The sequence below is a fragment of the Candidatus Neomarinimicrobiota bacterium genome, from assembly GCA_021734025.1.
GTDB lineage: Bacteria > Fidelibacterota > JAANXI01 > JAANXI01 > JAANXI01 > JAANXI01.
On the sequence record JAIPJS010000009.1, the window covers coordinates 1 to 57,671 of the forward strand.

Sequence of the window (57,671 nt, forward strand, 5' to 3'; positions counted from 1 at the left end):
CGGAGTTGGTCGAAGGCTTTTTTGATATCGTGCATGAGGCTATCTCCTTGTTTTATTATGAGCTTAGCACCCATAATATACACAGGAGTAGCCTTCTGTACGAGTCTTTTTCTGTTCATTGAGTTTCGCACAACGGGTTAATAAAAGTGTAAATAATGTCTTTATATACCAAAAACGTCTCGTCAATTTTACTAACGCTTTGGAAATACAATTTCTCAGTGTTGTTTGTATTGGCGAAATCGAACTTGCGTATTTTAATCATATTCAAATTAGTAAGGTCTAATTGCAGTATGGACTTTTCTGCACCATAGAACGGTATGTAAAGCATATCTCCGGAAATAAACGCATCAGCAAAAAGTGTTGCGGTGATGTACGGACTTGATTCTGGTTCGATATTACTATACTTATCCTCAATCTTATTAAGTCGCGGTTTTAACACCGGAAGAGATTCCAGGTTTAATTCATTCATGTGGCCATTTATCAAATCATAAAATCGAATTATCGGATATGTTTTTAACACAATAATCAAATAACGATCGTGATACAGTGCTAACTGTCTTCCTCCCCGGCTCGCCCGAAACCAGACTGATTTGTCGGACCGCCATTCCCCGATACCTTCAATAATATTTCCGGAATAATCGAGAACGGCTATTGGTTGCTCCCACAATGGAGTCGAGATATATATTGTCTTATTCTTGTTATCTACAGCTAATCGATTTATTACTCTTACCGGTAATCTAACCGATCGTAAATAATTTCCGTTCGTAGTTAAAAACAAGTTAATTCTTCTGTTTCCCTCATCAATAACAAATAGTGTGTCCCCCGTTATTGATGAGGCTCCTGGGCCAATAAATTCTCCCCTACCGCGTCCTCTCCGTCCGATGTTCATCGACCTTTTATACTCCTTATCGATTTTTACAACGCGATGATTGGAATAGTCAGAGAGATAGAAATGTTTATCATCCTTTGAAATCCATAACACGTTGGACAGATACGTCGAATCCGGCAGAGCAGGAAAGGTAGAACTCGGCGCAAAAACAGTCTCAGACTTCTCCGAATACTTAAAGTCAAACGAATGATATTCTTACGATTGTTTCTGACAACATAATAAAATTATTGCTGGCAATAGTGTAATGATCAACAAGGAATGAATTCTATCCATAGGACTCCTTAGTTTTTAATGATAGATGGTGAGAATTCTTATAGAAATTTCGGACAATGTTTTGGATGTCATATTTAATAATAACAGTATCTTAGCCACGAATAACACCCCGAGTATCCTATGTTTAAACCCAACCGAAGCCATACGCAAACCTAGGTGCGCGGGAAGTTTACGACGACGACTCGCGGCCTGCTTCGGGCGACTGGTGTGAATTTCGTGTGCATTGCCCGGTTCTTGGCTAATCCGAAAACCGACATGACCCTGGAACGACTCCAACCACGGGTGACCGATGCATTATATCATATGTTTCGACCTTTGTGTGGGTATTTCTCGCGGAATGTTGGAGCCTTCGACGGTTTTTCTGGAAAATGCATGCACATAGAGCGTTTTGAGTTTTTAGGCGGGATCCACTAAGATTTTTTAAAATATCTATGTTGAAATTTCTATATAGAGGTCAATAACGCAAGAATAAATAATTTTTGGAGTATAAGTATAATAGAATTTTCTCCAAACAAGCCACATCCACAACTAGAAATTTTTAACTTAAATAGAAACGAAACAGTAGAGATGGTTAATCCGATTGAAATTACTATAAAACACCCGTTGCGTGAAACTAAGCCAAGGCATGTTTCACACGACGGGTTATATGATCATAAATTTGACCATTCATCCGATAATCTATAAGTATATATCCAGTTCTGCCAAAGTACATATAATAATGAATCGTTTATTAGGGCAACCTTATGCCCCCTGCCGTTAAGCCTAATAGAATATAAGTATGATAAATTGTCAGAGCTGTAAAAATCTACATGTTCATGTTTTCTACTCGGGTTATGGCTTAAGATTGCTATTTGATTATTTGAAGATGTTAAATCGCTACAGCTTATTATTGCATTATGATCAACATAAGTAATTTGAATATTTTCCGCATACTCTTTATTGTAGATGGTTGGCTCTAAGTTACCATTTATTGTATATACGCCTATGAATGGGATAAAATTTTTATAAACAACCATTCTTCCAAGTCGAGTATAGGCTTGAAGTATATTTATCTCATCTAACTCGGCAAACTTTGACCCGTGGTAAATGTTGTTGTTTTTATGTTGTTCAAGAGGAATGTCTGATATCACACTGGAAGTATCACCAGTAACTATATCATATGAACTAATTTTTTGCAAAGGATATGATTCTGGACAATACAAGATATTTCTATCCCGAACTGATAGGATTCTGTAAGGCCGCATTGGTATTTTATATGTTTTGATACTATCCGAAAATAAAGGCCAAATTAATATTCTGCTGATCCGAGGATCCGCAAGCGCAACTAATGAATCCGATATATACATATCTGTAATTTGTATAGATTCACCCGGACCGTGTCCCATAGAAATCGTCATTGTTTTATAGACCTGTAACCGATTGGTCTCAAGATGCCGCTTTAATGAAATAATTTCATTACTCCCTCCGTCATAAATAAAAAGATTTCCTGAAGGAGTCGCACGAAAGAACCAAGGGTTTACAATATTCGAAAATTTAATACTATCATTTGGTACAGCCTGAACAACTGTTCGATTAGTTTGTGATTGAGTTTCAAAATGAATTTCTGCAGGATTTTCATTTTTACACCCAAGTAGAGATAAGATACTTAGCATACTATAAATAACTAATATAACTGATTTATTTTCCATTTCTAATTTTACTCGATTTTAAATAATTAAATAAGGAGTCTTTTGAAAATTCTATCTTGAAATCATCAATAATCGAATCATTTTTTGCAACTATCAAATAAGGAGTATGGAAGGTGTTAAATAAACTATACAGTTCATTTTTTATATTATTTTTATGATCTATAAATATGGGGACACTATTAGACAAACTTCCACCATAATCTCTCAATTTATCGATAGAAAAATCACCTGATATAATATAACTAACTGACTGAATTTGCCTGGCATCGATCTTTTCCAATTGAAGTTCAGCAACAAATTTACTGTTAAATAGATAATTGTAGCACGGACAATCATATGGAGTTGTAATGAAAAAAACATTAAAATTTGAATTTTGGTAAGACTGATTTTCACTCAATAAAAATGTGCTCTCCGGAAAGATGGAAATCTCAGATTCTCTCAAATTATTATCACCTTCGGACCCAAATAACAACAAGGCATTTAATAGGAAAAAACACGAAATAAAAACACGCAATCCTGGCACTACTAACTGCCAGGATTGCTTCTCAATTGAACTGAGTTCTATTTCGGTCATACAGATTAAGAGGCTAAAAACTATGCCGCCCTCCAAAATTAAGAGGAAGGGTTCAAATAGAACGTCGCTGATACGCTAACAGGCCCAGCTGAAACTGTAACTGTCGCACACATATCCTGGCCTCCAGGACATACTGAGCCAACTGCCGAAATAACAGAATCAACCATTTTATCCACTTTCGATTTCTCAGCAGCCTGAATAGTATCAATCCGGCTATTCGCACCTTGAGGAAGGGGAATACTTAACATCATGAACACCATTATTACCCCTGTTAATGTTCTCATTAAGGATTTCATAACTTACTCCTCCTTACTTTTGTTTTCTTAAAAAATCTGATATTTTGGTACTCTCTAAATATAAATATCTGATAGCAACACCTTGTTATCAACATTACATTAATGATTGTCAAAACTAATTTGGATTTTTAAAAAAAGTCAGAGTTGTACTCACAGTATCATCAGTAAAATTAATACTGGCACATTTAATTCCTCCTCCTGGACAAAATGAACCAAATATCCCTATTGCTTCCTCAACAAAATCTTGGTGTGGGTATTTTTCTGCAGCATGTAATTTTGATGTATGTCCATAGTTCTGAATGGATGAAGAGAGAGGATTGATTAAAAAGGTGATAACTATTGCCATAAAAATTCTTATTAACATAGTATAAATCTCCTATCTTTAAATTAACGTTATTTTTTTAATCACTTTATTTATCAGAGAACAATAATTATTCCAATTTTTACTTCAATATTATATATGATTGTTTTAATTGAACTTATAGATTATTTAATAATCGATACAAAAGATTAATATAGTACTTGGTTTTCTCTATAGGTTGATTCGTTCTCACTATAAGCAGATTTTAATCCGGTTGTAGTTTGTTCTTATATAAAAAATTCAAAAATTGTTTATATTCCTTTGCGGAAAGATTGAATTGCTGTATTAATTTCTTATAGGTTTTCACTTCCTCAATCCCTCTGGCAATCACAGCTTGCACCTCGCTACGCTTGAGGTCTCTCGCCATGTACGGCTCCTTCACCACCTCCCAAAAGCTCTCCCCTTCTTCCACCATCTTATGATAAAGTCGGTCATGGATAGAGCGTTCTTCCATGTTTTTCTTGTGATTCGGAGTTGATCCATACGGTAAGAGTTGGGCACGCACCTCTTTGTTCGAGACCCTGCCCTGGTCAACGTACATGGAATAAATATTCTGTATTACCTGATGCAACTCCCGCACATTCCCGGGCCAGTGATATTCCCGGAGGAGGTGCCATACGCTTTTATCGAGGACAGGGATGTCATCCGAACCCTTGCTATGCTGGCGCAGGAAAGCACGGGTAAGGTGCTCAATCTCTTCCGGGCCGCGCTCCCGCAATGGCGGCAGGACGATCTGACTCCCCTTTAAGCGAAAATAGAGATCCTGCCGCAGTGCGCCGGAGGTTAACAACTCCTCCGGAGAACGATTTGTCGCCGCAATCATCCGGACATCCACCCTCTCCGGCGTGTCCTGTCCCACGGGATACACTTCGCCATTCTCCAGCACTCGCAACAACATACTCTGAACTCTCGGAGACAATACTTCCAGTTCGTCCAGCAATAGCGTGCCTCCGTCGGCAGTGCGGAACAGCCCTTTTCGGGAACGGGTGGCTCCGGTGTAACTCCCCTTCCGATGGCCAAACAGGGTACTCAAAGCCATGTTATCATCGGTTAACTGTCCGCAGTTATAGGCGACAAATCTGTTCTCACTGCGCCCGCTCAACAGGTGCAATGCCCTGGCGATCAGTTCTTTGCCGGTTCCCGTTTCGCCGACTAAAATTACAGGTACGGTCATCTGAGATATACGATCCGCCATCTCCAGCGCTTTATTTACCCCGACCGATTCTCCATAGATCGTGACCGGCTCCCATCCTATCTCCTCACTTTTTGAAGCCAACTTATACCGCAAATACCACGAACGATACCAGCGTCGAAATGCACGAAGGCTTTTTTCGGGCGGCTTGGCATTCCAGCCAATCCAACCGGCCGGTTCCTTTCTCCACCCGACAGGAGCAATCGCCATCCCGGATCTTTTGTGACCATTGCCATTAATCCCGGGCATGTGATGATCACACCTATTCTTATCCTTCCACAAAATATCGTAATCGACATTTCCACTAACCTCTTCCTGCACCCACAGGCAACATGCACTTTCACCAACCCGGCCATGAAACCCGTGCATGATATATCTGACAATCTCCTGCCAGTTGTTTAACGGCACCGGAGGGTAATCGTCTGCCATGAAAGAAAAAGACCGTTCTTGAATATTCTGTATTCGGGTAACGGATATTTTTCTCATATCTGGGCTCCTTGCGTAATACTTGCCGCAGAGATCATTGTCCCTCAACCTCATCCCACTTCCCGGTCAACAGCTCATATCGAAATGCGGTTTTTGTCAGCTGGTATTTAGCCGTGACAGCAGACCGCCGGGCATTCAGATAGGATTGGACTGCGTTCAGATAATCACGGAAGGCCGTAATCCCCGCACGATAATTTCTCCGTTCATACGCATGGATGGCTTTGTAATCGGCGATATTCCGGCGCCGGCGCGTATAATTGCGGAACTGTGTTTCATACAAATTGCAAATTTCAAATACTTGCCGATACGCATCCTGGCGTTGCTTTCTGAGGTCTTCCGATATCGTCCGGATCTGGCTCGTCCGTCGCTCAATTTCTATTAATTGTGCGCTTTGATTATAAAGCGGGAACGACACCTGGAGACTCACCGAGGTATTCCAGTTTCGGGCAAAATTCCCGTATACCTCTTCCAACCTGCGGTTGCCGCGTTGATATTGTGTATTCAGGTTGAGTCCCGGAAACATCTGCCACCGGGCTTTTTTCCGCTCAAGTTTAGCTGTCTGTAATCCGGCTGTCAGTTCCTGTGTGGCAGGATGTGTGTTGACAACAGCATCGAAATCCGTTTGCGCTCCAATGGTTGAATCGCCGGGTACCGCGGGCGGGATAAACACCGTCGAACCGGCCAACTCCCTCCCCATAATATTCATTAGTGTAAACCGAGACTGCTTGTACCTGCCCGCCTGTCGAGAGATTTCCGTCTCCTTGTTTCTGATCTCCACCTGAATCCTGCGTAAATCTATCGCCGGTTGCAATCCTTCGTCGGTCAATCCCTTGATGAAATCCCGCTGCCGGCGAAGATAACGAAGCTCCTCCCGGGATATTTCCAGGATTTCCTTTTGCTCCAGCAGGTCGGTAAACCCGGTAAAGGCTTGCTCTAAAACCTGGCGTTGAATTTTTACCAGCGATGATCGTCTGGCCTTGTACCGCGAGTCTAGTATTTCGGATGTCCTGTGACGGTTGCCCCAATCGAATACGGTATAGGACATGGAGACACCTGCTGAATGATACCCAAATGTCTGTCCTTCCTGCCGGAAGGATTGAGCGCCAAGATAGACTTCTCTGGGACCCTGTTGGTTTTGCGAAGTGGATAGAGCGAAAGAGATCTCTGGCAAATAGTCGCCGATATGCAACTGCTGCATCGTGCCGGCCGTTTGGAGTTCCGCTCTGGCTTTCGCAATGTCCGGGCTATGCTCCACGACCGCCGAGGCAATCATATTCCAGGTCAGCGTATCCTGGGCATTTAGCATTGTTATGGGAACCAACAATGCCATTGGGACAACCACACAGCGAACCCAAATTTGTATGCAAAATTTCCGACTCATGTGTCTTCTCCTGCTGAGAAACTTATTGTTCTCTGGTGCCTGTTGAATTTTTCAATACTGACGTAGATAAGCGGAATTAAGGTGACGGTAAACAGCGTAGAACTCACTATGCCCCCGATGGTGATAAAACTCAACTCGGCCAGAATATCGGAGAACATGGAGGAGCCGCTCTGTATCAGGAATAGCGGCAGCAACCCACCGATGGTGGTTACCGTAGTTATAATAATAGGGCGAATTCGCTGAATGGCGCCCGCCACCGCGGCTTCAGTTACCGGCATCCCGGATTTGTGGAGCGAGATAATCCTGTCAACCAGGATGATGGCATTGTTCACCACGAGACCGGTGAGCAGTATGAGACCGATATACCCGTTGACATCGAAATCCCGGTGAAAAAGGACGTAGGAATAAAACACGCCTATCAGAGAGAACGGTACGCTGAAGAAGATGACCAGGGGATGGCGGAATGATTCATACAGGGAGGCCAATATCATATAAGTTCCGGCTGCCACAATAAGAATAAGCAAGAGCAGATCAGACTCCTCTTCCTCTGTTAAGAAACCCCACTGCTGTTCCATTAGATGATATCCCGGCGGCAGCGACAGATTATTTACAATACCGCGCGTATGTCCGGAGTTTAACTGAGTCGGCCCCCGGTATTCCCAGGCAATGGTAAATTCGTATTGTTGGTTCCGCTTATCGATCCAGAGCGGGACCGGTTCCTTTTGAAACGCGAAAAGATCCTGCACCCGCTGCTCTCCGCCACCGGGTGAAGTGAGAACAGATTGCTTCACCGATGCAACCTGCGGCAAGGACTCCCCGGAAGTCACATGCAGACGAATCCGGTCCCCGCCGATGGGAAGTTCGTCGTAGGCTAACTCCCGCCGCACCTCAAACGCCAATTGCGATTGAAGGTCGCGGTAAGTCCACCCGGCTTTCCAAATATCCTGCAAGGCCGATTTCATAGAAATTTGGTCCTGCTCTGCCAGATACAGACTCCGGGTCGACGGTGCAATTAATCCCTCACTGACCCGCGGTGACTCTTTGGCCGTCTCTAATATCGATTCACATATCTTCCATAACTCATCGTATTGCGGACCCCGCACCTGGAGGCGCGTATTATAGAATGGCGTCACCTTGTACCCGCCGTTATAATACGGGAGCCCGAACCCGGTTACATAGATTCCGACGCCGGCATAATTGACCGCCTGGGTGACCAGGGATTCCTTCAGGATATACGGCTCAGCTTTCCGGTGCAGGGAATCGGGTATGCGTACCTGAATATTCACATACGCCGATTGGGAATTAACGGTAGTGGAGACATCCGCCGGAACCCCCGAATCCCGGATTTGGTTCTCGAATCCTCTGGCGATATTATCCAGCATGTCGAGCGTGGTACCTCTCGGGGCTTCGATCCAGACATTCAGATTTTTATCTGAATTCCAGTTGTAGAATCCGCCCCGTTCCACGTTTCCGAGGAAGAGCATTACACTCCCGCCCGCGATGAGTATAATAACACTGTACACCATCCATCGATGCCGGATATTCCAGCGCACGAATTGGGAATAGTATCGGCTCAGTTTCCCTAACCGGGGCAATCGGCGTCCGGACCGGTTTTTCTTCTTTGGGAATCCGAAGGACATCAATACCGCCGGTATCAGAGTCATCGCAATGATGAACGAAACCAGCAGGGCAAAACCGAGTGCGAATGCTAAAGGTTTGTAGTACGCTCCAAGCCTGTCCTGAAGCAGCAGCAGCGCAAAAAACACGAACAACGTGGTCACCGTGCTGCCTATCAACGGATACGCCATCTCTTTGGTGCCGTTCAGGCAACTCTCCTGCATGGAATGGTCAAGCAGGCTCCTGCGCTGAATATTTTCCAGGACAACTACCGCATTATCCACAAGCAACCCGAAGACCAACGCGATCCCGGCCAGCGTCACTACATTGATCGTATACCCGGTGAAATACAGTAGGATACTGGCCCCGCAGAGGGACAGGAAGATCGCCGACATGACGATCAGCGCATAAGTCAGCCGGCGGAACAGAACGATCAGGATGCCAAAGACTACGGTTAAAATCACGCCGGCCCGGAGGTATAAGCTGTGAAGTTCCCCTCGTAATTCGTCTGCTCTGTCACTCGTGATCCGGAGTTGGCTTCCCCGGGGTAACCGCTGTTCCAAAGATGAGATAAGCTGCCGGACCTCCTGAGAAAAAGTTAGCGCATTATACCCTGGCGCTCTGTACACATCCACAGAGACCAGGGGATTATAATCATGGCGGGAGATGGAAACCGGGTCCTGATATCCAAGCGTAATCGAGGCAATGTCGCCCAATTGCCACCTGCCATCCCCCGTGACAGGGATTGCAGCAAGATCCTGCGGTGCCTGAGGCACGTGAGAAAACAAGAGTCTATAGTGAGCATTCCCTTTTCGGATATCACCCACTCCTGACCGCCGGACCGACTTCTGAATTGTCTCTGCGATATCATCCGGGTGTAACTCCAGCCCGTCCATGAACGTTTCCCGGAGGTCAACCCGCAAATGCACCGGAGAGCCGCCAAAAACCCGGACCGTCCCCGAACCGTCAAGCCCCTTTATCGCAGGCACAATAGTGCGATCCGTGAACTGCCGCAGTGTGGTGAGATCATATGGGCCGCTGAGTTCCAACGAGAGAAACGGCTGACGCTGGCGGAGATCTTCCCCGCCTTCGGCTCCCGGTTCGACGGTAAGAGTCACCTCAGGGGGGAGCGCGGTCCGCAGCGCGGCCACCTGTTCCTGCAACCTGGTGAAAGCATATTTCAGATTGATCTCTTCCGGGAATTCCAACGTCACTTCGGAATAGCCCACGCCGGTTGTCGAGGAGACATTCCGGACATCGCGGACCTGAGCAGCGATCTCTTCCAGTGGCATAGTCACTTCCCGCTGAACAATTTCGGGGGATTGCCTGCTCCAATGTGCCGTAATCCGGATGCTGGGGTATTCCCGGCGCGGCTGGATTTCAACCGGGAGTCGGCTCAAAGAGACACCGCCGACTATAATGATAACTACCATCGCAACGAGTACCGGCCGCGGATGGCGGAGGATCGATGTGAGGAATCGGTGCATCATCAGTTATGAGCCGTCCCCTCGGGTTGTGTGAAATTTCTCAAACACTTCGTACAGCACAGGAGTATAAACCAACGTCAGAACGGTGGTAAAGAGCAGCCCGCCAACAATAGTTGAAGCCAAAGGCGTGGTAAACGACCCGCCGCCAACCCCGAAAAGCATCGGTATCATCGCGAAAATGGTGGTTAGCGAGGTCATCAGGACCGGCCTGAATTTTTCCCGGCTGGTTTGCAGGACCGCCTTACGAAGCGGAAAATTTTCGTTCGTGCGCAAATAGTTGATGTAATCCACTTTGACAATGGCATCGTTCACACCAATCCCGATCAACATGACCATACCGATTAGCACAATCACATTAATCGACTGCTGAAACAGGAACAGGCCGCACACCGTTCCGATCAATCCCATTGGCACGGTTAGCAGAATGTTCAATGGATGGATCAGCGACTCAAACTGCGCGGCAAGTAACAGATACACCAGGATCACCGCAAACAGCAACGCCAGCCCCAGCTCGCTGAACGATTGTGCTATGCGTTGGCTCTCTCCGCCAACCGTGACCTCAATTCCCGGGGTATTCCGGCTCCGTTGCCATTGTAAAAAATCCGCAACAATACGACTCAACTGATGCGGAGATGCATCCGCCTGAACGGAGATCACCCGCTTTCTGTTCACCCGGGTGATGTCCTGGATCGCGGAACCCGGCTCCGTTTGTACCAGTTGACCCAACGCCGGCCCGTACGCATTGACTCCCGTCGGAAACGCCAGTATCCGTGCTAATTCCGGGGATTCGTTGGTATTCCACAGAAGATAGACAGGGACTTTCTCAGCCCCATCCTGCCAGTCTCCCACCTTCAATTCCCTGACCTGCTGGCGGAGGAGATCATGGATAAACCCCGCAGTCACTCCATATCGGGTATGGGCGTTCTCGTCGGGTTTCAGAACAAAAACCGGCGACCGGCTATTCGAAAAACTGGCGATATTCCTCGCATTGGTATGTTCTCGTAAATAATTCTGAATTTTCTGCGAATGAAGTCGTAACTGCTCGGTCTGGTCGCCCGAAATATAGATCACCAAATTTTTCTCCCGTCGATGGAGAAACTCACCCTGCAGATTGTCACGTGATTCAACCGTCATCCCGGTCGAAGGAAGCGTAATCCGGCTCCGGATCTCGTCTTCAAAGGCTTTTTGCACAAACATCGGTTCGTGCAGGTACAGGGTAAACGATACGTGGTATTGACCGGCGGATTGCCGCGACTGCACTGCGTTTCCGGCCACTGCTTCTCTGGGATCGAGAATCTGGGTAAGGACGTGGTCGGCTTCCGGTAACCGGAGTACATTTCCCAGAGATGTGAAAACCTGTGTGCGCACCCGGGCATACGGCGTTGATGTCGGGACTTCCAGCGACGCCGTGACGATGGTATGCGGGATATCCGGCCAGTATCGTTTGGCCAATCCGGAATACGCCCACAAAGCAATCACGAGTATAACAACAGCAACAAGCCCGGATTTCACCTTATTATTCAGAGCCCATACTACGGAAGTATGGTATCGATCTTCGGCCGCTGCATACAGCGACTGAAAACTGCGGTCAACCGGTGATGCCAGGATTTGTAATCCTCGTCCACACCACCTGCCGGCCCGTCGGATGCTCCCGGCAATACTCCGGTAACCTGTCCAGAATAACCTGGAAATCCTGTTGGACCCCGGAACGCTCCGACCGGAAATTTTCTTATCGGCATTGGTATTTTTCTGACTGGACTGACGGACAAAAACACGAATCGCCGTCGGTAACAGCGTGAGTGCAGTGAAAAGCGAGACAATAAGGGTATAGATGAGCACAATTGCCTGGTTTTGAAACAGGACTGATGCATACCCCCGCACATAGATGATGGGAAAAAATATTGCGATGGTGGTCATTGTGGCGCCGAGAATTGCCCGGGCCACCTTCGCCGTCCCGGAGAGTACGGGCTCGGAGGCACCTCCGGACTCAATATCTCTGGCAATGGATTCGGTGACAATAATTCCGTTGTCCAGGATGAGCCCGATTCCTAGCGCCAACCCGCCGAGACTCATGAGGTTGAGCGTAATATCCTGGATATGGAGCGCAATGAGTGTCACCAAAAAGCTCACCGGGATGGCAATACTCAGAATTATGGAGAGCCGGATCTGTCTCAGAAAAAGCAGCAGAATACAAAACGCCAGGATCGCCCCGAATAAGATAGCCTGCTGCACGCTGTGAATTCCCTGTGATACGAATTCTCCCCGGTTCTCCAGCACCCTGATGGAAATATCCGGATACTGATCCCCCAGAACTTTGATGAGTTCGGTGGCGTGTTCAGTGGCCCGTATGGTATTCGCCCCGGCCTCCTTGTGGAGGTTCATGATGATCACCTGGCTGGAATCGTAGTAGGCTACGGAGCGCAGGGGGAGAGGTTTCCTGACTAACTTCGCGACATGTTTGAGCCGGAGTTCCGGTCTGTCCGGCGATATTGGCATCTCCCGGAAATCCGAAAACTGCTCAACCGCGATATCGACTGTAAGGGGATACTCGGCAAAACCGGAGGCGACTCTGGCGCTCACCAGATTGTCCGGGATATTTTGACGCAGACTTTGGACAAGTTCCTGCGGTGTAATGCGGTATTGCCTGATTTTATCCGGTTGCACCTGAATCTGCACCGCCGGTTTCACCGCGCCAAGCAGTTGGGCGCTGGCGATCCCCTCGACCTGAGAAAACCGCGGCTGGAAAACATCCCGTGAGAGCTCGGCCAATGCGGAGAGAACCTGATTGTCACTGGAAACGGCGAGTTTCATCACCGGGGCCGAATTGGGATTAAAATCCATGATATACGGCCGTTCAGTCCCCTCCGGAAATTGTGCACGAACGGCATCGATCTTTTCCCGGATTCGAAGAAGGGTGAACTGGAAGTCACTCTCCCAGGTGAATTGTGCTTCCACAAGCGAAACGTCTTCTCTGGAAGAGGAGACGATATCCTGAATCCCCGACAACGATGCTAATACTTCCTCCAGAGGCTTGGTCACGTGTTGCTCTATCTCTTCCGGCGATCCCCCGGGGAACCGGGTGACGATAAAGTATTCCGGATATTCAATATCCGGCAGCAGTGCCGTTTCCAGTTGCTGAAATGCCCGAACTCCGAACAGACACAGCGCGAGCGTCAACATAAAAACTGCTATAGGCCGGCGAATTGCGAATTGTATTATACTTTTCATCTGCCGTACATGTTAAACGTTCGTTTTCTAACGCGGATTGCAACCCGGAGAATTTTCAATAAGCCTGAAACTCCTTGCCGGATACTCTGAATTTTCGTACTACTGCTGTACCGATGTTAGAACTGTATATCAGTTACTGTTGGACTGTCTTATCTTGTTTGGGTTCACCATGCGGAAATTCACGGGTGAATCGTGTGCCAGCGTGTAATGTCCCCTCACGATGACAGTATCCCCGGGAGCAATTCCGCTTTGAATTGAAACCATCCGTTTGTTTTCCGGACCGGTTTCGATATAGCGCCATTTGGCCAGCCCGTCCTGCACTATAAATACCAAATCCCGCTCATTGCGGGTCAGCACCGCTTCCTTCGGGACTACTAGCCTGTCCGGAAACCGCGCCTTCCTCACCTCGATCTGTAAATGTTGACTTGCTTTCCAGAGATGATCCGGATTCGGCAGGATCGCAAACGCTTCGGCAGTTCGCGTCTCTTCATCTATGGCCGGGCTTATTCCATCGATTTTTCCCCGGGCAATGACTGACCCGTCATTTGCCAGTATCCGGAAAGGGGTGCCGGGAGTGACATCCCTGAGATTGCTTTCCAGGATATCTATCGCCACCTGCAACGTATCCAGGGATGTAAGTGTCGCAAGTTCCGCTCCGGTCTGAATCAGTTCCCCGCCGGAACCGGTGACCCCGAAAAGAATGCCGGAGAAAGGCGCACGAATTTCTGTCGAGGTCAAATCCCGTTCCGCCTGCCGGACATCCGCGTAGGCGCCGGGAACATCATGTCGCGCAAGGACCATATATTCCCGATTGGTGAAAACCAGTGCGCCGGAATCCGAATCACCGCCAAGTCCCGAACCCAATCCGGCTTTCAGCCCGGCGGGAATTTCCTTATTCCCATGTAACGCAATTAATGGCAACGGATCTATGGCTGGGGAATGCAATACGTCGTTGAGATAGTCCGAGAGGAATTCGGCTTGCGGAGTACTGTCCGCCCGAAATTCCTGAACCGCAGCACTTAAGGACCGGATGAACGTACTTCGTGCCCGGATCAACTTATCCTGGTATGGAGCGGTGTGGAGTTGAAGGAGCAAATCTCCGGTTTTCACTTCTATCCCGTTTTTCATGAGAACTGAAGCAACCCGCCCCTCCACCGGGGCGACAATAGTCGTCGATTTCAATGGTTGGAATGTGCCAATCGTAGAAATATACTGCACCATAGTATCTCTTGTGGCGCGTATTGCGGACACAGGCACTGCCTCGCCCTGCGCTGTCCCTACAGAGATTTCCCGGGTATCTTGCGATTCAACACCATTCTGTTGCTCCCCTTGACATCCGAACAGAAAAAAAGCAAGTAACCCGGTTAACACTAACCGAGCACTCATTACTTGCTCCGTTTTATTTGATTAACAGATCGTACAAATATTGAACACTGTTTTGTAGATTACAAATTAATATAATGAACCGCAAGAAAAAGTGAGGGAAACAGGGAAGTTCCACTCGTAAAATTCCCTGGTCAGCAAACTACGCTGAATCAAAAACTATACAGTAACACGCACTCACGTTAACACAATAACACTCTTCTTAATACATTTAACTTCAAGGGTAATCGCAAAAATGATCACATATACTTTAAGATACTCTCCCAATCCGCCCACGACTCAGACCAACACTTCCAGCCCTTCCCGGGCGGCCCGGCACGGGATATCGTGACCAGCGCGCTTGAGAATTCCTATGGTCTGGGTTTCGATCTGTTTGACCATATCGTCGGAATGAAGCGGCTCGTGGTGGAACAGAACCAGGGATTTGACGTTGGCGCGGATGGCCAATTCGGCGGTAAATTCGTATGAGGAATGCCCCCAGTCGATCTTCCGCTGGAATTCCTCCGGCGTATACTGGGTATCATGGATGAGTAAATCCACATCTTTAGCGAAATCAATGATGCGTTCATTCAAATCGTCAAAGTGCAGTTCAATGTGCTTGAAGGACTTCTGTTTTATTGCGTGGAAATACTCCTCGGTCGCCCACTCACCCAGGTGATGGCAGTGACCGAAGGGCTGATTGTCCGTGGCGTAGACAACCGTTTTTCCCTTCCAGTTGAAGCGGTACGCCATATTGTATCCGGGATGGTTTAAAAAGATGGTGTCGATACGGACATCCCCGATCCGGAAGGTGCCCTCTTCCACCTTGTGAAAACCGAGATTGGCATCCAGATCGCCCAGCTGGACGGGAAAATAGGTGGGATCCATCTGGTTGGCGATAATTTTTTCGAGTTCCTGGTTGGTGGATTCGTAGCCGAAAATGTTCAATTCATATTCCTTGCGGAACGCCGGCAGAAAAAATGGCAATCCCTGGATATGATCCCAATGATGGTGGCTGATCATCAAATTAAGCGTGCCGCTGCTTTGGCGTTTGAGCAGGTCTAAGCCCAGTAACCGAATTCCGGTGCCGGCATCCAGCACAAAGTGGTTGCCATCGACTTCCAGCTCCACACACGAAGTGTTGCCGCCATACTTCACCGTACCTGGTCCCGGAGTTGCGATTGATCCGCGAACCCCCCAAAACTTCACTTGCATGGACCGGCCCCTGCTACTGTCTGGTTATATTGGATTTGTAACGGATAGAAAGAATCTGTGTATAACACGCGTGTCAGCAATTGCTAATTATTCCAGTTAATTGACCGGTAATTCACGGCAGATAGTCTGATAATGTCAATGACAGGGGAATCCCGTTTTAGACATTGGAAAGAACCTTTCAAGGCGATTAATGATACCGTCCTGCAGAAAAAGATCCAAACAGTTCCTTCCGGTTCTCCTGCACCGCTTAAATAACGTAAGCCCCTTTGTGATTTATATCACAGAGATTGAGGAAATCTAAAACGATTTCCACCAAAAATAGAGCCTCTGGCCAGAAAACTATCCATCCTGCCATGGTGGGATGATTTTCTGGATGGTTGGATAATGATTGGAAAATAATACCGGCGACAGGTTCAGCCGCCGGACTGTCAAAAATCAGAAGCTATCGCTATACCCATATTCGACATATTCCCTGAGCATCCGGTGGGTGTTGAAATACGGTGTAATCAACGCAATACTGGTTTTCATCATCTCAACCCACTTCTCAGGCTTCTCGTAATAAGTGGGGATCACCTTTTCTTCCAGCTTACGGTACAGGTCTTCCACATCTTTGGACTCATCGTATTTTTCCATATCGGTCATGTCCGCACGGGGACCAATCGCCCACCCGGTTTTGTCCTCCAGGTGTCCTTCGATCCACCAGCCGTCCAGAATACTGAAATTCAACACACCATTAGATGCGGCTTTCATACCACTCGTGCCCGATGCTTCTCTGGGACGCTGCGGATTGTTCAGCCAGACGTCACAGCCACTGGTCAGCATGGCGCCGATGTCCATATTATACTCTTCCAGGTATACTACCGGAATTTCTTTCCCAAGCTTTTTGCCGCCCTGCACCACCCGCTGGATCAACTCCTTACCGGCGTTATCCTTGGGATGCGCCTTGCCGGCATATATAAACTGTATTTTTCCGGCCCCGATTTCCAGCAGGCGTTCGATGTCCGTAAACAGCAGATCGGCGCGCTTATACGTGGCCGCCCGCCGTGCGAATCCAACGGTGAGCACGTCTTCTTTCAACTCGGTTTTGTAGGTTTGATTTACGTAATCCAGGAGTTCGGCCTTCGCCGTGTTATGAGCCTTCCTGATTTCGTCGTCTGGAATTTTTAACGCATGAACAAAGACTGACGGATCGAACTGCCAGCCGGGCAATTTGTCGGTAAACAGATCCTGGAACGACTCGTGAATCCATGTCTGGAGATGGATGCCGTTCGTAATTGCCCCTATGTTTGGATCGTCCAGCATCTCCCGGGCTACCTTCCCGTGCATCTGGGAGACGCCATTCACATAGCGGCTCAGTTTGTGAGACAGCCGGGTCAGGTTCAAAGAGTGCCCGTGCCCAATAATGCCTTCCAGGTGTTCAAGATAGATAGGGTGCAAAACTTGTTTTAACAGATCGTAGGGAAACTCATCGTGTCCGGCTGCCACAGGCGTATGCGTGGTAAAAACACAATTTTTCTTAATTTTATCGTACGAGTTATACCCGCGCTCCCGAATCAATTCCAGGGCCAGCAGACTAGCATGGCCTTCGTTCAGGTGGTACACCTGTCCATTATTGAAACCGATATCCCGGAGAATTCTGATGCCGCCGATACCAAGAACTACTTCCTGGCACAGCCGGGTATATTCATCACCGCCGTAGAGATATTGGTTCAGGTTCCGGGCGTGTTCGGGATTTTCAGGCAGATTGGTGTCCAGGAAATACACCGGGACCGAGTATCCGGTCCGTCCAACGATTTTGTATTCCCACACCTCAATCCGAATACTTTCGCCACCGATCTTTACCCGGGCGTAATTGGGAAGCTTCCGTAATTTATTTTTGTAATCCCAGATGGCATTCTCTTCCTTCTGCCACCCGTTTTCATCGATTTCCTGCTTAAAGTAACCGTTCCGCCACAGCATGGTGACGCCGGCCATCGGAATGCCCAGATCTGCTGCCGATTTGAGCGTGTCTCCGGCGAGGACTCCCAATCCTCCGCTATAAGTGGGCATATCGCTCCGGAGAGCAATTTCCATGGTAAAATAGAAGATACTTCGTTTTGAATCGCCTGCCTTATTCGCTATCGGTTCAATTCCGTTTTTATTCATAATCAAGCCGTCTGTCTCCTCAAAAAAAGTTCAAATTTATGCGGCCCCTTCAGTCCGCAAGAATGTCAAATATAACAGCATTTACAGGAAATACAAGACCATTCCATCCAAAAAAGTTCCTGAGCTTCCATGAGAGATTTGATGTGATCTCTGGCAAAATCCGCTTGCATTCTAAAATTTTAACTATATATTTTAATCAAATGGTTAAACTATAAGGTTTATCGATATGGTTAACATATTTGAAAGACGCCAGAGTAATCGCCTGGGCAAAACCCTCAAAGTTATCTTCCTCCTTTTAATACTCCCATTTCCCCTGCATTCACTATTCGCACTGGATAGCCCTGATACCCTGACAATCGACTTGTCGCAGGCCCAATCCCTGGCGATGGAAAAGAATCCACAGATTCAGGCCGCACAGAAATCACAGACACAGGCCAATTCCCGCATCACTCAAGCCAGGGGACGATTTATGCCCCGGGTTTCAGCGTTCGGTAGTTACACGCATAATTTTGAATTGCCGGTTTTTACCATAGGTCTGACAGGCCAGCCACGCACGATGCGGGTCGGCACCGAAGAGAATATCTCCACCGGTATCCAGGTGGAGCAGCCGATTTATCTTGGCGGAGTAATCAGGTCCGGTTACGATGTCGCCAGAACCAGCGCGGCGCGAGCTACAAACCAGGTGGAGGTGCAGCAACAAGCCATCCTGATGGAAGTACGTCAAACCTTCTATCGATCCCTGCATGCCAGGCAGTTAATTCAGGTCTCCCGGGAAGCACTCAGGAATACCCGTCGCAATCTGGAAGTTGTGCAGCGGCAGGCAGACCTGGGAACCGCCAGCGACTTTGACGTGCTCCGTGCCAAGGTTCAGGTGGCCAACACCCGGCCGCGGCTGATTGCCGCCCGTCATCAGTACGAACAATCACTCACCGCGCTGCGCACGGCCATCGGCCTGGAACCGGATCAGCCGAGTATGGTCGAAGGCGAACTCCGGCAACGGCCGACCTCATGGGCCGACTCGTCCCTCACCTCTTTGCAAAACAGAGCATATCGCCACCGGAAGGAACTGGAAAACATCAGTCTGGAGCAGCAAATTCAGGAACAAAACCTGGCCATCGCCCGCGCCTCCCTGCTCCCGAAAATCAGTGCATCAACGTCCTGGCAATACCAACTGCAAAACGAGGAGATCCTGTTCGACCGGTCCGAGTATTACCGGAGTATTGCCGGGGGTATTAATATTTCCGTACCGATCTTCACGGGCTGGCAGAATAGTTCGAGCATCGCTCAGGCCCGGGTGGCGCTGAAACAGGTGGATGACCGGCGGCGCCAGGTACGTCACCAAATTGCCGCCGAGGTTGAAACCGCATATTACGCGTTAGTCCAGGCCGAGGAGCAGCTGGCATCGCAACAGGAAACCGTGGCGCAGGCCCGGAAAGGCCTGGAACTGGCGGAAGTCCGTTTCGCTGAAGGCACCGCCACCCAGCTGGATATCCTGAATGCACAGCTCGCTCTGCAGCAGGCGCAGTCCAATGAATCGCAATATCTGCTGCAATACAATATTGCCAGAGATCAACTATTGCATGCGATGAATATGCTGAAAATTGAAAGTTAGCAGGAGAATTGACGGTGAATACGCGCAAAGAGTATTTCGATGAAGGATCCCCTCAATCTGAAATACTGTACGCCGCGCTGGAGGAGTTCGTGCAGTTCGGCAAGAAGGGCGCCCGGATGCAATCCATTGCTGATCGGGCCGGCGTAAACAAAGCGCTCCTTCACTATTATTTTTCCAACAAGGAAAACCTCCACCAGGAGGTACTGCGCCGGATTTTCCAATATGCGTTCTCCCGCGTTTCTGCGTCGCTTGAGGAAGCCTCCGAACCGCGGGATCAAATGCGGGAACTCATCTCCAGATATTACGATTTTATTGCCGAATTCCCGGAACTGCCCCGGCTTATGATCCACGAGATTCACACTAATCCGGACGAAATCGTCGCCATGTTCTCACAGATATTCACGAGCAGAGAGGATCGAAATTATCCCCAGGCAATTTTCGAAGTGATTACGCAGGGGATACAAAAGGGACAGTTCCGCCAGGTCGACCCGCGACAATTCATGATTACTATTTTGAGTACCATTTTATTTTTCTTTGTCGCCAAACCCCTGCTCACCAAAGTAATCGGCATCGAAAACGAGGAAAAATTTATCATTCAGCGAAAAGCACATATTCAGGATGTCCTGTTAACGTACCTCGAAAGGGATAAAGCATGATGAAACACTTACCATTACTATTACTCGTTACCGCACTTATAGCATGCACTGGTGAGAATAACCAAACCTATACCACCACCGGTACGATTGAGGCCTACAAAATCGATGTCCGGGCATCTGCGCCGGGGAAAATTTTATATAATAAAATTCCTGAAGGCACTGAAGCAACGGAAGGTCAACTCTTTACAGTAATCGACACCACGGACTTTCACCTGCAAAAGGAGCAGCTGCTCTCAAAGATGGAGGGCCTGAATATTCAAATGCAATCTTTAAAGGCAAAAGAAGATCAGTTGGCGATTCGCCTGGATTTCCTGAATAAGCAGGTGCAACGCCTGAAAAAACTGGTGGCCAGCGCTGGCGCTTCGCAGGACAAGCTGGACGAAGTGTTGGTGGAGCGGGATGTCATCAAGTCCCAACTCGAGGATATCCCGGCGCAACGCCGGGCTACCCGGAACCAGCAGGAGCAGATCCGGAAACAGATGGCACAGTTGAATTATCGAATCGAAGAAGCCAGCATTACCGCCCCGGCGAATGGCACCATTCTCCAACGATATGTGGAAACGGGAGAGCGCATTCAGCCGGGACACCTGCTGGCCACCATCGGGATTACGGATACGGTGTGGACAATGATGTATCTCCCGGAGCCGCGCCTTTCCGGCATCTCCCTGGGACAGGAGATTCGGATTGGAATCGATGGCAGAGATACACCAATCAGTGGACGCGTGGAATGGATTGCGTCTGAGGCGGAATTCACGCCGAAGACGGTCTATACCGAGGATACCAGAACATCGCTGACGTATGCTGTCAAAGTGCAAATTCCGAATCCCGACGGTCTGCTGAAGATCGGTATGCCGGTGAAGCTGAGCCTATAGCCAAGACTAATTCCGTGGACACTCCCTTCCTGCAAATCGAGAACCTAACTAAGCGCTTCGACGCCCTCACAGCGCTGGATGGCATCGCTGCGGACATCCCGGAGAATTCCATCTTTGGGATTATCGGGCCGGACGGCGCCGGAAAGTCCACATTAATGAAAATCGTTGTCGGACTCATTCAATCCGATTCCGGCTCCCTGCGTTTCAGCGCACGGGACATCAGGAAGCCCGGTGGCATCGGCTATATGCCGCAGGAGTTTTCCCTGTACCCTGATCTGACCGTACACGAAAATCTGATGTTCTTTGCTAACCTCTACAAGATCCGGGGCAACGAACGCAAGGAACGCTACAATCGTCTTCTAGAATTCAGCCGGCTGACGAATTTCACCAATCGTCGCGCGGAGAACCTTTCAGGAGGCATGAAGCAAAAACTGGCGCTGATCAGCGTGCTCATGTATGCTCCGCCGCTGCTTATCCTGGACGAACCCACTACCGGCGTCGATCCCATGGCGCGCGCCGAACTCTGGGAGATGCTGCAAACGTTGAAGTCAGAAGGCCGCACTATCCTGGTCAGTACGTCGTATATGGAGGAAGCTGTCCAGTGTGATGAAGTGATTTTTCTCTCCCATGGGAAGGTATTGGCAAACAATTCTCCGGGTGGATTGAAGGCTAATTATGCCCAGGCGCTTTTTGAAGTCCGCACCCAAAAGATCATGACCATACTCCCTACAATGGAACAAACGGACTGGATTCACATGATCTATCCCAAGGGCGATCGGATTCATCTGAGCGTACAGGAATCCGATATCAGTGAGTCCGAAATGCAATCCAGGCTGGATGACATTATTGATCGAGAATTTTCCGTAAGCAGAATCAGCCCAGGGATGGAAGACGTCTACGCGGCGCTGGAGGGACAATCATGACAGATCAATTCGCCGTGGATGTCCGGAACCTCACCAAAACCTTCGGTAAATTTACCGCCGTGGATCACATCGATTTTTCGGTGGAGGAGGGCGAAATTTTCGGATTCCTCGGCGCAAACGGCGCCGGCAAGACCACAACGATCCGTATGCTCACCGGTATCCTGCTGCCGAACGCCGGTGAAGGTCAGGTTTCCGGGTTTTCCATCATGGGCGAAACCGAGCAAATCAAACAGAACATCGGCTACATGTCCCAAAAGTTTTCCCTTTACACCGATCTGACCGTCCGGGAAAACTTGGAATTTTTCGGCGGCACCTACGGACTGTCAAATTCCGAACTGGCGGAGCGCATCGGTTTCGTCACGGAACTCTACAGCATCGGAAATATTCTGGATCAGATTACCGGCTCCATTCCGCTGGGATGGAAGCAGCGAGTCGGTCTGGCCAGCGCCACCATCCATGATCCGCGTATTCTGTTCCTGGACGAGCCGACTTCCGGAGTTGATCCGACCGCCCGCCGGCACTTCTGGCGCACCATCTACCAACTGGCTTCCAGAGAAGATGCCTCCACGGTCTTCGTCACGACGCATTACCTGGAAGAGGCGGAATACTGCGACCGGGTGGCCATCATGCACCAGGGACAAATCCTGGCGCTGGATACGCCGCGTAACCTAAAGGAAGAATACAACCTCTCAAACATGGAAGACGTCTTCGTGCGCATCATTAAAGAACGTGAGGAGGAACTGGCCAGGTGATCTCCGGGACATTTACTATCGCGAAAAAGGAGTTCATCCACATTATCCGGGATCCCCGGTCGCTCATCCTCATCATGGTGCTGCCGCTCCTGATGATGGTGCTCTATGGCTACGCCATCAACATGGATGTAAAAAACGTGAAGCTCGGCGTATTGGATAACGATCATTCCTGGGCTTCCAGAGAAGTGATACGCGGATTCGGCGGAACCGATTTCTTTGAGATTTTCGGCTATTACGATTCCAGAAATGCCATTCGCCAGGCCGTCGAGAGCGGCGCTATTAAGGGTGTTCTGGTGTTTCCGGCTGGTTTCACCGAAAGCGTGGGACGCGGCGTATCACCGGAGATGCAGGTTATCATCGACGGTTCGGATGCGAACACGGGCAAAATCATCCAAACCGGTGTCAGCGTAATTCTTTCCAATGTGATCCTGGGAAGCACATCGGCGAAACCGTTTTTCACCATGGAAACCCGGGTCTGGTACAATCCGGAACTGGAGGGAGTGAATTTTATCGTCCCGGGACTGGTTGCGGTGTTTTTGATGATGATCGCGACCATTCTTACGTCTATCACGATTGCCCGGGAAAAAGAGACCGGCACCATGATTCAGCTGCGGCTATCCCCGGCAAGCGCTTCCCAAATTATCATTGGAAAGGTGCTGCCGTACACCGTGCTGGCATTTATCGTCGGCACCCTGATGCTCACGTTCGCTTTACTTTATTACGGCGTCCCATTCCACGGTTCTCCGCTATTGCTGGCGGGACTCAGCGTGGCGTATCTGCTGGCGTCCCTGTCCATCGGATTACTCGTTTCCACCGTGGCCGAAAGCCAGCAGATTGCCATGGCCGGCGGGATGCTTGGCACTATGCTTCCCTCCATCCTGCTCTCCGGGTTCATCTTTCCGCTGCGGAGTATGCCGGTGGCGCTCCAGTGGATTTCCACGGTGATTCCTGCCAAGTATTTCCTGGAGATCCTCCGTGGGATCATGCTGAAAGGCAATTCAATGATTTATCTCTGGCCGCCGCTCTGGTCTTTATTGATTTTCACGGCGATCGTCATGGTCATCAGCATCGCCCGGTTTCGGCGGCAGTTCAAAATCGCAGGATGATCTGAGATAATGAAAAAAACAGAAAATTAGTTGCGGCGAGAACAAAATAATAAATCCGCCCGATGGAAGCCGGTGTTTTTTGCAGAATTTACCATGGCTAGCCCCGGCCTTTAGGCCGGGGTTCGACGACTCATTAAAATTCCGGGGCTTCAGCCCCGGGCACAGGGTTAAAACCCTGCATAAATGGAAGGGATAATCGATCCCCCACGCTAAAGCACGGGGCTATTGGGGCTATTCATTCGACCCAGGACAGACCTGATTATGCCACAGAAGAAAACATCACGACGCGCACGACTCCTCCCGCTAATCAAGAAGGAGTTTATCCAGATTTTCCGAACCAAGCCGATGCTGGCGTTTATCTTTGTGATGCCGATCGTGCAAACGCTGGTGATGGGATACGCCGTGACCACGGAAGTCACGCGCGTGCCGATGGTCATCTGCGATCAGGAGCGGTCGCAGCAGTCGCGGCAGCTCATCCGGAGTATACGGCAGACGGAATACTTTGACCTCGTCGGAATAACATCCGAGTATACCGAAATAGAACGGTACATGGACAGCGGTGAGGCGGCCTCCGCTCTGGTCATTCCGCCGGATTTCACCCGCCAGATGCGGAAAAATAAAGTCCCGGTCCTCCAGGCGATTATGGACGGGAGTAACAGCAACACCGCCCAGATAGCCATCGGCTACCTCCAGGGGCTTATGGGAAAATACGGCGAACAGCTGCGGGTTTGGTATCCCAATGACATCATGTATTACGCCGGATTGAATCCTCCAATCCGGATAGCAGCCAATATGCGTGTCTGGTACAATCCGAACTTCGAGAACACCTATTTTATGGTACCGGGAATTATCGGGTTGATTCTGGCCTTTTCCACGCTGATCCTCACTGCCGTCTCCATCGTCCGGGAACGGGAAGTGGGTACGCTGGAGCAGCTCATGGTGAGTCCGCTCAAATCATGGCAGATTATGCTCGGAAAAATTACGCCGTTCGCCCTGTTGGGTTTCGTGGAAATCAGCATCGTGATGGTGGCCGGGAAATACTATTTCATGATCCCGATGCGTGGGAGTTTTCCACTCCTCTTTTTCGTGAGTTTCCTCATGCTGCTGACGACTTTGGGACTTGGACTTTTCGTCTCCTCGATCACAAAAACCCAGCAACAATCCATGTTCGTGGCGTGGTTCTTCCTGATCTTCATCATCCTGATGTCGGGATTTTTCTTCCCGGTGGATAATATGCCACTTTGGCTTCGGCGGCTTTCGCTGCTGGATCCGCTCCGGTACTATATTGCATGTCTCCGTGGGATTTTCCTCAAAGGCGCAGGTTTCCAGGCGTTATTGCCGCAGATTGGTGCGCTGGCAGGCTATGGTGTACTGATCATTACTTTTGCGAGTTTACGGTTCCAGAAACGGATTAGTTAACTGTAAAGATTAATAGCACGCAGATGACGCAGAAACAACGGATCCACACAAATTAACCACAAAATTGTAGCCGCAAAGAATCGCGAAGTGACACGAATTACAACAACGAAAACCAATTAAGGGGTCTACTTTAAAAGGTACTTGCCAATGTAAGTGTAAATTATTTCTGTTTTTTCTTTGCGTTTATTCGCGTCTCTTTGCGGCAATCGTGTTTTTATTTTATTAATCTGCGGTAATCTGTAGTTTCTGCGTCATCTGCGTGCTATTTGGTAAGCTGTTCCTTTTGCTTTTTCAGTTCCGGAATCAAATCTTTGAGCGGCGGGACATCGGTGAACGTATCGTGTCCGAGATACAGATTCGCGCCGGCTTTGTAGATCTGACTGACCAGCGTAATGAGTTCATCCGGTAAGGGCTCTGGTTCCTTTGCGCAGTAACTCTTCCAGTTGGAATCGTCGTTGGCTGCAGCCTCTTTCTTCGCCTGATCCACCGCTTCCACCCATTCCGGCTGATAGGCTTTGTAGGCCTGTCGCAGGGTTTCCTTGCTCACCTGTTCGCCATCGTACAGAAAGCGGTTTTCATCGAAGGTGCCCAAAACGTCCACCAGCTGAACGCGACCGTGATTGTACATGGTTTCGATCTTACCGTCGTAGTGCTGGAGACCGACCTGTTCGGCGCGCTCCGTTATAAAATCATTCACCAGGCGAGCAAGCCGCGTCAGTTCACCGAAGGCCGGATCTTCCAGGCCGGACATCCGCTGCGCTTGCTTTTCGGTAACCGGACGATCGGTACTCTCGAGCTTCGTGGTGAAATCGTACACGGGTTCCGGAAAAAAATCGCCGGGCTGCGGTTCCTCGTCCAGGTTCAGTGAATCTAGAATTTTCTGAAATTCTTTCTCGTTACCCCGGGCGCGCTCCAATTTTTTAAAAAGCGAGCTACCCTTGGGTGCGCCGTTCCGGTAGATGATCTCCAGCGGTATTAAAAAATGCTGGATCCCTTTTTGGTATTCCGCGTAATTGTTGTCAATGGGAAGCACGCGGGTCAATTTTACGAACATGGTTTCGGATGGCTCAGCCGGGTCGAATCCTGCGCCCTCATCATCTTTGGAATAGAGCGAAATAAAATGAGACGTCACACCCCGCTTCTCCAGTTCCTCAAAATTATACGCGGCCATCATTGCCAGTGACTGCCCTTTCCCGGGGATATGATCCGGCATTTCCCCCCAGTCGAAGACCGAATAGCGGTCGGAAAAAGTGAACTTACCGACACCGAGTTCATCGGCTGTTGGCGCTTCCAGTACCGTCAAATCTTTTACGCTGCCCATTAAAGTCTCCTTGTTGTCTTTAAGATGTTATGTTCGTTATCCATTTTTTTATAATACAACTTTTTTCCTTTTGTAAATATTGCGTATTACGTATTGCGAATAGAGACTCCTGAATAAATTTCACGTAATACGTCGTACGCTCTACTTCCTATTAATCACCTGCGATTATCTTGTCGTTTCCCTGTTCCACCAAAGGTGGACAACGTGCCATCCTTGCTGGTGCTAAATGTAACTAAATTTCATAAAAATCGCATCTGTTATGGAAATCACACTTTTAAGAAAAGTAACAGGCCCCCAGTCATTTCTTCTTGATTAATCTGCCAACTACCGTAATTTAAATACTGTTTGTCGTTGTACATGCTCGGGTTTTCGACATTATATATACCGCCATTCCAAGTAAAGGAGAATTCCATGAAGGGATTTCTTTCAGTCTGCCTCGCTGTCATTTTGCTGCTTCCTATCCTCAGCATTGCCCAGTCAGAGTTACCGGAGTCCAGAGAAGCCACCCTGGTGGAGACGACCTCTCCCACCGAGGTGATGGTCCGGGCAAAGGGTATCGGCCATCATGATCCCGGTGGATTGTTTAAAAGCCCCGATCCCAAGGTAATGAACAGGCGAGCCGAGCGTGATGCCCTGAAATCTGCCGTGTACTTCCTGCTGTTTAACGCCGGTACGCCCATCCTCCAGATGGCTGAGGAGAAACTGGCGTTTCAAAATATCCAGGATAACTTTTTTCAGGAGGATCATCTCCGGAAGTTCATCGCCTGGGAAAGCCCGCAGTACTCCAGCCGGGTCAAGCTGAATGAGACCAGTGTGAAGGTGGAAAAGTCCTACAGAATTAACAAGCAGGCAATCATCGACGAACTGGTACAAAAAGGCATCATTGCCGCCAGAGAAGACCTGGTCTCCAAGGTCGGGAAGCCGTATATCATGGTACTTCCGGAAACCCAGGATGGCGGAAATCCCATGGAAAAGCTCGGTGAGCCGAAGCATAAAAAAGCGGCTGAAGTTATCGAATCGTATCTCACCTCGCGCCAATACGATGTCTTAGTCCCGGAACAGGTGCAGGCGAATAATGCGATGCAGCAGACCGCCACTTTCATGTCCGGCATGGAGGACGATTATTCCTACCAGTTAGCGCTTTCTATCGGCAGCGATATTTATATTACTTATTCTGTGAATGTGGAGAGCCGGAAAGTCGGCAACACCAAAGTGGCCAAAGCCAGCGTGGGTGTGCGGGCGTATGAGACCACCACTGCCCGACTCCTCGGCACGGAGACCGGCTATTCCGAGGAGCGACCCGGCAGTGAAATGGTGCTCATCGAGGAGGCAGTGAATAACGCTGTGGATCAAGCCCTCAACAAGCTCCAGTCGTACTGGAAATCCGATCTTGAACGCGGTGTTCAGTTTAAACTCGTGGTTTCCCTGGGCTCCGGATTTGACGGCGACACCGCCGAAGACATCGCCTGGGGATTCGGAGATATACTGGAAGAGGTGACGAAGGATTACAAGGAAAACGTCATCAGCGCCAAGACGCTGGACTATTTGATCTGGTGCAACCCGGACGAATACAAAAGATCATCTGATGTCTACCGCGCACTGAAGGAACGGTTCCAAAACGAGGCGCTGCCCGGGGGTCTCGACCGAAATGCTATCAACCGAAAACTGCTGCTGTTGACGATTAAGGAGTAAAATATGAAACGGAATATTCTGCCGGCCATACTCCTCATTTTCTCAACTTCTCTGCTTTTAGCTCAGGCTCCGGAGTGGTATATCAATCCGCAAGCCAGTTACCCTGCCGACCAATATATCACCGGTGTAGGTTTGGATGAGTCTCTGGAATCCGCCAAGCAGCAGGCCAAGGCGGAAATCGCCAGCCAGATCCAGACGACGATTCAATCCGAGATCACCGATATCGAGCAGGAAATGACATTCGAGGGGTCTTCTACTGTCCGCAGCGATTTCACTCAAAAGATCAAAGAGATCACCAACGTTTCGATCTCAGGTATCGCCTATCCCCGTACCGAACAAAAAGAGGGAAAATATTACGTCCTCGGGCTGCTGGATAAAACCAGGTACCTCCAGGACATCCGGGCCCAGCTCGAGACCAAAGAGAGCGCACTGGCCGATCTGGATCAATCAATTCAAGATCAACTGCAATCGGGTGGAATTCTAACGGCATTGGAGAACTACGATAAAATGACGACTCAGCTAAACGAATTCCTGGGGCTCCGCAGCATTTATAATTCATTGAGCCGCGCTCCGTACATAGGCGATCTCTCCTTCAGCCTGAACTCGGTCTGGACGGATATTATTACGCTGATTCGCAGCATTAGCATTCAGCCAGTCAGCGGAGAAAACCAAACCGCCAAACCTGGTGAAATGCTCCCTGAACCAATAATCGTCAGGGTCACATACAGTTCCAATGATCGGGACATCCCGGTCTCCGGCCTGGTACTAACATTTGAGAACAGTGACGGCAGCCGAATCGACAAGGTGGAGACCGATGCTTCCGGACAGGCATCCGCCAAAATTATCGCCGTTCCCGGCGAAAGCCCGACTGCGGGACAAGTTGAAGTAACCTTCGCCTCCATGCCGTTCCCGGCACTCAGGAAAAACCTGCGGACCAAATCTCTGGAAATAACCTATGTGATAGACCAACCGGATTACGCGTTCCGAATCCAGGTCACCGGAAATACCGGAGATACCTTCCAAAAATCTCTGCAACAGGCACTGACGGGCATGGGCTACACCATCAAGGCGAATGCACCGGTCACGGTCAAAGCCGAACTTGCCATCCAGAATTCCAGAGAAGTGAAGGGCTTTGCGGGAACGCAGTATATGAAGGAAGCCCAGGCAACCATATCTCTGGTAGCGGTTGGATCCGGAGACATATTGGGGCAGGCGCAGTTCACCGGACGCGGCATGAGCACCAAATCACCGGGGGATGCCGAAACGATGGCCTATGAACGGATTGACCTTACGAAATCCAAACTTGCTCAACTGTTTGCCAACGCCGCAGACAATTTACAGCCAGTATACAAGGAATAATTTCCCGGAGATTTCCCTCATCCTCATCCTACAACTTACCTGGATATTTTGATATGCATCGGTCACCCTGGATAACGACTCTGTTCTGTGTTCTTTTCGGTACGTCGCTGATTTTTGCTATGGAAACCGATTCGACTGAGTTCGAACCAAAATTCAAGCCCACCGTCACAATTGCACCAACTACTTCTTCCATCAAAATTGATGGACAGCTCACGGACGCCGGCTGGAAGGATGCCACCATGGCCACCGGTTTCTCGGAAATCGAGCCCGGCGATAATATTGCTCCCCTCGTCCAGACTGAAGTGCTGATTACCTATGACCATGCGAATCTCTATGTGGCGTTCAGGGCGTACGATGATCCGGAGGATATCCGGGTCACGCTACAGGACAGGGATAATATGTTTTCCGATGATTTTGTTGGGATTTTCCTGGATACCTACGGCACCCAGACCTGGGCATATGAGTTCCATTCCAACCCCCTGGGCATCCAGGGAGATGGCAGGATGACACAAATTCGCGAAGATATGTCCTTCGACGTCGTCTACCACACTGAAGGTATGGTAACGGAAGACGGGTACCAGGTTGAGTTCGCCATACCGTTCCGGAGCTTGCGTTTTCCAGAGAAGAAGAATCCGGTATGGCGGATCACCTTTTTTCGTAATCATCCGCGGGAGAGCCGACACCAATATTCTTTGGCTGCGGTAGATCGGGACAACCCGTGCCTTCTCTGTCAACTGGGGTATCTGCGCGGAATCGAGGGAATTTCTCCCGGAAGGAATCTGGAGCTGCTCCCGGAAGCGATTGTTACCCAGGAGGGATACCTTGATGACAACGAAGACCCGAACTCGCATTTTATCAATAAATCTGTCGATGCCGAAGCTTCGCTGGGATTGAAATATTCTCTCTCTTCCAACAGTACCATCGATGTGACTGTGAATCCGGACTTCAGTCAGGTTGAAGCCGATCCGGCACAGATCGACGTCAATACTACCTTTGCCCTGTTTTATCCTGAGCGTCGCCCCTTCTTCCAGGAAGGGAGTGACTTGTTTGAGAGCTGGATGGATCTGGTCTATACCCGTTCCATCAACGATCCGAGTCTTGCGGCCAAGCTGACCGGCCGGTTCGACCAAACAAGCGTTGCCTGGATCGGTGGCCGGGACGAGCACTCTGCAATTATCCTTCCCTTTGAGGAGCAGAGCAAATATGTAGGCGGGGAGGATCGGATCAGAAGCACATCGAATATTCTGCGGGTGAAACGGACCTTCGCCGAAGAATCACACGTCGGACTCCTGGCCACGGACCGGCGGTTTGACCCGGGAGGCTCGGAGTCTGTAGTAAGCGGAGATTTCAATCATCGATTTTTAAAAAATTACCGGATACAGACCCAGCTGACGATCAGCCAGACGCAGGAGCCGAATGATACCTCCCTGACCAGCGATATCGATGACATTCAGTTTGGGGATAAAAACTATTCCGTGGCGTTTGACGGCGAATCGTTCACCGGCCATGCCATTTACGCCAGTTTCGAACGTCATGCCCGTCTCTGGGATTTCGACTTAAATTATCGCGATTACAGCCCAACATTCCGGGCCGGGAATGGTTTTATTACACAAAACAATCGCCGCTTTATCGGTGGCTGGACTGACTGGGAAAAGTACCTGAATATCGCATGGGTGGATCGTATCGAAGGCGGGTTTAATACGGCATATATTCAAAACTATGATGGGATAGCGAAAGACCAATGGTTTGTTCCGTATTTCAATGCCACCCTCACAAAGCAGACACATTTCAATATTAGCTATGTCATGAGCCGGGAACGCTTCCAGGATATCGTTTTCTCCGGAATCAGGCGTGTCAATATCAATGTCAATTCGAACTTCAGCCAGGCCATGACAGCCGGGTTTTACGTTGGTACAGGGCGGTCTATTGCCAGAAATGAAGAACCGCCAGTACTGGGAAAACAGTTCGATGTCAGTTTCTGGAGCACCATCAAACCGACTCAACATCTGACCATCCAGCCCGAAGTTGACTACTCGCAGATGAAACACCCGGTGACCGACAGCACTTTATATGATGGTTACATCGTAAGGGCGCGATTTAACTATCAGTTTACCCGGGAGTTGTTTCTCCGGCTGTTTGTTCAATACGATGACTTTGACAATAATATCGACTTCGATCCCATGCTGACCTATCGGATTAACGCGTTTTCCGTCATTTATCTGGGTACAACGCATGACTATCATGATTTTGGCACATCGGCTGACTATGTGCGTACCAGTCGCCAGTACTTCCTCAAATTCCGGTATTTGTTTCAATTGTAATCCGCTGTTACTTTTCCCAGGTTGCTGGTTCCTGTCAGCAGACAATCACAATTTTCACTATAACGTGGAGTAGTTGCTATGCCTCCCAACGAATTCAGACCTTATGAGGAATACTCAGAAATCCCGCTCCCGGAGATGCAAAAACGAGCCCGTCGGTTCTACCATCACCTGCGAAAACGCCGGTCCGTCAGAGACTTTTCCGATCGGGACGTTCCCAGAGATATTATTGCACAATGTATCCGGGTAGCGGGGACCGCGCCCAGCGGAGCCAACATGCAGCCGTGGCATTTCGTAGCGGTACAGGATTCAGCGATAAAATCAAAAATCAGGGAAGCCGCCGAAACCGAAGAGCGGGAGTTCTACGAAAACCGCGCCCCGGATGACTGGCTGGAAGCCCTGGAACCCCTCGGCACGGATCCCGAGAAACCATTCCTGAAGGAAGCGCCCTGGCTCATCGCCATCTTTGCTGAAACGTACGGTCTGAACGAGGATAGTTCAAAGCGGAAACATTATTACGTGAAGGAATCAGTTGGAATTGCCACGGGAATACTTATCACGGCAGTGCATAACGCCGGACTTGTCTCGCTTACTCACACCCCGAGTCCCATGGGATTCCTGAATGAAATACTGGACCGGCCGGAAAATGAAAAACCGTTCCTCCTCCTGGTGGTGGGATATCCATCGGAGAGTCTGACGGTTCCGGATATTTCGAAGAAGCAGCTCGATGAGATCCTTACGATTATTTGATTCTTTTCTTACGGAGGCGCCGCCCGGCGGTTGAACAACGTAACCTATCGAACATCTTCGGAATCTCACCGTTAATACATTTTATTTAATTTCAAAATTGAAATGGCTGTAAATATGCTCACCGGGAAATAATGCGACACCCCATTTCACATCGCCGGGATACTTTAATTTTAGTACTCGTCTTACTGTTGTCGGCTATCGGAAGGCCAGGCACTCCGGGACAGTCTGCGGATTTACCGGCAATCGAAAGGAATGAACGGCCCCGTTTTGCAAAGAAGGAACTGGCCATGAGGATTCATGAAATCATCAACCAGCGGCGGGAGGCACAGCACCTTGCGCCCCTGGCTTACGACACGTCACTGGCCGCGCTGGCAGCCGACCACAGTCAGGATATGGGACAGCACAGCTATTTTGGTCATATCAACTTTCGCGGGGAAAATGCCAGCCAGCGCGCCAAAGCCGCCGGACTTACGACTCAAAAGCAGAAAGGCGATCGGGTTATTACCGGAATCGCTGAAAATATCTACCGCATTCCGATGTATTCCTGGGTGGTACGCTGGCGCGGCAACACGTATCACTGGAAAACCGTGGACGAGATCGCCCAATCGGTGGTCAGCGGCTGGATGGCCAGCCCCGGCCACCGGCGGAACCTACTGAGTCCCGACGCCGAGCGGCACGGCCTCGGTATCTACATTGCGGCGGATAATAACATCTATGTGACGCAAGATCTCTGGTAACCTTTCGGGATTTAACCTTCAGCTTTCACCGGTTAGCCTTGAAATCTTATGCCACGGCGTTGAAAAGCATTTTTCTTTCCATACTCGCCTCGCAATGAAATTGTGAGGCTTTCATATCATCCTGATCCGTTGACAGAGGCCTGAGCAATTTGTGCCGCTTTCAACGCAAACACAATAACGCCCGAGAACACCGTAACACTCAAACAATGTGCCTTTACCCTTTTAGAATCCTCCTGTGATAGTTCTGTGATCATTGGTTCCTATACTGTCATCGAACAATTGAAACCACAACCAACAGAACCGAGGAGGTTCCACAATGAAGAAATCCCACACAATCCGAAACTGGCTGGCGTTACCGCTGGTTGCGTTTCTCCTGTTTGCCGTCGGCTGCAGCGACGAATCTATGGGCCCGGAGCCACTTGATCCGGATACGGCGCCACGCGTCAGCGTTGATCGGTTTAGCGAAGACGCCGGCATGTTGATGGTCCGTACCGATGAAAATGGTCTGCCCGGTCCAAACGAACCAATCGATTTCGACTCCGGTCCGCCGTTTATCACCCAGGGAATCGGACCGGACGGTAACGTCGTCAAATACTATAATTTTGACGTGCAATCAACAGATCCCGCGCCAATCTACGCCCTGTTCCGTGAAGGCGAAGATACGCCGGTGGAGGGACAGCTGAATATCGTCAACGTTATCCCCGGCGATGAAGGGTATAACGATTTCTGGCATGTGCATAAAGTTACGGTTCCCAGCGATTACGAGGCGAATACCGTGACCAGCTTCGAAGACATCCAGGATGCCGGATACGAGATGGAAGCCACGAATATGCTCGTGAACTGTCCGATCGTGCCGGATGGCTCTACGGCGTCCTTGCGCGGTGGCAGCGAAAGCAGTGCGCTTCACCGGGGATGGTATAAGGATCAAGTGGTGACCTACTTCACCTTTGAGGAGAAGGCCCTGACTACGACCTCCAATGATATGGTGCCGCTGTCTCCCATCTACGTGACGTTCAACATCAATCCCGGCATGGATGGCGGCGGACCGGCTTCCGGCTTTGTGACTGAAGAAGGTTCCATGCAGACACATAACGTGCCGGCAACCACTCCAACGGACGCGAGCTACTCCCCACTCTGGAGCGTCAATGTCTATAATAACTCGGATTTCGGGAACGTGATGGATCTGATGACCGCTCAGAACGCCGATATCCTGGCGACCGGCGTGGCGACAGTGAACTGCCCCATTGTTTCGGTACAATAAACGCACGGCAACGATCCCGGCCCCGCTTTCCGGGATCGAAAGGGCTCTTCCATGTGGGCGGGTTGGGGATTTCCCGCCCACGGCCCTTTGCCATCTATCCCTGCTCCTCGTCACTTTGAGCCCGTTATCCCGGAAGGGAAATCAATGGAGAAAAGTGCATACATGACATGCCGAGGCAATCCACGACTCTGAAAGACCGATTGCCAAATCCGGAAATTTTCAATAGGATACCACCATGAAACGACTGACGATAATTTTAATGTTGATTTTGCTAGTCGGTAACATCAGCTGTGCCCAGAATACAGGAGATCGCGGCAGGATGAATTCCGAGAACAATACAATTCGTGCGCCCGAATTTCCCGGCGATATGGAATGGCTGAATACCGAGAGATCCCTATCGCTGGAAGAACTCCGAGGCAAAATAGTATTGCTGGACTTTTGGACGTATTGCTGTATCAACTGCATCCACGTGCTGCCCGACCTCAAGAAACTGGAGGAGAAATACGCGGAGGAGTTGGTGGTTATCGGCGTACACTCGGCTAAATTCTTCACCGAGCAGGGGACGGATAACATCCGCCAGGCGATTCTCCGGTACAACATCACGCATCCGGTGGTGAACGATAAAGATTTGCGCATCTGGAACGAATACAACGCCAACGCCTGGCCGACGCTGGTGCTGATTAATCCCGAGGGTTATATCGCCTACCGCCGATCCGGGGAGAACGTATTCGACGCCCTGGACGGACAGATTCAGTTCCTCCTGGATAAATTCGAGGGCGAAATAGATCGGACGCCCATGGACTTTGTCCTTGAACAGGAAAAAATACCGGACACGTTCTTAAAATTCCCCGGAAAGGTCACCGCAGATGCGGAGAATGACCGGCTGTACATCACCGATTCCAATAATAACAGAATTGTCGTTACCGATATGGCGGGGAACTTGTTAAAAACCATCGGCTCAGGAGAAAAAGGCCAATCCGACGGCAGTTTCGAGTCGGCGCAGTTTAACCAGCCACAGGGAACCGTTCTCCTCGAAAATTCTCTCTATATCGCGGATACCGAAAACCATCTCATCCGTAGGGCGGATCTGGAGAGTGAAACCGTGGAAACCATCGCCGGGATTGGCCGACAGGTCTACAATCGCCGGCCGGATGACGTCGCAAAATATACCGGACTCAACTCGCCGTGGGATCTCACAATAGCGGACAGTACTCTCTACATCGCCAAGGCCGGCTCACATCAAATCTGGCGCCTGGATCTGCGCTCCGGTAATATTACCCTGCACGCCGGATCGGGGTACGAAAACATTAAAGACGGACCGCTGACGGAAGCGCAACTAGCGCAGCCCAGCGGGATAACTCACGGTGACGGGAAAATCTACTTCGCAGACAGCGAGGTCTCAGGAATTCGGAGTGCCGATATTGCTCCCCAGGGAAAGGTACGAACCATTATCGGACACGGATTGTTCGAATACGGCGATAAAGACGGCAGCTACCGGCGTGCCAGGTTGCAGCATCCGCTGGGAATCACCTATGTCGACGGCATGCTCTATATCGCCGATACCTATAATAACAAGATTAAGCGCATCGATCCCGACGAGCGCACCAGCGAAACCGTCGCCGGTACCGGTGAACCCGGCATGAAGGACGGAAAAGCCAAATCCGCGACTTTTGATGAGCCCGGCGGCATCGATTACGCCGACGGCAAACTGTACATCGCCGATACCAATAATCATCTGGTGCGGGTATTTGACCTGGAGAGCAAAACGGTGTCCACATTGAAAATCAGTGGCATCCGGGAGATGGCCGGAGCGTCGGAGTTCGATCCGGAGTCCTTCTCTGGCACTGTGCGGGACCCGGTAACGATTGATCTCAATTCGCTGAATCAGATTCGGTTCGATATTTCGTTACCGAAGGGATATAAATTGAATCCCCTGGCCACCAGCCAGGTGCGATTGATTGCCGGGGACGGGTCGATCATCAAAACCGCCGAACTTACCGGGCTGCCGCAATCCCTTCCTCTAAAAGAGTCAATGAAACCGAAGTACGCCGAACTCCTGATCTATTACTGCCGCAAGGATAACGAGGGACTCTGTTTCATCGACAATTCGCTGGTGGAGTTCCGGAATTCCAATGATGGAATGAGTGGTGAAATAACGGTGTCGTACGATTTGATGGTGCAGTCGTAAGTTATTTTTCGCGTATTTCGCTGCCTTGGAATGAGATTCCAAGGCTCTCGACTAATCAGGCAAGTGGATATTTGTATTGCGTATTGCGGCATCGGCCCTGCGAACAAATTTGGGCATCGCTTCGATGAGTGGAGGTAGAAATTCCCGCCAGGACTAAAAATATGCTTTTTGCCGTTTACCGGAAACTCAGCTGTCTGCTCCCGACCGAGAGAGTTCTGAGTTTCTCCCATGGGGATCCCGTTGGGGCTTGATTTTTTCCTCACTTTTGCATCAAGGCAAAAGTGAGATTTAACAATCATTATGAGTCTTTCAGGCTTCGGCAATAGCTTTTATCACTGAAGACAAAAATACGATTAAAATTATAACGCTGGTTGATCAATCTAGCCTGATTAATTCATAAATAAGGTTTCCGAATCATACCAACCGGGTGATGACAATATGCAGAGCACAACCACACGTTTTGTGGGGTATTTTTTCGTTGGGTAGAGACACGCCATGGAGAGTGTGTGAGAATGCTATGTCAATAGATATTTTTTTATGAATGCTCAGGAACAGCCAATCCCCCCAAACGTGTGATAACCCATTGATATTATTGACTGTAGAGACGTGCCATGGCACGTCTCTACTCGGAAAAATATGCGATGATTACTCACAATCTTTCCCTTGTTTTCTTGTTTTCACACAGCCTGCATGGCGTGTCTCTACAAGGGTGTGTAATTTTTACAGTTATCTTCCGTTCTCCTCGCAGCTTATTTCCGGTATATGAATTATTCAATCTAGGAAAAATTGCTTTACGAGATTTTTCCTCCGGGAGAAGTCCCCGGTGGGACGCTCGCTTCGCTCGGTCGGAATGACTATCAATTACTCTATTTCAAAGACTCAGATTCCCAGTTATCCCGAGCGAGTGCAACGAGCCGAGGGATCTCGTAGTTATATTTTTGATGGTTGGGGAATCGGTAAAAATGGTTTTAGATAGCCTTGCCAATTACGTTGACAGTAGACATTAGCGGCTCATTTTTTATCGTTTTATGTAGAGACTCTCCATCGCGCTTTCTCACTATGAAGTTGAGCTGACACTCTAACATAAATGGTGGGGCTATTCATAAAAAATTTGGAAAGGGCTAAGAAGAGAATACTGACAATTACCCGTGATACGGCAACCGAAACTTAAACGTCGTCCCCACCCCGATCTCACTCTCCACCTCGATCGTCCCTTCGTGCAGTTCGATAATCTTCTGGGCGATAGCCAGCCCCAGGCCGGTGCTTTCGGAATGACCGGTACGACTCTTGTCTCCCCGATAAAACCGGTCAAAAATATGAGGCAAATCTTCTGATTCAATCCCCTGCCCGGTATCGGCCACCTGAATTTCCACGGAATCGTCGACCGGCGTTACTACTACTTCCACCCTGCCGTCCTCGGGAGTGTAGTGAATCGCATTGTCGATGAGGTTGGAGAGCGCCCGCTCGATCATGCCGATATCTGCGTACACCAGTTGAATATCCCCCGGAAGATGCGAGGTGAGTTTCACCCCGGAGTCCTCGGCTGACTTTTGGAATTTCATCACCACGTCCTGCACCAATTCGGTGACAGAAAACGGTTCCGGCTCCGGCTCAATCTGCCGGGCATCCAGTTTAGAGAGTTCAAATAGCCCGTGTACCAGATTATTCAGGGATTCGGTATTGTTCAAAATAATTTTGAGGTACGTCAGCTTTTCCTCTTCCGAGAGGGAATCCTCCTTCATCATGATCGTCTCAAGGTACCCCTGCATAGACGCCAGCGGACTCCGCAGGTCATGGGAAACGTTGGCGATGAGTTCCCGGCGGAGTCTGTCCGTCTGCTGGAGCTCTTCCATATTCTCTACAATCGTGTCTGCCATCTGATTAAATGCCTCACCCAATTGACCCACTTCATCGTTGGAATCTACCTTGATGCGCTGATCGTAATCGCCCTCGCGAAACTGCTGGACGGTGGATGTCATTCCCCGGAGCCGGCGCGTCAGAAACGCGAAAAGAATCAGTCCGGCAAGGCCGGAGACCACGAGCGTGATTATCAGTCCACGGATTGACGTCTGCACCACGTAACTGTTCCGGAGCATGGAGGCAGCGCTATCGTATTCTTCACCCCCGATAATTATATAGATGTAGCCAGAGATATCCTGGCCGATTTGAAGTCTGGCTGCTGAAAACGGTTTCTGGCGGTTTTGGTGCCGGGGATCGTCCCCCAGGATGGGGATGTCCCGGTTACTGCCGAGGAATTTTCTGATGGGCGCCAAATCCACGTGATCCTGGACGATCTCCTTCCCCGGTTCGGCATAGAATGAAAGGATCTCGCCGGTATCATCCAGGAGATAGATTTCCACCTTGGGGTTCATCACCATCATGTAGTGAATGCGTTCCCCGATGCGCTGGAAGTCCACGCTGTCCTGCAGCAGCGGACGCAGTTCCACCGCCATATCCGCCGCCAGATTCAGATTCAACTTCTGATCCACCTCGCTGATAAACTGGCGCGAGGCGTGCATGGTGATGAGTATCTGGGAGGTTACGATTACCAGCAGCAGCACTAAAAAAACTGCCGAGAGCTTCCCATAGAATGATTGGAAAAATTTGCGCATCAGTCTAACTCGTCCTTTTCCACGAAACGGTATCCCACGCCCCAGACGGTTTTGATAAATTTCGGATTGGCGGTGTCCTCCTCGATCTTGTTCCGGAGCCGGTTAATGTGGGAATTCACCGTATGCTCATATCCGACGAATGAATATCCCCAGACAATATCCAATAGTTCCTGACGATTATAAGCACGGCCCGGATTCTTTGCGAACAGTGCCAGGAGATCGAACTCCTTTACCGTAAGATCAAGGGTTTCGCCATCTTTGGACACCTTTCGCTTTTCCAGATCGATGGTTAGTTCTTCGAAGGTCAGAACCGGTTCTTTGTCGCCGTTCTCCGGCGGTTGGTCGCTGACGTCTATGCGTCGGAAAATGGCTTTAATCCGCGCGATGAGTTCCCGGATGCTGAACGGTTTGGTGAGGTAATCGTCGGCGCCCAGCTCCAGGCCAAGCACCTTGTCCAGCTCCTCGGATTTGGAGGTGAGCATCAGAATCGGCGTCCGTTCATCTTCAGCGCGGATGCGCTTGCAAACTTCGAAGCCTTCCAGCTTCGGCAGCATCAAATCCAGAATGATGAGATTGTAATTTCCCTCCAGCGCCTTGGCCAGTCCCTCTTCACCATCATAGGAACGCTCCAAATAGTATCCCAGATCCTTGAGATGAATTTCTACCAGATCCGCAATATTCGGATCGTCTTCAATGATGAGAACTGTGTCGGTATTTTCCATTGCTTTAACTGTATTTGTTCAAAGTCTGAGGTAAGATAATTCAAACATACGCAAAAAGAATCACAAAAGGTTAACAAATCCTAACGGCAGTGTTAGAGTGTTCGGGTGTTCAGGTAACTACACCTGCTCTCCGTAACTTTAGCGGAGGAGAATATTACGGTGCCAAAGGATTTCAGGTTCATACACTCATAAAATATTCTTCGTTGTTAGTAGTTTGAGGTGGACCATTTTTATGGAGCAACTCGCTTTCTTTACGTGCAATGGAATTTACAACGATCAACTAACCACAAACTACTAACATCTTTTTTTCCTTTTTCCTTTTTCCCTTCTCCCTTCTGCTTTCCACTCTCGAATCAAACCAAGTAAGATTAAAAAAACAACGCCAACTTGAACACCTGAACACCCGAATACTTGAACACTGGTGTTCCTATACCCATTTTCCACATACTACATGGATTTCGCCGAAATTTATCTTACCTTACCAAGCTATTGGAGAACGCGAAACGAAAGACCGGATAAATTATGAGAAAACAAAATTTTAGAAATATCGCCATTATCGCTCACGTGGACCACGGGAAAACCACCCTGGTGGACGGGATGCTGAAGCAGAGCGGGATCTTCCGGGAGAACCAGGAAGTGGAAGACCGGATCATGGACAACATGGACCTGGAGCGAGAACGCGGCATCACCATTATGGCAAAGAATACCACCGTGCGGTACCATGGCGTTAAAATCAACATCGTCGATACGCCTGGACACGCCGACTTTGGCGGCGAGGTGGAACGGAGTCTGAGTCTGGTGGACGGCGCCCTGCTGCTGGTTGATGCCAGCGAAGGCCCGTTGCCGCAGACCCGATTCGTTGTGAAAAAGGCGCTGGCCAAAGATCTCCCGATGATCCTGGTCATCAACAAAATTGACCGCAAAGATGCCCGGATTCAGGACGTCATCAACGAGGTCTACGATCTGTTTATCGACGTGGATGCCACGGAAGAACAAATCGAGTTTCCGATACTCTACACCAACGCCAAGGCCGGCGTTGCCCATTCAGAGATGGGAGACGATTCCACCGATCTGAAGCCACTGGTCGAAACCATTCTTTCGGAAATTCCCGGACCGGAGGCCAACGATGACGAAGTCCCTCAGTTCCTGGTGACCAATCTGGATTACGATTCCTTCGTGGGACAGGTCGCCATCGGGCGGCTTGAGAACGGAACACTCCACATGGGTAAAACCTATGCGCAATGCGGTGATGATGATCAAATATCCGAGACCAAATTTTCTGCGCTCTATACTTTCGAGGGACTGAAGCGCACCAAGACCGATACGGCGGAATCCGGTGACATTATCGCTGTGGCGGGACTGGAAAACGTCACCATCGGGGACACCATCACTTCTTTGGAAAACCCCAAGCCCCTGCCCAGGATCCACGTGGACGAGCCGACCGTTTCCATGATCTTCTACGTGAATAATGGCCCCCTGTCCGGCAAGGACGGCAAATACCTGACCTCCCGGCAGATCAAAGCCCGGTTGGAGCGTGAAACGCTCCGGAATGTATCCCTCAAGGTGGAAGAATTAGAGCGGGCTGACGGCTTTAAGGTCTCCGGCCGAGGCGAACTCCAGATGGCGATCCTCATCGAATCCATGCGGCGCGAGGGCTACGAATTTATGGTCTCCAAACCGCACGTAATTACGAAAAAGAATGACAACGGTAAACTCCTGGAGCCGGTGGAACAACTCTTCCTGGATGTACCCGAAGATTACGTCGGCGTACTCACCGAAAAAATATCCAGGCGCAAGGGACAGATGACGCACCTGATGAACCACGGCAGCGGCCGGGTGAACATGGAGTTCGATATCCCGTCCCGTGGCTTGATAGGCTTCCGGAGCCAGTTCCTCACTGACACCAAGGGCGCCGGAGTTATGAACACGTTGTTTAAAGGGTACGAACCGTGGTTCGGCGAAATCTCCCAGCGGGAAACCGGCGCGCTGGTGGCCGACCGTCCGGGAAAAGTCACCACCTATGCCAGCCTCGCTATGGAAGACCGCGGCGAACTGTTCGTGGAAGTCGGCACCGAAGTCTACGCCGGTATGGTCATCGGTGAGCGCAATCGGAGCGGTGACCTGGAGGTTAACATCACCAAGGAAAAGAAACTCACCAACATGCGCGCCGCCGGTTCGGATGCCACGGTGAACCTGCAGCCGCCCAGGAAGCTCTCCCTGGACAACGCCATCGAGTTTATTGCGGAAGATGAATTAATCGAGGTGACTCCGGATAACCTCCGGCTCCGGAAGATGGAACTGGACGCCAACAAGCGACACTCCAACCGGAAGAAACAGGAGCAGGCCTCAGTTCCTTCGTCGTAATTCAGGGGTTAAACCGCTCCCTGTACTCATAAATGCCGCTATTCGAATCTTCATATCAACCACCCTATTTATTCCGAAACGGGCATCTGCAAACGGTATTTCCGACCCTGTTTCGCCGGATCTCTGTACCACAATATTCCAGAGAACGAATCCAAACGCCCGATGGTGATTTCCTGGACCTGGACTGGATCCACAACGGGTCATCGGAAGTGGCGCTGCTACTGCACGGGCTCGAAGGTTCTTCGCAGGCGCATTACATCCGGGGAACGGCGGCAGCGCTCTCGGAAAATGATTGGGACATCTGTGCTCTGAATTTTCGCGGATGTAGCGGCGAACCGAACCGGAAATTCCGATCGTATCATAGTGGCGCCACCGAAGATGTGCACACCTGTATCAGTCATATTTTGTCCAAAGATTACGACACAGTGGCGCTGGTGGGATTCAGTCTCGGCGGGAATCTCGCGTTGAAGTACCTTGGAGAGTCCAAATATCAAACAGCCGATCATATCGGCAGCGCAGTTGCGATTTCGGTTCCATGCGATCTGGAGAGTTCAGCGAATAAAATCTCCGCACCACAGAATTACCCCTATGAGAAGCGGTTTCTTCTCCGCCTCAGAAAAAAGATCAAGGCAAAGGCAAAACTCTTTCCTGATAAAATCTACTTCCGGCAATTCCGGAAGATCCGAAAACTCCGGGAATTCGACGACCTGTACACGGCGCCGGCACATGGGTACGAGGACTCGTCTCACTATTACTCGGAAGCCAGCAGTCGCCAGTTTCTGTCCACCATTGCAACGCCTACGCTGATCATCAACGCCGAAGACGACCCGATTCTCTCGGATGAATGTTACCCCAGGGAAGAAGCGGAAAACAATCCGAATCTGTATCTTGAAATTCCCAGGCATGGCGGACACGTGGGATTTATTTCCTTCACCGGGAAGCAGTACTGGCATGAACGCCGTTCGGTTGCATTCTTAAATTCAAGTAAACAAAATCCTGCAAAAGCGGACGGCTAGCCCCTTCTCTGGCAGAAAAGGAAACTTTTTTCGGCGCGCAAATAATATTTGACACCAATACCGAGAATTGTTATTATAGCCTCGTCATGGAAAAGACAACCATCCATATCACTATTTCTCTCGCTGGTCTGACACGACCAGTCCGCACTCCATTGTTGCGACCAGGGTCCCTACGGGCCTAACATCACTTACTTTTTTCTATAAACACATAGCTGTATATCCACCAATCGGGGCGAAGCATTATCTGCTTCGGGATTCCCGGATATGAAATGAAAAATGACAGAGAGAATATATAGGGTATAAATCATGGAAATCGCTGAACAGGAAACAATTCAGGCAACGGATTTTAAAATTCAGGTCGCTGATGACTCCCATTTTCACTACGCGGAAGAGATCAGCAATTTAATTGAAGTCGCCGCCGAAGCCCGCGGTACAGGGATTTCCGAACGACCACCGCAGTATATCCAGAAGAAGATGGCCCAGCATGATGCGATCATTGCGACCTATAACGACGAACTGGCCGGATTCTGCTACATCGAAACCTGGACTCACGGAAAATACGTGGCGAATTCCGGGTTGATCGTCGCCAAGCAATTCCGGGGTCACGGATTAGGTAAAAAGATTAAACAAGCCGTGTTCAATCACTCGCGAAACAAGTATCCCGAGGCAAAGGTGTTCGGTATTACCACGACACCTGCCGTCATGAAAATTAACTCCGACCTGGGCTACCGCCCCGTCAGCTTCGACGAACTCACCAGAGAAGAGGAATTCTGGGACGGGTGTCAGAGTTGCCCCAATTACGACATCCTCACCCGAAACGATCGCCGGAACTGTCTCTGTACAGGCATGCTGTACGATCCCGAAGATGAGAGGAATCAGGAGCGGGAGAAGCAGCGAATGAAAGCACAGAAAAAAAGTGACCTGGGCGGCAGTCAGAAAACCGTCCGATCCATCTTTGATAAATTGCGGAAAAACGGTAACGGCTCCGCGAAAAAGGACAATTAACCGGAACAGGACAACTTTTCATGGTACAGGTTGGTATTATCGGCGGTGCGGGCTATACCGCCGGCGAACTCCTCAGAATTCTGATACATCATCCGGACGCTGAAATTGGATTTGTCCATAGCAGCAGCCAGGGCGGTAAGCCGGTTACCGCCATCCACACCGATCTGCTGGGCGAAACGGAACTCCGATTCAGCACCGATTTCAACGAAGATGTCGACGTTATTTTTCTTTGCATGGGACACGGCCGGTCGAAAGAATTCCTGGAAGAACACGACCTGAACCCAAACCTACGGATTATTGATCTCAGCCAGGATTACCGGGTGGACAGGCATCCCACACGGGAGTTCGTCTATGGCCTGCCGGAGGTCCACAGGGAGCAAATCCGGGAAACAAAAAGTCTTGCAAATCCTGGCTGTTTTGCGACGACAATTCAACTCGGCCTGCTTCCCCTGGCCAGCATCGGGAAAATTTCCAATGAAGTGCAGATCACCGGGATCACCGGTTCCACCGGGGCGGGACAAAAACCGCGCCCCACGACGCACTTTAGCTGGCGGTCGGAAAATGTCTCGGTCTATAAGGCGTTTACCCACCAGCACCTCCGGGAAATAAAGCACACGCTGCGATATCTGCAACCGGATTATTCGCATGATCTGAATTTTGTACCTGTCCGGGGGAATTTTACCCGGGGGATACTTGTTATCTCCCACCTGAAATCTGATCTGAGTCTAAAAGAGGCTCAGGATCTCTATCAATCTTATTACGAATCGCATCCCTTCATACACCTTTCCGATGTTAATCCGAACCTGAAGCAGGTGGTCAACACCAACAAAGGTATCGTCTACCTGGAAAAGCATGATGATAACCTGATGGTGCTCAGCATGATCGATAATTTGCTGAAAGGCGCCAGTGGTCAAGCCGTTCAGAACATGAATCTGATGTTCGGTCTGGATGAAACTGCCGGTCTCCGGCTCAAATCTACCGCATTCTAAGATGGAACCCTTCCAGGTCTACAGTCAGTTTGACGTCGAGCCGGTTCAGGGCGAAGGCTCCTGGTTCCGGGATGCAGACGGAACCCGGTACCTGGATTTTTACGGCGGCCACGCTGTTATCTCCATTGGTCACAACCATCCACATCTGGTCAATCAATTGCAGGAACAGGCAGGAAAATTAGGCTATTACTCCAGTGCGGCGAAAAATTCCTTACAACATCAATTGGCAAAGAGACTCGGCGTGATATCCGGATATGAAGATTATTCCCTCTTCATGTGTAACTCCGGTGCTGAAGCCAATGAAAACGCGCTGAAGCTGGCGTCGTTTCACAACAATCGGACGAAACTCGTTGCGTTCAAAAAAGGCTTTCACGGGCGAACGTCCGGCGCCGTCAGCATCACCGATCATGCGGACATTCAGGCGCCGGTGAACCGGACCGGCGAGGTTGAATTTCTGCCGCTGAACGATTTTAACGCCCTGGAACAACTCTCTCCATCCAAAGATGTCTGTGCCGTCATCCTCGAAGGCATCCAGGGGATCGGCGGCGTCAATATTCCGGACTCCGCATTTCTGCAAAAACTCAAAGACTTCTGCGATCATTCCGGCGCCGTCCTCATCCTGGACGAAATTCAGTCCGGATACGGTCGTTCCGGAAAATTTTTCGCACATCAGTATGCCGGAATCAGGCCGGATCTCATCACCGTCGCCAAGGGGATGGGCAACGGCTTTCCGGTGGGTGGAGTCCTTATCAGCCCGAAGTTCGAAGCCAAAGCCGGAATGCTGGGCACGACGTTCGGAGGAAATCATTTGGCGTGCGCTGCCGGTCTCGCTGTTCTCGACGTACTCGAAGAGGAAAACGCCATCGAAAATGCCCGGACTATCGGCGCGTATCTAACGGACAATATCGCCGGCTCCCATACTGCTATCAGAGAAGTGAGAGGGCTGGGACTCATGATCGGGATCGAGTTTGATTTTGCTGCCGATCCACTCCGGGAAAAACTGCTATATGACCACCACGTTTTCACCGGGTCTTCTTCGGATAAGAACACACTTCGACTGCTCCCTCCCCTGACTGTCTCACAGGATGAAGCAGACCTTTTTCTGGAATCTCTGGCACAGGTGTTACAATCTTATGGATAGAATTATTATCGCAAAGATCGGCGGCAAAGTGCTGAACGATAAGAATCTCCTCGGCGAATTCATGGAACAATTCAGCCGGGTATCCGAACGGAAAATTTTAGTGCATGGCGGCGGCAAAGTGGCCAGCGACATTGCCGAATCCATGGGTGTAGAAGTTAAAATGGTCGACGGCCGGCGGATTACAGACCGGGACACGCTGAATGTGGTAACCATGGTCTACGCCGGTCTGCTCAACAAGCGGGTGGTGGCGCAGCTGCAGGGAATGGGTTGCAATGCCGCTGGCTTCACAGGCGCCGACGCGAACATCATTCTGTCGGAACGCCGGCCGATCAAAGACATCGATTACGGCTACGTCGGCGATGTCGTGAACGTGAATGACAAAACCCTCACGGCCCTCCTCAGCGATGGAATTACCCCGGTAATTGCACCGCTCACCCACGACGGCAAGGGTACCAACCTGAACACCAATGCCGATACCATGGCCTCGGTTGTTGCTCAGGCTATGGCGAAGCATTTTCGCTCCGAATTGATCTACTGTTTTGAGATGCCGGGAGTACTCGAATCTGTCGAAGATAATGACTCAGTCATCCGTCATCTGGATTATCAAAGGTACGAACAACTCAGGACAACGGGCGCAATCGCCAGCGGTATGATCCCCAAACTGGATACCGGTTTCGGTGCCCTCGACAACGGCGTTTCCGATGTCAAAATCTGCCATGCGAATGCACTGGCATCTGTGATAGAAAATGATACGACAATCCGTTACACCGAACTCCAAAGACAGGTATAAAAATGAATATTGACGAAAGACGCGAACGGGCAGTCCGCCTGCTGCAGGATTTAATCCGAACCCAATCCTTTAGCAAAGAAGAAGCACAAACCGCGGACATCATCGAATCGTTTCTCCAGGAACACGACATAGAAACTTCGCGGCACAAGAATAACGTTTGGGCAAAGCATCCCGATTTCGACCCTGACCGGCCAACGGTGCTGCTTAATTCACATCATGATACGGTTAAGCCGAACGACGGCTGGACCCGCGATCCGTTTGATCCGGCCATAGAAGACGGAACGCTCTACGGCCTGGGCAGCAATGATGCCGGAGGCGCTGTCGTCTCGTTACTCGCGACTTTCATTCATTTTTATTCCAGGGAAAAACTCCCCTATAATCTCCTCATCGCTATAACTGCTGAAGAAGAAATCACCGGGGATGACGGGATCATGTCCTTGTTCCCAAAACTCGGTAAAATCGATCTCGCTATCGTGGGAGAGCCGTCCGGCATGGAGATGGCAGTTGCCGAGCGGGCGGCAGTCATCCTGGATCTCGTGGCAAAAGGTACATCCGGCCACGCCGCCCGCAACGTCGGCGAAAACGCCATCGACAAGGCGGTTGAGGACATCCGGTGGTTTCAGACCTTTAAATTTCCCAGAACGTCCGAACTGCTTGGCGATATTAAAATGACTGTGACTATGATTAACGCCGGTATCGGACACAACGTCATCCCGGATACCTGCCGGTTTACTGTGGATGTCCGCAACACCGATGCTTACACTAACGAAGAAGTCATTAGCATCATCAAGGAACAGGTGACCAGCGAGGTGCGGCCCAGAAATACGCGACTCCAGGCTTCAAGCCTGCCGGTGGGACACCCGCTGATGCAGACCGCGGAAAATCTGGGCATAGAAATGATAACCTCCCCGACCTCTTCGGATCAGGGGCTGATCGATGCGCCGTCGGTGAAGATCGGTCCCGGTCAGTCCCGGCGCTCGCACACCGCAGATGAGTTTATCAAACTGGACGAAATCCGGGAAGGCATCGAGGGGTATATTGCGATTTTGGATGATCTGCGGTTTTAACTGAAAGGGGATTGGGAACTGGTCTTCCGCTTAAAGTCCGCGAAGCGGGTTGAAGCGGGAGGATAAATATGGAGTAAGGAAAAGGGAGAAAGGAAAAAATGTCTGTGATTTGTCCCAAGGGGATCCCATCCGGGATTGACGGACAAAAATGTGATTAAGAGTGTGATTAGGATTAAGATCATGAAAAGACTCGACCAAAACACTGTAGAACACTAACACGATTTTACTCTAACACTTGAACACCTAAACATTCTAACGCTGTCGTTACTATATCAACTTCATATATTCCAATATCATTTTGATATGAAAAGTTTTATCGCAAAACTTTCGATTGCCATAAAATCTTTGATATCATTGAGATAGAGCCGTCCTTCGATTCTTTGGCATATATATTGATTGTGTACTATGAGATATCAGAGAAACCAAATCATAGAGGAGGCGGTATGAAACGGTTAGGATTTGCGATTATAATTTTTTCGCTTCTCAGTACATCTTCGTTGCTCGGGTATGAACTCCAAAAAATGATGAAAGTACGGGTTGGCGATACTGAGCAGTTTTTTATTCACAGTGAGGCAGGTGATCTCACAGTGTCTGCCGAGGCTGGGCTAGAGGAAATCCAGGTCAAGGCCAAGGTGGTCATTTCCAAGGTAAACCGCGAGAAAGCCGAACAGATTTTCAACGATCACATAGTGCTCACCCTGGAGAAACACAGCGATCGAATTGAGCTGATCAGCAAATATGATAACTCCATTTCAGGCTCAATCTTTGGCTCGTCTGCTTATACCGACCTTGAGGTCAGGATGCCGGAATCCCTTAGCCTGAAAGTAGACGATGGATCCGGAGATATCACAATTTCCGGCCCGAAGAATGGCGTTCAGATAGATGACGGTTCCGGCGATGTGAATATATCTTCCGTCGATGGCAAGATTAAAATTGATGATGGCTCAGGAGACATTAATGTAAAAGATGTTGTCGGTGATCTGGATATTTCAGACGGGTCCGGCGATGTAAATACAAAAGAAATTTCCGGAAATTTGAGCGTCCGGGATGGCTCAGGAGATGTTTTAATCGCGGCAGTAAGAGGGGACGTAAACCTTTCCGACGGATCCGGAGATCTGAGAGTGCGCGAAATCCAAGGCAACGTGAACGTAGAGGACGGTTCCGGCGATGTCCGGATAACCAAGGTCGAGAAAATCGTCAATATCGTGGATGATGGTAGCGGCGATCTGCATATCTCAGAAGTCCAGGGCACCGTAAACCTTCCGAATGATAAGAAGGAGGAAAAAGAAACGGAACGAGAAGTATTTTAATCCATTTGTGAATGAATTTTCGAAGTCGGTTTATTCCTTATCAATCTTTTCAAATCTTCAAATTGAGATCCCGGCTTCACAGACGTAATTCTTTGAGCGTTTCCGTTCAAGGTTGGCGTATGGGATGGGCAATAAGATGGAGAGATGCCCCACGTCACACTTCCGGGTCGTGTGGAGAGGAACGATAGTTCTATTTGGAAGAGGGATTATTTTAGATTTTACAGCTCCTCTACCTTTACAGACACATCCATTTTCCGCAAATCGTCGAAAAACCGGTCAGGTTTAACGATGTTCGCCTGGTACCAGAGTCCCGATCCGCCGATTTCACCGTCCAGATATTCCATGAGACACGCCACCACCGGCGCTGCAGTCAGGTAATAACCGTCGGCGTGTGTAATCCTCATTCTGAATTTTCGGCTCTCACCGTTGAGTGTGCCTTCGGCATCCAGTTGGACTATCGTTCCGAATGGTGGCTTTGACGTTTTCGCAAGGCTCCAGACTAACAATCTGCCCAGCCGACGCCGGACAACCGACGGCCAGAGCTGCATTCCCAGCCACCCGAGCATCATGACGACGTTATCAACGAACCAGTGAAACCCGGCTACGTAAAAACCGGTCTCCTCCAAAGATGGATATCGGTCCGGGATCTCACGCATTTCCCCTAACGCCATTGACGCGCACTTCTTTTCACCCCAGGGTTCACCAAAATCAAACGTGCGGGAATTTGTCCAGCCGGAATCCCACTTTCCCTGGCTGTAGACCTCCATCTGGTAATCCCGGAATGCATCGGCTAGTTCCGTTGCCGTAGATTCCGACACATGAATTCCCCTCCAATCCTGGCGAATGACGCTTCCGATATGTGTAGTCCGGATCGCGTCAAATTTGGATGCTGCATACCGCACCATGGCCGCTGGCAGTCCCGGATGAAATCCGCCGTCCGTGATCACACAGGTTTTCGAATCCGCAATCATCATCCGCATTGATTCCAGCGTCCCCACCTTGTGGTTTGAATATTGCGTATCCAGGTAATCGATTTTCATCCCCAGGATGGTGTCCATGATGAGCCGGGTCTGGTCGGACGTTCCGGACGCGTTAATAATGAAATCCACGTCCTCACATGCCGTGCGAAGTTCAGAAGGAACGGTTGCGTCAACCTGGTTTGCTGTTGACCGGTCACCGGAATAACGTTCATTGAGGGAATCCGCTTGGGCGATGGCGCGTTCCGAATTCCGGCCTGCGATTACAACCCGAGCGTCGGTAAATTGTAATAACAGGTCGGCAATCAGACGTCCGGTATGGCCGTACCCGCCCAGTATGAGAATGCGTCTGGACATAATGCGCCTCCCACTTAAAAAGTTGTACACCGGGTAAAGTTATCTATAGGAAAGACCGTCATTTTCAGAAAGGATACTCGCATATTACATCGTTTTCGAAGTCGGGGCAACTAAAAAGTATGAAACCAATCGTCAGTGGATTTCAGTATTGGAATTTCTCGTTGTTGGGGATACATTTTTTTAAGGGTATCCGGATAGAGTCAGCTTTTTACTGCTGTGCAATAAATTGGGTCGTACAATGCAAAACAGAGTCATTCAATACATGTGAGGTTACGATGAAACATTCAATATGCAGCATCCTGCTCGCGATGCTTTTTGGAGGATTCCTGATGGCACAATCGTCCGAGAGCCAAAACCTTGTGGAATTACCCGCGCCGGATACGACGGGTACGGTTACTCTGGAACAGTCACTACAACACCGGGAATCGGTCAGAGATTATTCCAAAGATGCACTTACCCTGACTCAACTCTCTCAACTGCTGTGGGCGGCCCAGGGAGTGACTCGTCCCGCCGAAGGGAAGCGCACTGCACCGTCTGCCGGTGCGCAGTATCCATTGGAAATTTACGTTGCAGTGGGGAATGTGAAGGACATCGCCGCTGGGGTCTATCAGTACATTCCGGATTCACATTCACTTAAATTGCATTTGAAGGCGGATACCAGAGAAGGGCTTAGTGGCGCGACAATGGGACAATCCTGGATTGCTGGGGTCCCGGTCGTCATTTCCCTTAGTGGAGTGTATGAGCGAATTACGGACAGATACAGCAGCCGGGGTGAACTCTATACCCATATCGAGGTCGGCGCCGTGGCGGAAAATATTTATCTGCAGGCAACGGCACAAAACCTGGGGACGGTCTTCATGGGTGCAGTGGATTATGCTACAATTCGAGAGGTCCTGGAACTGGAGGCCGAGGTTCAACCGTTCGGACTCATGCCGGTCGGACATCCGGGATAGTCAGGCTGACTGCGGCTTGCCCTTGTCTCCCATGGGATAGCTGCCCAGGACTTTCAGATACTTGGCCTCGTCCTTTAGTTCCGTCATAGCTTTGCTGACATTGGTTTGGTCAGCTCCGCCCTCAAAGTCAGCATAAAAAACATATTCCCAGGGATTTTCCGGGATTGGGCGTGACTGGATCTTCGTGAGATTAATCTGGTTGCGGGTCAGCGTGTGGAGACAATCTTCCAGCGCGCCGGGATGGTGCTCGGTCTTAAAGGCAATGCTGGTCTTTTCCCGGCGGATGTCCTCCGGTTCGGAGGTCGCGACCACCAGAAACCGGGTCATATTGGTGTTCATGGTCTGGATATCTTCAGCCAGAATATCCAGATTGTAAATCTCGCCTGCCAGGTGAGACGCAATGGCCGCAAAATGGTGCTCAGTGCTCTCGGCGACTAGTTTCGCCGCGCCGGCTGTGTCGTACTCCGGAACCGATTTAAAATCGTACTCTCGCAAATACGATTCACACTGCTTGAGCGCCATGGGGTGGGACAACACCGAGGTAATATCTTCCAGGGATACCCCGGGCTTGGCCAGCAGACAGTGCCGGACGGGCGCATACACTTCCGAGATAGCCACGACCGGTTTCACCAGGAAGAAATCGTAATTTCTGGAGACGGAACCGGCGATACTGTTTTCCACCGGGATCATTGCGGCGTCCATTTCCCCGCGGATTACGGCATCGAAGACTGCTTCAAAGTCATCAAATCCGCAGGTTTCGACTTTGGTGCCATATTGCTGATAAATGGCGGCTTCACTGAACGCGCCGCGCACACCCTGAAATGCAACCTTCATCGTAACTCCCGATCTATATCCTGAAGTGCCTGAAGAAACTCCGCCCGGGCCTCGGCGGCAAATCGATTGTATGTATTTAAATCGTGGAACAACTCCGAAGTATCATTCTCCACCACATCCAGAATTTTGAGCAATCGTTTGTACCCCTCGGTATCAATTGCCACCGGATTTGCATCGTACACGCTGAGTCCCCGGCCAATAAAATGTGTTAATACCTGTGAGCGGGCAATTTGCCGGTCGTGCTCTTCCGGAGTTACTTCAATCACCGTCAAGCCCAATTGAGTCAAATACTGTTTGATGCAGTCGTAAAGTGCACCTTCTATACGGACGCCGTACAGCACTATCTTTTGCCCGGCCAGAGTATCATTGGCGCTATCCGGCCCGAACATGGGATGGGTTGCCAGAATGCCAGTTGCCTCCGAGAGTCGCTCCTGCATTACTTTTGCCGGGTATTCCTTCACAGAGCAGACATCCAGCACCAGATTGCCGTCCACCAATGGCGCTATCTTTTTAATGGTCGCTTCGAATGAGGATATCGGAACCGAAGGTATCACGATGTCACAGTCGCAGGTTTCTTCCAGAGATGTGAGCACTCCACCGGATTTCGCTATGGTTTCAGCATCCCTGGAACGACTCGAGATTGCGATCTCAAAATCGTTGGAAAGATACTCAACCATGAGCTGGCCGAACCGGCCAAATCCGATAATGCCTATCCGTTGTATTTCATTGTGTACGGCCAAGGTATTGCTCGGGTTTATTGTGATTAGAAACGCCTAAAACATACAATATCGTGCGGTAGATTGAAATCCGAAAATTGAGGACCACCGGGATTAATTCACCGATGAAATCTGTGGCTGAATCCCATATCCGACCTGACTCCGGGCATACGGGATATCCCGGCTATCAGTTGAATACCATATACGAATTGAGTAAGTTCTTCCATATCGGCAGCTGAAACGAAGGAGAAGGCTCGATGGAAAAATTTGACATGCTCGGCCCGTTTGAATTAAACGAGGAAGGCATAGACGGAAATGTACCGGAGTCACCCGGCGTGTATGCCCTCGGATACCTGGACGAAGATGATTCCTTCGTAGTCTGTTATGTCGGCCGATCCGATGACATCCTGAACGAAAAGTTAACAGGCTGGGTCGATGCCATTGCCCGATACACGCATTTTCAGTATGTCACAACCGAATCCGCTCAGGAGGCTTTCATTCAGGAATGCCACAATTATCACGATTACGGCGGCAGTGACATTCTTTATAATAGCAACCATCCTTACCGAACCGAAAAAACCGATTGGGTCTGCCCCCGCTGCCCGTTTTACGGGCGATAGTGTGTAAGGATAGTGTGAAAGTGTTCAGGTGTTCAAGTTACCAGTTATCAGTTATCAGTTATCAAACAGCGGATGTGAATTGTGAGAGGTGCTTCGCCGCGGCAAAGCGAGACGAGAGATAACTTCTACATCGAATACTCACGCACAAAAAAACGGTTTTAACGTCCAAGTTCCACACAAACCCTTCCTGCCTTTTCCCGCCTCCCTTCTGCTTTTTCCCTTCTCCGCCTTCTCCTCCGCTGAAATCTACTTCGCGGACTTTAAACGTGAGACCAAGTTCATATACGTTATACCTTTATACCCCTATACCCTTATACCTTTTTCATTCTTCAATCACGCACTTCTTTTCAGTTGCTGAAGCGAGACCGTATTCTCGCAGTCACCGGACTCTTCATACTCAGAGATATTGTCCAGCGTGGTTTCCGCGATATTTTTCAGCGCATTTTTTGTGAAGAATCCCTGATGCCCGGTGATAATTACGTTCGGAAACGTCAGTAATCGCGCAAAAGTATCATCTTTGATTACCTGCTCAGAGAGATCTTCGAAGAAAAGATCCGCCTCTTCCTCGTAGACGTCCAACCCCAGGGAACCGATTTTACCGGATTTTAACGATCGGATAGCCGCCTGGGTATCGATGAGCGATCCACGGCTGGTGTTGATGAGCATTACGCCTTGCTTCATCTGACTTAATGCATCACCGTTGATAATATGATGCGTCGCCGGCATCAGCGGACAGTGCAGGGTGACGATATCTGATTCTGAAAAGAGTTCAGACAACTCAACATATTTCCCGCCGAGTGATTTAATTTCATCATTCGGATACGGATCGTACGCCAGGATGTTACAGCCGAACCCGTTCAGGATCTTTGCCACGTGAATTCCGATTTTTCCGGTACCGATGATTCCGACCGTTTGCTCGTGCAGATTGAATCCCAATAGCCCATCCAGGGAGAAGTTTCCTTCCCTTACCCGCGCGTACGCCCGGTGTATTTTCCGGTTCAGCGCCATGATCAGTCCGAGCGTATGCTCCGCCACCGCCTCCGGCGAATAGGCCGGGACCCGGACAACCGAAAGGTCCAAATCTTCTGCGGCTTCCAGATCGACGTGATTGAATCCCGCACTTCGCAGGGCGATGAGTTCCGTGCCCTGACGCTTGAGTGTCAACAACACCCCGGCGTCCAGCTGATCATTGACGAAGGCACAGATCGCCGGGAAATCATTGGCCAACGACGCCGTTTCCCTTGTCAGGCGCGGCTCAAAATAGGTCAACTCGTGCTCATGCGCTTCATTCAGTTCATCGAAAAACCGTCTATCGTATTCTTTGGTGCTAAAAACAGCAACCTTCATTGGAGTCTCCTTTACGTTTCAGTTTCGATGGGAATGTACAAAAACGGCTGGAAAGTGTGCAAATCGGACAAAAAGGTATAAGGGTAGGGTATAGGGGGAAAACCGGAGGCCGGAGACTGGGAACTGTTTTAGGGTATAGAAGAGCTGTTGGTAGTGACCGCTTTAGCGGTTTATTGTCTTGAAGGTTACATGAAGTATTGTATATATCCGATTGTACCCAATAAAGAACCACTGTCGGCGACCCCGCTGCGGCGGCGTCACCGACAGGAGGGGTTACATTTTACCATTTCCAATTAATAGTCTTGTGTTTAATCAAATCCTGTTCGTTGTCCGTAGTTAGTTGTAGAAATCCTGTTTAAAGTTCAACTCGTTGTCTATTTATGTTATAGTTTTTACAACAAACAACGCGAACCACGAACAACTCACGATTTTTCCTTTCTGCCTTCTCTCTGCTCCCTTCTCCTTTTCTGCCTTTTAGGATTAGTCCCAGGAATCAGTTGCTCAACCACCGCCGTTTCTTTATCGCATCTTCACTTCCCGTTTAACGTTTTTTTACATCTCCTCCGTATCCTACTGTCGGGTTTTGAGAAATGAGAGGAGAAAACCATGAATAAGATTCAACGTTTTAGACAACTCGTCATATCCATTGCAATTATACTCATTACCGGATCGACTCTCTTCGCAGCATCCACCGGACGGATTACCGGACAGATTGTCGATTCCGAAACCGGCGATCCACTGATTGGAGCTAACGTCATCCTGGAAGCCACCCAATCCGGAGCTGCCACGGATCTCAACGGCAACTTTATGATCCGGGGGATCCGGCCTGGCATCTATACTGTGAAAGCCACGTACATCGGCTACGAAGCCAAGCGGATTACCGGCGTTGAGGTGCAGGAATCGACCACCACGCGCCTGGACATCGCCCTGGCACCATCCAGTCTTCAGATGGATGAGGTGGTCGTAGAAGTGGATGCCAAACAGTCCGGTGACGTTCACCTGCTGACAGAACAACGGAATTCCTCGAACGTTCAGGACGGCATCAGCGCTGCACAGATGTCCCGTGCCGGCGACTCCAACGCAGCAGATGCCCTGGCCAGAGTCACAGGCGTCTCGGTTATCGATGGAAAAACCGTGCAGGTCCGGAGTCTCGGCGAACGCTACACGAATACTCAGATGAATGGCGCGCCGATTCCAAGCCCCGATCCGGATAAAAAGACCGTGCCGCTGAACCTATTCTCATCTGCACTGCTGGAGAGTATCACCGCTTCTAAAACGTTTACCCCTGACCTCCCCGGTACCTTTGCCGGAGGCAGCGTCAACATAAAGACGAAAGCGTACCCCGATAACCGGGTATTTAAATTCAGTCTGTCGGCCGGCAATAACTTCTATGGGACAGATAATATCCAGTACAGGCAGACCGACGGCGGTCGATACGATTTTTTCGGCTTCGATGACGGCACCAGGAGCATGCCCGCCAGCATTCCGGACACGATTCGTCTCGGTGTATACAACGGTAAGCTCAGCGAAAGCCCGCTCACCCGGAAGGAACTCTTGGGTCAGTATGGTGCGGATTTTCAGACTGGGTACCAGTCGGTTTCCGGATTGCCGGGGCGACCGATATCGCTGGGAGCCAGCTACGGTGACCGGTTCAATCCGAATGGGAATCTCGAGTACGGCTTCTTTTCTAC

The 57,671-nt window shown here is 49.8% G+C and carries 43 protein-coding genes and 1 pseudogene (1 of these 44 running past the window's edge); 25 read left to right on the forward strand and 19 right to left on the reverse strand.

The features are described from left to right. Positions 1-115: 115 nt before the first annotated feature. From K9N57_10780 to glgP, 12 genes are all read right to left on the reverse strand, one after another. A complete protein-coding gene (locus tag K9N57_10780) occupies positions 116-889 on the reverse strand; it encodes a hypothetical protein (protein MCF7804666.1) in 774 nt (257 codons plus the stop codon). Between the two features lie 923 nt (positions 890-1,812). After that, positions 1,813-2,850: a 6-bladed beta-propeller gene (locus tag K9N57_10785; protein ID MCF7804667.1), complete on the reverse strand. Its 1,038-nt coding sequence runs from the start codon at positions 2,848-2,850 to the stop codon at positions 1,813-1,815. Further along, positions 2,840-3,424, reverse strand: coding sequence for a hypothetical protein (locus K9N57_10790; GenBank protein ID MCF7804668.1), 585 nt, complete (start codon positions 3,422-3,424; stop codon positions 2,840-2,842). Before K9N57_10790 ends, K9N57_10785 begins: the two co-directional genes overlap by 11 nt. Before the next feature lie 38 nt (positions 3,425-3,462). Continuing rightward, on the reverse strand, positions 3,463-3,720 hold the full coding sequence (locus tag K9N57_10795; GenBank protein MCF7804669.1) for a hypothetical protein: 258 nt from the start codon (positions 3,718-3,720) through the stop codon (positions 3,463-3,465). Positions 3,721-3,835: 115 nt separating this feature from the next. Beyond that, positions 3,836-4,084 carry a hypothetical protein gene (locus tag K9N57_10800; GenBank protein MCF7804670.1) on the reverse strand — a complete coding sequence of 83 codons (249 nt, stop codon included), beginning with the start codon at positions 4,082-4,084 and terminating at the stop codon, positions 3,836-3,838. Between the two features lie 202 nt (positions 4,085-4,286). Continuing rightward, positions 4,287-5,759 carry a sigma 54-interacting transcriptional regulator gene (locus tag K9N57_10805; protein MCF7804671.1) on the reverse strand — a complete coding sequence of 491 codons (1,473 nt, stop codon included), beginning with the start codon at positions 5,757-5,759 and terminating at the stop codon, positions 4,287-4,289. 34 nt (positions 5,760-5,793) lie between these two features. Further along, on the reverse strand, positions 5,794-7,140 hold the full coding sequence (locus K9N57_10810) for a TolC family protein (GenBank protein MCF7804672.1): 1,347 nt from the start codon (positions 7,138-7,140) through the stop codon (positions 5,794-5,796). After that, on the reverse strand, positions 7,137-10,247 hold the full coding sequence (locus tag K9N57_10815; protein ID MCF7804673.1) for an efflux RND transporter permease subunit: 3,111 nt from the start codon (positions 10,245-10,247) through the stop codon (positions 7,137-7,139). Before K9N57_10815 ends, K9N57_10810 begins: the two co-directional genes overlap by 4 nt. Before the next feature lie 3 nt (positions 10,248-10,250). Beyond that, positions 10,251-13,424 carry an efflux RND transporter permease subunit gene (locus K9N57_10820; GenBank protein MCF7804674.1) on the reverse strand — a complete coding sequence of 1,058 codons (3,174 nt, stop codon included), beginning with the start codon at positions 13,422-13,424 and terminating at the stop codon, positions 10,251-10,253. A 177-nt stretch (positions 13,425-13,601) separates the two neighbouring features. Further along, positions 13,602-14,858, reverse strand: coding sequence for an efflux RND transporter periplasmic adaptor subunit (locus K9N57_10825; GenBank protein ID MCF7804675.1), 1,257 nt, complete (start codon positions 14,856-14,858; stop codon positions 13,602-13,604). A 276-nt stretch (positions 14,859-15,134) separates the two neighbouring features. Next, complete coding sequence (locus tag K9N57_10830; protein ID MCF7804676.1) at positions 15,135-16,049, reverse strand: MBL fold metallo-hydrolase; 915 nt, start codon at positions 16,047-16,049, stop codon at positions 15,135-15,137. A gap of 435 nt (positions 16,050-16,484) precedes the next feature. Then, positions 16,485-18,194 (reverse strand): alpha-glucan family phosphorylase, encoded by a 1,710-nt coding sequence (gene glgP, locus K9N57_10835; GenBank protein ID MCF7804677.1) that lies wholly within the window; start codon positions 18,192-18,194, stop codon positions 16,485-16,487. Positions 18,195-18,420: 226 nt separating this feature from the next. Here glgP and K9N57_10840 point away from each other — a divergent pair, with 226 nt between their 5' ends. The 7 genes from K9N57_10840 (at position 18,421) to K9N57_10870 (ending at position 25,534) form a co-directional block, all read left to right on the forward strand. Further along, positions 18,421-19,806 carry a TolC family protein gene (locus K9N57_10840; GenBank protein ID MCF7804678.1) on the forward strand — a complete coding sequence of 462 codons (1,386 nt, stop codon included), beginning with the start codon at positions 18,421-18,423 and terminating at the stop codon, positions 19,804-19,806. A gap of 14 nt (positions 19,807-19,820) precedes the next feature. Continuing rightward, entirely contained in the window at positions 19,821-20,462 is a 642-nt protein-coding gene (locus tag K9N57_10845; GenBank protein MCF7804679.1) for a TetR/AcrR family transcriptional regulator, read from the forward strand. After that, positions 20,459-21,334 (forward strand): efflux RND transporter periplasmic adaptor subunit, encoded by an 876-nt coding sequence (locus K9N57_10850; GenBank protein MCF7804680.1) that lies wholly within the window; start codon positions 20,459-20,461, stop codon positions 21,332-21,334. The genes K9N57_10845 and K9N57_10850 overlap by 4 nt, the downstream gene beginning before the upstream one ends. A 14-nt stretch (positions 21,335-21,348) precedes the next feature. Beyond that, positions 21,349-22,257, forward strand: coding sequence for an ABC transporter ATP-binding protein (locus tag K9N57_10855; GenBank protein MCF7804681.1), 909 nt, complete (start codon positions 21,349-21,351; stop codon positions 22,255-22,257). Continuing rightward, positions 22,254-23,009 carry an ABC transporter ATP-binding protein gene (locus K9N57_10860; protein ID MCF7804682.1) on the forward strand — a complete coding sequence of 252 codons (756 nt, stop codon included), beginning with the start codon at positions 22,254-22,256 and terminating at the stop codon, positions 23,007-23,009. The genes K9N57_10855 and K9N57_10860 overlap by 4 nt, the downstream gene beginning before the upstream one ends. Next, positions 23,006-24,115 carry an ABC transporter permease gene (locus tag K9N57_10865; GenBank protein MCF7804683.1) on the forward strand — a complete coding sequence of 370 codons (1,110 nt, stop codon included), beginning with the start codon at positions 23,006-23,008 and terminating at the stop codon, positions 24,113-24,115. The genes K9N57_10860 and K9N57_10865 overlap by 4 nt, the downstream gene beginning before the upstream one ends. A gap of 261 nt (positions 24,116-24,376) precedes the next feature. Further along, a complete protein-coding gene (locus K9N57_10870; GenBank protein ID MCF7804684.1) occupies positions 24,377-25,534 on the forward strand; it encodes an ABC transporter permease in 1,158 nt (385 codons plus the stop codon). 262 nt (positions 25,535-25,796) lie between these two features. Here K9N57_10870 and K9N57_10875 read toward each other — a convergent pair whose 3' ends face one another. Next, positions 25,797-26,855: a phosphoribosylaminoimidazolesuccinocarboxamide synthase gene (locus tag K9N57_10875; GenBank protein ID MCF7804685.1), complete on the reverse strand. Its 1,059-nt coding sequence runs from the start codon at positions 26,853-26,855 to the stop codon at positions 25,797-25,799. A 411-nt stretch (positions 26,856-27,266) separates the two neighbouring features. Here K9N57_10875 and K9N57_10880 point away from each other — a divergent pair, with 411 nt between their 5' ends. The 7 genes and pseudogenes from K9N57_10880 (at position 27,267) to K9N57_10910 (ending at position 37,160) form a co-directional block, all read left to right on the forward strand. Next, complete coding sequence (locus K9N57_10880; GenBank protein ID MCF7804686.1) at positions 27,267-28,547, forward strand: DUF6175 family protein; 1,281 nt, start codon at positions 27,267-27,269, stop codon at positions 28,545-28,547. 3 nt (positions 28,548-28,550) lie between these two features. Beyond that, a complete protein-coding gene (locus K9N57_10885; GenBank protein MCF7804687.1) occupies positions 28,551-29,906 on the forward strand; it encodes an LPP20 family lipoprotein in 1,356 nt (451 codons plus the stop codon). A 53-nt stretch (positions 29,907-29,959) separates the two neighbouring features. Further along, positions 29,960-32,227: a carbohydrate binding family 9 domain-containing protein gene (locus K9N57_10890; GenBank protein ID MCF7804688.1), complete on the forward strand. Its 2,268-nt coding sequence runs from the start codon at positions 29,960-29,962 to the stop codon at positions 32,225-32,227. 78 nt (positions 32,228-32,305) lie between these two features. After that, a complete protein-coding gene (locus tag K9N57_10895; protein ID MCF7804689.1) occupies positions 32,306-32,974 on the forward strand; it encodes a nitroreductase family protein in 669 nt (222 codons plus the stop codon). Between the two features lie 287 nt (positions 32,975-33,261). Continuing rightward, positions 33,262-33,711 (forward strand): CAP domain-containing protein, encoded by a 450-nt coding sequence (locus K9N57_10900; GenBank protein MCF7804690.1) that lies wholly within the window; start codon positions 33,262-33,264, stop codon positions 33,709-33,711. Between the two features lie 421 nt (positions 33,712-34,132). After that, positions 34,133-34,972: pseudogene (locus tag K9N57_10905) on the forward strand (hypothetical protein). Between the two features lie 319 nt (positions 34,973-35,291). Continuing rightward, positions 35,292-37,160 carry a redoxin domain-containing protein gene (locus K9N57_10910; protein ID MCF7804691.1) on the forward strand — a complete coding sequence of 623 codons (1,869 nt, stop codon included), beginning with the start codon at positions 35,292-35,294 and terminating at the stop codon, positions 37,158-37,160. 1,142 nt (positions 37,161-38,302) lie between these two features. On the opposite strand, the gene K9N57_10915 is transcribed toward K9N57_10910, so the two are convergent. Further along, positions 38,303-39,772, reverse strand: a complete 1,470-nt coding sequence (locus tag K9N57_10915) for a HAMP domain-containing histidine kinase (protein ID MCF7804692.1) — start codon at positions 39,770-39,772, stop codon at positions 38,303-38,305. Then, positions 39,772-40,494 carry a response regulator transcription factor gene (locus tag K9N57_10920; GenBank protein MCF7804693.1) on the reverse strand — a complete coding sequence of 241 codons (723 nt, stop codon included), beginning with the start codon at positions 40,492-40,494 and terminating at the stop codon, positions 39,772-39,774. Before K9N57_10920 ends, K9N57_10915 begins: the two co-directional genes overlap by 1 nt. 522 nt (positions 40,495-41,016) lie before the next feature. On the opposite strand from K9N57_10920, the gene typA reads away from it, so the two are divergent. The 8 genes from typA (at position 41,017) to K9N57_10960 (ending at position 50,176) form a co-directional block, all read left to right on the forward strand. Next, on the forward strand, positions 41,017-42,858 hold the full coding sequence (gene typA, locus K9N57_10925; GenBank protein MCF7804694.1) for a translational GTPase TypA: 1,842 nt from the start codon (positions 41,017-41,019) through the stop codon (positions 42,856-42,858). Positions 42,859-42,890: 32 nt separating this feature from the next. Next, positions 42,891-43,874: an alpha/beta fold hydrolase gene (locus tag K9N57_10930; GenBank protein ID MCF7804695.1), complete on the forward strand. Its 984-nt coding sequence runs from the start codon at positions 42,891-42,893 to the stop codon at positions 43,872-43,874. 306 nt (positions 43,875-44,180) lie between these two features. Further along, a complete protein-coding gene (locus K9N57_10935) occupies positions 44,181-44,879 on the forward strand; it encodes a GNAT family N-acetyltransferase (protein MCF7804696.1) in 699 nt (232 codons plus the stop codon). Positions 44,880-44,899: 20 nt separating this feature from the next. Next, the gene (argC, locus tag K9N57_10940; GenBank protein ID MCF7804697.1) at positions 44,900-45,868 is read left to right on the forward strand and encodes an N-acetyl-gamma-glutamyl-phosphate reductase; all 969 of its coding nucleotides are present in this window, start codon (positions 44,900-44,902) and stop codon (positions 45,866-45,868) included. Between the two features lies 1 nt (position 45,869). Continuing rightward, the gene (locus tag K9N57_10945) at positions 45,870-47,009 is read left to right on the forward strand and encodes an aminotransferase class III-fold pyridoxal phosphate-dependent enzyme (GenBank protein ID MCF7804698.1); all 1,140 of its coding nucleotides are present in this window, start codon (positions 45,870-45,872) and stop codon (positions 47,007-47,009) included. After that, positions 47,002-47,799, forward strand: a complete 798-nt coding sequence (argB, locus tag K9N57_10950; GenBank protein ID MCF7804699.1) for an acetylglutamate kinase — start codon at positions 47,002-47,004, stop codon at positions 47,797-47,799. Before K9N57_10945 ends, argB begins: the two co-directional genes overlap by 8 nt. A gap of 2 nt (positions 47,800-47,801) precedes the next feature. Next, the gene (locus tag K9N57_10955) at positions 47,802-48,866 is read left to right on the forward strand and encodes a M20 family metallo-hydrolase (protein MCF7804700.1); all 1,065 of its coding nucleotides are present in this window, start codon (positions 47,802-47,804) and stop codon (positions 48,864-48,866) included. Positions 48,867-49,309: 443 nt separating this feature from the next. Continuing rightward, positions 49,310-50,176: a DUF4097 family beta strand repeat-containing protein gene (locus K9N57_10960; GenBank protein ID MCF7804701.1), complete on the forward strand. Its 867-nt coding sequence runs from the start codon at positions 49,310-49,312 to the stop codon at positions 50,174-50,176. A 218-nt stretch (positions 50,177-50,394) separates the two neighbouring features. Here the strand turns inward: K9N57_10960 and K9N57_10965 are convergent, their stop codons facing one another. Next, a complete protein-coding gene (locus K9N57_10965; protein ID MCF7804702.1) occupies positions 50,395-51,510 on the reverse strand; it encodes a saccharopine dehydrogenase NADP-binding domain-containing protein in 1,116 nt (371 codons plus the stop codon). A 275-nt stretch (positions 51,511-51,785) separates the two neighbouring features. On the opposite strand from K9N57_10965, the gene K9N57_10970 reads away from it, so the two are divergent. Beyond that, entirely contained in the window at positions 51,786-52,463 is a 678-nt protein-coding gene (locus K9N57_10970) for a SagB/ThcOx family dehydrogenase (GenBank protein MCF7804703.1), read from the forward strand. Here the strand turns inward: K9N57_10970 and pheA are convergent, their stop codons facing one another. Beyond that, positions 52,464-53,297, reverse strand: coding sequence for a prephenate dehydratase (pheA, locus tag K9N57_10975; GenBank protein MCF7804704.1), 834 nt, complete (start codon positions 53,295-53,297; stop codon positions 52,464-52,466). Then, positions 53,294-53,974: a prephenate dehydrogenase/arogenate dehydrogenase family protein gene (locus tag K9N57_10980; GenBank protein MCF7804705.1), complete on the reverse strand. Its 681-nt coding sequence runs from the start codon at positions 53,972-53,974 to the stop codon at positions 53,294-53,296. Before K9N57_10980 ends, pheA begins: the two co-directional genes overlap by 4 nt. Positions 53,975-54,270: 296 nt before the next feature. Here K9N57_10980 and K9N57_10985 point away from each other — a divergent pair, with 296 nt between their 5' ends. Further along, positions 54,271-54,633, forward strand: coding sequence for a hypothetical protein (locus K9N57_10985; GenBank protein MCF7804706.1), 363 nt, complete (start codon positions 54,271-54,273; stop codon positions 54,631-54,633). Positions 54,634-54,966: 333 nt separating this feature from the next. On the opposite strand, the gene K9N57_10990 is transcribed toward K9N57_10985, so the two are convergent. Continuing rightward, complete coding sequence (locus K9N57_10990) at positions 54,967-55,980, reverse strand: 2-hydroxyacid dehydrogenase (GenBank protein MCF7804707.1); 1,014 nt, start codon at positions 55,978-55,980, stop codon at positions 54,967-54,969. A 606-nt stretch (positions 55,981-56,586) separates the two neighbouring features. Here K9N57_10990 and K9N57_10995 point away from each other — a divergent pair. Next, positions 56,587-57,671 carry the 5' portion of a carboxypeptidase-like regulatory domain-containing protein gene (locus tag K9N57_10995; protein ID MCF7804708.1) on the forward strand. 1,867 nt of this gene lie beyond the right edge of the window, so 1,085 of the gene's 2,952 nt are visible here — the first part of the coding sequence; it begins with the start codon at positions 56,587-56,589; its stop codon lies beyond the right edge, outside the window.

Bases quoted from the DNA above. Each gene is read 5' to 3' on its own strand.
- K9N57_10780 (MCF7804666.1), bottom strand. From the start codon at position 889: ATGAACATCGGACGGAGAGGACGCGGTAGGGGAGAATTTATTGGCCCA.
- K9N57_10785 (MCF7804667.1), bottom strand. From the start codon at position 2,850: ATGGAAAATAAATCAGTTATATTAGTTATTTATAGTATGCTAAGTATC.
- K9N57_10790 (MCF7804668.1), bottom strand. From the start codon at position 3,424: ATGACCGAAATAGAACTCAGTTCAATTGAGAAGCAATCCTGGCAGTTA.
- K9N57_10795 (MCF7804669.1), bottom strand. From the start codon at position 3,720: ATGAAATCCTTAATGAGAACATTAACAGGGGTAATAATGGTGTTCATG.
- K9N57_10800 (MCF7804670.1), bottom strand. From the start codon at position 4,084: ATGTTAATAAGAATTTTTATGGCAATAGTTATCACCTTTTTAATCAAT.
- K9N57_10805 (MCF7804671.1), bottom strand. From the start codon at position 5,759: ATGAGAAAAATATCCGTTACCCGAATACAGAATATTCAAGAACGGTCT.
- K9N57_10810 (MCF7804672.1), bottom strand. From the start codon at position 7,140: ATGAGTCGGAAATTTTGCATACAAATTTGGGTTCGCTGTGTGGTTGTC.
- K9N57_10815 (MCF7804673.1), bottom strand. From the start codon at position 10,247: ATGATGCACCGATTCCTCACATCGATCCTCCGCCATCCGCGGCCGGTA.
- K9N57_10820 (MCF7804674.1), bottom strand. From the start codon at position 13,424: ATGTTGACGCTCGCGCTGTGTCTGTTCGGAGTTCGGGCATTTCAGCAA.
- K9N57_10825 (MCF7804675.1), bottom strand. From the start codon at position 14,858: ATGAGTGCTCGGTTAGTGTTAACCGGGTTACTTGCTTTTTTTCTGTTC.
- K9N57_10830 (MCF7804676.1), bottom strand. From the start codon at position 16,049: ATGCAAGTGAAGTTTTGGGGGGTTCGCGGATCAATCGCAACTCCGGGA.
- glgP (MCF7804677.1), bottom strand. From the start codon at position 18,194: ATGAATAAAAACGGAATTGAACCGATAGCGAATAAGGCAGGCGATTCA.
- K9N57_10840 (MCF7804678.1), top strand. From the start codon at position 18,421: ATGGTTAACATATTTGAAAGACGCCAGAGTAATCGCCTGGGCAAAACC.
- K9N57_10850 (MCF7804680.1), top strand. From the start codon at position 20,459: ATGATGAAACACTTACCATTACTATTACTCGTTACCGCACTTATAGCA.
- K9N57_10860 (MCF7804682.1), top strand. From the start codon at position 22,254: ATGACAGATCAATTCGCCGTGGATGTCCGGAACCTCACCAAAACCTTC.
- K9N57_10870 (MCF7804684.1), top strand. From the start codon at position 24,377: ATGCCACAGAAGAAAACATCACGACGCGCACGACTCCTCCCGCTAATC.
- K9N57_10875 (MCF7804685.1), bottom strand. From the start codon at position 26,855: ATGGGCAGCGTAAAAGATTTGACGGTACTGGAAGCGCCAACAGCCGAT.
- K9N57_10880 (MCF7804686.1), top strand. From the start codon at position 27,267: ATGAAGGGATTTCTTTCAGTCTGCCTCGCTGTCATTTTGCTGCTTCCT.
- K9N57_10885 (MCF7804687.1), top strand. From the start codon at position 28,551: ATGAAACGGAATATTCTGCCGGCCATACTCCTCATTTTCTCAACTTCT.
- K9N57_10890 (MCF7804688.1), top strand. From the start codon at position 29,960: ATGCATCGGTCACCCTGGATAACGACTCTGTTCTGTGTTCTTTTCGGT.
- K9N57_10895 (MCF7804689.1), top strand. From the start codon at position 32,306: ATGCCTCCCAACGAATTCAGACCTTATGAGGAATACTCAGAAATCCCG.
- K9N57_10900 (MCF7804690.1), top strand. From the start codon at position 33,262: ATGAGGATTCATGAAATCATCAACCAGCGGCGGGAGGCACAGCACCTT.
- K9N57_10910 (MCF7804691.1), top strand. From the start codon at position 35,292: ATGAATTCCGAGAACAATACAATTCGTGCGCCCGAATTTCCCGGCGAT.
- K9N57_10915 (MCF7804692.1), bottom strand. From the start codon at position 39,772: ATGCGCAAATTTTTCCAATCATTCTATGGGAAGCTCTCGGCAGTTTTT.
- K9N57_10920 (MCF7804693.1), bottom strand. From the start codon at position 40,494: ATGGAAAATACCGACACAGTTCTCATCATTGAAGACGATCCGAATATT.
- typA (MCF7804694.1), top strand. From the start codon at position 41,017: ATGAGAAAACAAAATTTTAGAAATATCGCCATTATCGCTCACGTGGAC.
- K9N57_10930 (MCF7804695.1), top strand. From the start codon at position 42,891: ATGCCGCTATTCGAATCTTCATATCAACCACCCTATTTATTCCGAAAC.
- K9N57_10935 (MCF7804696.1), top strand. From the start codon at position 44,181: ATGGAAATCGCTGAACAGGAAACAATTCAGGCAACGGATTTTAAAATT.
- argC (MCF7804697.1), top strand. From the start codon at position 44,900: ATGGTACAGGTTGGTATTATCGGCGGTGCGGGCTATACCGCCGGCGAA.
- K9N57_10945 (MCF7804698.1), top strand. From the start codon at position 45,870: ATGGAACCCTTCCAGGTCTACAGTCAGTTTGACGTCGAGCCGGTTCAG.
- argB (MCF7804699.1), top strand. From the start codon at position 47,002: ATGGATAGAATTATTATCGCAAAGATCGGCGGCAAAGTGCTGAACGAT.
- K9N57_10955 (MCF7804700.1), top strand. From the start codon at position 47,802: ATGAATATTGACGAAAGACGCGAACGGGCAGTCCGCCTGCTGCAGGAT.
- K9N57_10960 (MCF7804701.1), top strand. From the start codon at position 49,310: ATGAAACGGTTAGGATTTGCGATTATAATTTTTTCGCTTCTCAGTACA.
- K9N57_10965 (MCF7804702.1), bottom strand. From the start codon at position 51,510: ATGTCCAGACGCATTCTCATACTGGGCGGGTACGGCCATACCGGACGT.
- K9N57_10970 (MCF7804703.1), top strand. From the start codon at position 51,786: ATGAAACATTCAATATGCAGCATCCTGCTCGCGATGCTTTTTGGAGGA.
- pheA (MCF7804704.1), bottom strand. From the start codon at position 53,297: ATGAAGGTTGCATTTCAGGGTGTGCGCGGCGCGTTCAGTGAAGCCGCC.
- K9N57_10980 (MCF7804705.1), bottom strand. From the start codon at position 53,974: ATGGTTGAGTATCTTTCCAACGATTTTGAGATCGCAATCTCGAGTCGT.
- K9N57_10985 (MCF7804706.1), top strand. From the start codon at position 54,271: ATGGAAAAATTTGACATGCTCGGCCCGTTTGAATTAAACGAGGAAGGC.
- K9N57_10990 (MCF7804707.1), bottom strand. From the start codon at position 55,980: ATGAAGGTTGCTGTTTTTAGCACCAAAGAATACGATAGACGGTTTTTC.